The organism is Halococcus dombrowskii (assembly GCF_022870485.1).
GTDB lineage: Archaea > Halobacteriota > Halobacteria > Halobacteriales > Halococcaceae > Halococcus > Halococcus morrhuae.
Genome location: NZ_CP095007.1, coordinates 113,506 through 171,176, shown reverse-complemented (window position 1 = coordinate 171,176; position 57,671 = coordinate 113,506). Strand labels below are relative to the sequence as shown.

Annotated in this window: 48 protein-coding genes, 1 tRNA gene, 3 rRNA genes and 5 pseudogenes (2 of these 57 only partly in view); 24 read left to right on the top strand and 33 right to left on the bottom strand. The window is 54.7% G+C overall.

Annotation, left to right across the window (positions count from 1 at the left end; all coding sequences use genetic code 11):
* Together MUK72_RS17125 and MUK72_RS17120 are read left to right on the top strand one after the other, a co-directional pair.
* A protein-coding gene (locus MUK72_RS17125; protein WP_244706118.1) for a transposase crosses the window boundary here: on the top strand, positions 1-148 show its 3' end. The gene continues 1,343 nt to the left of window position 1, outside the view; the window shows 148 of its 1,491 coding nt (coding positions 1,344-1,491); its start codon lies off the left edge, out of view; it ends in the stop codon at positions 146-148.
* A 464-nt stretch (positions 149-612) separates the two neighbouring features.
* The gene (locus MUK72_RS17120; protein ID WP_244706117.1) at positions 613-1,749 is read left to right on the top strand and encodes a tyrosine-type recombinase/integrase; all 1,137 of its coding nucleotides are present in this window, start codon (positions 613-615) and stop codon (positions 1,747-1,749) included.
* 130 nt (positions 1,750-1,879) lie between these two features.
* On the opposite strand, the pseudogene MUK72_RS17115 reads toward MUK72_RS17120, so the two are convergent.
* The 6 genes and pseudogenes from MUK72_RS17115 to MUK72_RS17090 form a co-directional block, all read right to left on the bottom strand.
* Positions 1,880-2,217 (bottom strand): annotated as a pseudogene (locus MUK72_RS17115) (carboxymuconolactone decarboxylase family protein).
* On the bottom strand, positions 2,214-3,284 hold the full coding sequence (locus MUK72_RS17110; RefSeq protein ID WP_425311107.1) for an Mrp/NBP35 family ATP-binding protein: 1,071 nt from the start codon (positions 3,282-3,284) through the stop codon (positions 2,214-2,216). Before MUK72_RS17110 ends, MUK72_RS17115 begins: the two are co-directional and overlap by 4 nt.
* Positions 3,285-3,525: 241 nt before the next feature.
* Positions 3,526-4,494, bottom strand: a complete 969-nt coding sequence (locus MUK72_RS17105) for an IS1595 family transposase (RefSeq protein ID WP_244706112.1) — start codon at positions 4,492-4,494, stop codon at positions 3,526-3,528.
* Between the two features lie 48 nt (positions 4,495-4,542).
* Entirely contained in the window at positions 4,543-4,830 is a 288-nt protein-coding gene (locus tag MUK72_RS17100) for a pyridoxamine 5'-phosphate oxidase family protein (RefSeq protein WP_244706110.1), read from the bottom strand.
* Positions 4,827-5,720 carry a universal stress protein gene (locus MUK72_RS17095; RefSeq protein ID WP_244706108.1) on the bottom strand — a complete coding sequence of 298 codons (894 nt, stop codon included), beginning with the start codon at positions 5,718-5,720 and terminating at the stop codon, positions 4,827-4,829. The genes MUK72_RS17100 and MUK72_RS17095 overlap by 4 nt, the downstream gene beginning before the upstream one ends.
* 354 nt (positions 5,721-6,074) lie before the next feature.
* A complete protein-coding gene (locus tag MUK72_RS17090) occupies positions 6,075-7,010 on the bottom strand; it encodes a ZIP family metal transporter (RefSeq protein WP_244706106.1) in 936 nt (311 codons plus the stop codon).
* Positions 7,011-7,168: 158 nt separating this feature from the next.
* Here MUK72_RS17090 and MUK72_RS17085 point away from each other — a divergent pair.
* Positions 7,169-8,052, top strand: a protein-coding gene (locus MUK72_RS17085; RefSeq protein ID WP_244705840.1) for an IS1595 family transposase whose coding sequence is annotated in 2 segments (ribosomal slippage) — positions 7,169-7,631 and positions 7,631-8,052 — 885 coding nt in all. Because the reading frame shifts where the segments join, the coding sequence is not laid out codon by codon here.
* 12 nt (positions 8,053-8,064) lie between these two features.
* Positions 8,065-8,415, top strand: a complete 351-nt coding sequence (locus tag MUK72_RS17080; RefSeq protein WP_244706104.1) for a pyrimidine dimer DNA glycosylase/endonuclease V — start codon at positions 8,065-8,067, stop codon at positions 8,413-8,415.
* A 72-nt stretch (positions 8,416-8,487) separates the two neighbouring features.
* Here the strand turns inward: MUK72_RS17080 and MUK72_RS17075 are convergent, their stop codons facing one another.
* Positions 8,488-8,919: an adaptin protein gene (locus MUK72_RS17075; RefSeq protein WP_244706102.1), complete on the bottom strand. Its 432-nt coding sequence runs from the start codon at positions 8,917-8,919 to the stop codon at positions 8,488-8,490.
* 79 nt (positions 8,920-8,998) lie between these two features.
* Between MUK72_RS17075 and MUK72_RS17070 the strand changes: the two are divergent.
* The 6 genes and pseudogenes from MUK72_RS17070 (at position 8,999) to MUK72_RS17045 (ending at position 13,916) form a co-directional block, all read left to right on the top strand.
* Positions 8,999-9,890 (top strand): annotated as a pseudogene (locus MUK72_RS17070) (ADP-ribosylglycohydrolase family protein).
* Between the two features lie 140 nt (positions 9,891-10,030).
* A complete protein-coding gene (locus MUK72_RS17065) occupies positions 10,031-10,174 on the top strand; it encodes a hypothetical protein (protein WP_244706100.1) in 144 nt (47 codons plus the stop codon).
* 187 nt (positions 10,175-10,361) lie between these two features.
* Complete coding sequence (locus MUK72_RS17060) at positions 10,362-11,000, top strand: hypothetical protein (protein ID WP_244706098.1); 639 nt, start codon at positions 10,362-10,364, stop codon at positions 10,998-11,000.
* A gap of 93 nt (positions 11,001-11,093) precedes the next feature.
* Positions 11,094-11,924: an IS5 family transposase gene (locus MUK72_RS17055; RefSeq protein ID WP_244706097.1), complete on the top strand. Its 831-nt coding sequence runs from the start codon at positions 11,094-11,096 to the stop codon at positions 11,922-11,924.
* Positions 11,925-12,399: 475 nt separating this feature from the next.
* Positions 12,400-12,873, top strand: coding sequence for a hypothetical protein (locus MUK72_RS17050; protein ID WP_244706095.1), 474 nt, complete (start codon positions 12,400-12,402; stop codon positions 12,871-12,873).
* Positions 12,873-13,916 carry a hypothetical protein gene (locus MUK72_RS17045; protein ID WP_244706093.1) on the top strand — a complete coding sequence of 348 codons (1,044 nt, stop codon included), beginning with the start codon at positions 12,873-12,875 and terminating at the stop codon, positions 13,914-13,916. The genes MUK72_RS17050 and MUK72_RS17045 overlap by 1 nt, the downstream gene beginning before the upstream one ends.
* 8 nt (positions 13,917-13,924) lie before the next feature.
* Here MUK72_RS17045 and MUK72_RS17040 read toward each other — a convergent pair whose 3' ends face one another.
* Both MUK72_RS17040 and MUK72_RS17035 read right to left on the bottom strand, forming a co-directional pair.
* On the bottom strand, positions 13,925-17,758 hold the full coding sequence (locus tag MUK72_RS17040; RefSeq protein WP_244706091.1) for a UvrD-helicase domain-containing protein: 3,834 nt from the start codon (positions 17,756-17,758) through the stop codon (positions 13,925-13,927).
* 2 nt (positions 17,759-17,760) lie between these two features.
* Positions 17,761-21,111 (bottom strand): PD-(D/E)XK nuclease family protein, encoded by a 3,351-nt coding sequence (locus tag MUK72_RS17035; RefSeq protein WP_244706089.1) that lies wholly within the window; start codon positions 21,109-21,111, stop codon positions 17,761-17,763.
* Positions 21,112-21,421: 310 nt separating this feature from the next.
* Here MUK72_RS17035 and MUK72_RS17030 point away from each other — a divergent pair, with 310 nt between their 5' ends.
* Both MUK72_RS17030 and MUK72_RS17025 read left to right on the top strand, forming a co-directional pair.
* Positions 21,422-24,319, top strand: coding sequence for a DNA methyltransferase (locus MUK72_RS17030; RefSeq protein ID WP_244706087.1), 2,898 nt, complete (start codon positions 21,422-21,424; stop codon positions 24,317-24,319).
* Positions 24,320-24,425: 106 nt separating this feature from the next.
* Positions 24,426-25,970, top strand: a complete 1,545-nt coding sequence (locus MUK72_RS17025; protein ID WP_244706085.1) for a DNA-methyltransferase — start codon at positions 24,426-24,428, stop codon at positions 25,968-25,970.
* A 73-nt stretch (positions 25,971-26,043) separates the two neighbouring features.
* Here the strand turns inward: MUK72_RS17025 and MUK72_RS17020 are convergent, their stop codons facing one another.
* The 4 genes from MUK72_RS17020 to MUK72_RS17005 are packed head-to-tail and all read right to left on the bottom strand — an operon-like array spanning position 26,044 to position 30,618.
* Positions 26,044-27,036 (bottom strand): hypothetical protein, encoded by a 993-nt coding sequence (locus MUK72_RS17020; RefSeq protein ID WP_244706083.1) that lies wholly within the window; start codon positions 27,034-27,036, stop codon positions 26,044-26,046.
* Positions 27,029-28,210 carry a hypothetical protein gene (locus tag MUK72_RS17015; protein ID WP_244706081.1) on the bottom strand — a complete coding sequence of 394 codons (1,182 nt, stop codon included), beginning with the start codon at positions 28,208-28,210 and terminating at the stop codon, positions 27,029-27,031. The genes MUK72_RS17020 and MUK72_RS17015 overlap by 8 nt, the downstream gene beginning before the upstream one ends.
* Before the next feature lie 7 nt (positions 28,211-28,217).
* Entirely contained in the window at positions 28,218-28,655 is a 438-nt protein-coding gene (locus MUK72_RS17010; RefSeq protein ID WP_244706079.1) for a hypothetical protein, read from the bottom strand.
* On the bottom strand, positions 28,648-30,618 hold the full coding sequence (locus MUK72_RS17005; RefSeq protein WP_244706077.1) for an AAA family ATPase: 1,971 nt from the start codon (positions 30,616-30,618) through the stop codon (positions 28,648-28,650). The genes MUK72_RS17010 and MUK72_RS17005 overlap by 8 nt, the downstream gene beginning before the upstream one ends.
* A gap of 161 nt (positions 30,619-30,779) precedes the next feature.
* Here MUK72_RS17005 and MUK72_RS17000 point away from each other — a divergent pair, with 161 nt between their 5' ends.
* Complete coding sequence (locus tag MUK72_RS17000; protein WP_244700560.1) at positions 30,780-31,979, top strand: transposase; 1,200 nt, start codon at positions 30,780-30,782, stop codon at positions 31,977-31,979.
* Positions 31,980-32,134: 155 nt separating this feature from the next.
* Here MUK72_RS17000 and MUK72_RS16995 read toward each other — a convergent pair whose 3' ends face one another.
* Together MUK72_RS16995 and MUK72_RS16990 are read right to left on the bottom strand one after the other, a co-directional pair.
* Positions 32,135-32,380: a hypothetical protein gene (locus MUK72_RS16995; RefSeq protein WP_244706074.1), complete on the bottom strand. Its 246-nt coding sequence runs from the start codon at positions 32,378-32,380 to the stop codon at positions 32,135-32,137.
* A gap of 62 nt (positions 32,381-32,442) precedes the next feature.
* Positions 32,443-34,473 carry a DEAD/DEAH box helicase family protein gene (locus MUK72_RS16990; protein WP_244706072.1) on the bottom strand — a complete coding sequence of 677 codons (2,031 nt, stop codon included), beginning with the start codon at positions 34,471-34,473 and terminating at the stop codon, positions 32,443-32,445.
* A 116-nt stretch (positions 34,474-34,589) separates the two neighbouring features.
* On the opposite strand from MUK72_RS16990, the pseudogene MUK72_RS16985 reads away from it, so the two are divergent.
* From MUK72_RS16985 to nucS, 6 genes and pseudogenes are all read left to right on the top strand, one after another.
* Positions 34,590-35,174 (top strand): annotated as a pseudogene (locus MUK72_RS16985) (IS1595 family transposase); the annotation flags it as partial.
* Between the two features lie 622 nt (positions 35,175-35,796).
* Positions 35,797-36,540, top strand: a complete 744-nt coding sequence (locus MUK72_RS16980; protein WP_244706070.1) for a class I SAM-dependent methyltransferase — start codon at positions 35,797-35,799, stop codon at positions 36,538-36,540.
* A gap of 125 nt (positions 36,541-36,665) precedes the next feature.
* A complete protein-coding gene (locus tag MUK72_RS16975) occupies positions 36,666-37,040 on the top strand; it encodes a toxin-antitoxin system TumE family protein (RefSeq protein ID WP_244706067.1) in 375 nt (124 codons plus the stop codon).
* On the top strand, positions 37,037-37,489 hold the full coding sequence (locus MUK72_RS16970; protein WP_244706065.1) for an HVO_A0114 family putative DNA-binding protein: 453 nt from the start codon (positions 37,037-37,039) through the stop codon (positions 37,487-37,489). The genes MUK72_RS16975 and MUK72_RS16970 overlap by 4 nt, the downstream gene beginning before the upstream one ends.
* Before the next feature lie 211 nt (positions 37,490-37,700).
* On the top strand, positions 37,701-38,261 hold the full coding sequence (locus tag MUK72_RS16965; protein WP_244706464.1) for a TATA-box-binding protein: 561 nt from the start codon (positions 37,701-37,703) through the stop codon (positions 38,259-38,261).
* A gap of 382 nt (positions 38,262-38,643) precedes the next feature.
* Entirely contained in the window at positions 38,644-39,405 is a 762-nt protein-coding gene (gene nucS, locus MUK72_RS16960; protein ID WP_244706063.1) for an endonuclease NucS, read from the top strand.
* A gap of 416 nt (positions 39,406-39,821) precedes the next feature.
* Here the strand turns inward: nucS and rrf are convergent.
* The 9 genes from rrf to MUK72_RS16915 form a co-directional block, all read right to left on the bottom strand.
* Positions 39,822-39,940, bottom strand: a 5S ribosomal RNA gene (gene rrf, locus MUK72_RS16955).
* A gap of 132 nt (positions 39,941-40,072) precedes the next feature.
* A 23S ribosomal RNA gene (locus MUK72_RS16950) occupies positions 40,073-43,008 on the bottom strand.
* Positions 43,009-43,214: 206 nt separating this feature from the next.
* Positions 43,215-43,286, bottom strand: a tRNA-Ala gene (locus MUK72_RS16945).
* Between the two features lie 153 nt (positions 43,287-43,439).
* A 16S ribosomal RNA gene (locus MUK72_RS16940) occupies positions 43,440-44,913 on the bottom strand.
* Together the 16S, 23S and 5S rRNA genes with 1 tRNA gene alongside form the textbook arrangement of a ribosomal RNA operon.
* 666 nt (positions 44,914-45,579) lie before the next feature.
* Positions 45,580-45,828 carry a DUF7692 domain-containing protein gene (locus MUK72_RS16935; RefSeq protein ID WP_244706462.1) on the bottom strand — a complete coding sequence of 83 codons (249 nt, stop codon included), beginning with the start codon at positions 45,826-45,828 and terminating at the stop codon, positions 45,580-45,582.
* Between the two features lie 383 nt (positions 45,829-46,211).
* The gene (locus tag MUK72_RS16930; protein ID WP_244706460.1) at positions 46,212-46,613 is read right to left on the bottom strand and encodes a type II toxin-antitoxin system death-on-curing family toxin; all 402 of its coding nucleotides are present in this window, start codon (positions 46,611-46,613) and stop codon (positions 46,212-46,214) included.
* A 13-nt stretch (positions 46,614-46,626) separates the two neighbouring features.
* Positions 46,627-46,791 carry a hypothetical protein gene (locus MUK72_RS16925; protein ID WP_244706458.1) on the bottom strand — a complete coding sequence of 55 codons (165 nt, stop codon included), beginning with the start codon at positions 46,789-46,791 and terminating at the stop codon, positions 46,627-46,629.
* A gap of 154 nt (positions 46,792-46,945) precedes the next feature.
* Entirely contained in the window at positions 46,946-47,224 is a 279-nt protein-coding gene (locus MUK72_RS16920) for a hypothetical protein (RefSeq protein ID WP_244706456.1), read from the bottom strand.
* Positions 47,221-47,520, bottom strand: a complete 300-nt coding sequence (locus MUK72_RS16915; RefSeq protein WP_244706454.1) for a hypothetical protein — start codon at positions 47,518-47,520, stop codon at positions 47,221-47,223. Before MUK72_RS16915 ends, MUK72_RS16920 begins: the two co-directional genes overlap by 4 nt.
* Before the next feature lie 312 nt (positions 47,521-47,832).
* Here MUK72_RS16915 and MUK72_RS16910 point away from each other — a divergent pair, with 312 nt between their 5' ends.
* The 3 genes from MUK72_RS16910 to MUK72_RS16900 all read left to right on the top strand — a co-directional run bounded on the left by MUK72_RS16910 (position 47,833) and on the right by MUK72_RS16900 (position 50,065).
* On the top strand, positions 47,833-48,099 hold the full coding sequence (locus MUK72_RS16910) for a hypothetical protein (protein WP_244706452.1): 267 nt from the start codon (positions 47,833-47,835) through the stop codon (positions 48,097-48,099).
* Positions 48,100-48,785: 686 nt separating this feature from the next.
* The gene (locus tag MUK72_RS16905; protein ID WP_244706451.1) at positions 48,786-49,091 is read left to right on the top strand and encodes a hypothetical protein; all 306 of its coding nucleotides are present in this window, start codon (positions 48,786-48,788) and stop codon (positions 49,089-49,091) included.
* Between the two features lie 212 nt (positions 49,092-49,303).
* Positions 49,304-50,065, top strand: a complete 762-nt coding sequence (locus tag MUK72_RS16900) for a DUF7847 domain-containing protein (protein WP_244706449.1) — start codon at positions 49,304-49,306, stop codon at positions 50,063-50,065.
* A gap of 616 nt (positions 50,066-50,681) precedes the next feature.
* Here MUK72_RS16900 and tbsP read toward each other — a convergent pair.
* The 3 genes from tbsP to MUK72_RS16885 all read right to left on the bottom strand — a co-directional run bounded on the left by tbsP (position 50,682) and on the right by MUK72_RS16885 (position 53,413).
* Positions 50,682-51,515 carry a transcriptional regulator TbsP gene (gene tbsP, locus MUK72_RS16895; RefSeq protein WP_425311106.1) on the bottom strand — a complete coding sequence of 278 codons (834 nt, stop codon included), beginning with the start codon at positions 51,513-51,515 and terminating at the stop codon, positions 50,682-50,684.
* A 158-nt stretch (positions 51,516-51,673) separates the two neighbouring features.
* The gene (locus MUK72_RS16890; protein ID WP_244706445.1) at positions 51,674-52,486 is read right to left on the bottom strand and encodes an RPA family protein; all 813 of its coding nucleotides are present in this window, start codon (positions 52,484-52,486) and stop codon (positions 51,674-51,676) included.
* Positions 52,487-53,413, bottom strand: coding sequence for a replication factor A (locus tag MUK72_RS16885; RefSeq protein WP_244706443.1), 927 nt, complete (start codon positions 53,411-53,413; stop codon positions 52,487-52,489).
* A 245-nt stretch (positions 53,414-53,658) separates the two neighbouring features.
* Between MUK72_RS16885 and MUK72_RS16880 the strand changes: the two genes are divergently transcribed.
* Complete coding sequence (locus MUK72_RS16880; protein WP_244706441.1) at positions 53,659-53,811, top strand: hypothetical protein; 153 nt, start codon at positions 53,659-53,661, stop codon at positions 53,809-53,811.
* 77 nt (positions 53,812-53,888) lie between these two features.
* On the opposite strand, the gene MUK72_RS16875 is transcribed toward MUK72_RS16880, so the two are convergent.
* Complete coding sequence (locus tag MUK72_RS16875; RefSeq protein ID WP_244706439.1) at positions 53,889-54,170, bottom strand: PadR family transcriptional regulator; 282 nt, start codon at positions 54,168-54,170, stop codon at positions 53,889-53,891.
* 162 nt (positions 54,171-54,332) lie between these two features.
* Between MUK72_RS16875 and MUK72_RS16870 the strand changes: the two genes are divergently transcribed.
* A complete protein-coding gene (locus MUK72_RS16870; RefSeq protein ID WP_244706437.1) occupies positions 54,333-54,638 on the top strand; it encodes a hypothetical protein in 306 nt (101 codons plus the stop codon).
* Between the two features lie 114 nt (positions 54,639-54,752).
* On the opposite strand, the gene MUK72_RS16865 is transcribed toward MUK72_RS16870, so the two are convergent.
* The 5 genes and pseudogenes from MUK72_RS16865 to MUK72_RS16845 form a co-directional block, all read right to left on the bottom strand.
* The gene (locus MUK72_RS16865) at positions 54,753-55,061 is read right to left on the bottom strand and encodes a hypothetical protein (protein ID WP_244706435.1); all 309 of its coding nucleotides are present in this window, start codon (positions 55,059-55,061) and stop codon (positions 54,753-54,755) included.
* Between the two features lie 248 nt (positions 55,062-55,309).
* Complete coding sequence (locus MUK72_RS16860; RefSeq protein ID WP_244706433.1) at positions 55,310-55,477, bottom strand: DUF1931 domain-containing protein; 168 nt, start codon at positions 55,475-55,477, stop codon at positions 55,310-55,312.
* Between the two features lie 118 nt (positions 55,478-55,595).
* Positions 55,596-55,818, bottom strand: a pseudogene (locus MUK72_RS16855) (DUF7983 family protein); the annotation flags it as partial.
* A gap of 6 nt (positions 55,819-55,824) precedes the next feature.
* Positions 55,825-56,761, bottom strand: a pseudogene (locus MUK72_RS16850) (IS630 family transposase).
* 185 nt (positions 56,762-56,946) lie between these two features.
* Positions 56,947-57,671, bottom strand: the 3' portion of a protein-coding gene (locus MUK72_RS16845; protein ID WP_244706431.1) for a DUF4013 domain-containing protein. The gene runs 7 nt beyond the window's last position; only the last 725 of its 732 coding nucleotides appear in the window; its start codon lies beyond the right edge, outside the window — the gene reads right to left on this strand; its stop codon occupies positions 56,947-56,949.

Here is a 57,671-nt window from a genome sequence, read left to right as displayed (position 1 = left end):
GATCGGCGTCCTCCTGTACAACGTGTGGCGGCTGGCGAACTTCCTGTTGCGGGACGAGGTGGACGTGGAATTGGGTGAGGATCCGCCGATCTTGGCGGGGGAGATCGTGGAGTTGGTGGGGTTCTGCCTGTTCGACCCCGGCGGCTGAGGGGTCCACTGTTTCCGGGTTCGCGGTAAAGTGGTGAGCAGCAGCAGTCTCCTTGTCACCCTGTTTTCGCCATGATTTCGGAGTCGAGGGTGGGTTGGTCCGTAGTGGATCGGTGAGTCGCAGGGTTCGTCGACCGGATCGCGGCTGGTTCTCACCGCCCCCTTTATTTTACAAGAATTGAGTTGTATACCAAGTCAAACAGTTAGGCACTGGCAGCAGGGCTCGGATTTGATAAACCTCTATGTAGTGTATGATGGCAGATGTTGGTGTTAGGACGCTTGAAGTGCCTGAAATCGGTGTAATTAGCGGTTTTATTGTTTACCCGTGCTTAATCGAATAAGGACATGTAGATTTATCCACCTCCCCGCCCTCCCCCACAGCGAACACAATGCCACAGCCCAGAACCACGGTTACTCGCCCCGAGAACAGTGCTCGAGCCAGCCAACGCAGTGGAGGTGCGTAGCGTGGTACGGATCGATGCAGTCACCGAGGACTTCCTGACGGACAAGGGCAAAGGCCAGGGTGGCGAGAGCGGTAACTACCGCCAGGACGCGGGCCGAGAGCTCGATCGATTCGTCGGCTTCCTTTCCAGTCACGAGGAGAGTCCGACGACGTTCGACGAGTTGGAATCGGGTCATCTTCGCGAATACGCCCGTCATCTCACTCGTCAGGGCTGGACTGCGGGCACAGTGCGTACCTACTACGCGTATATCTCAGCGTTCTGCGGCTGGGCCGTTCGCGAAGGCCACCTCGCCGAGAACGTTGCTCAGCGCCGTAATGCGACCGAGCCCATCCCAGACGACGGCGGTCACAAGAGCGGCGACCAACAAGCCTGGTCCGCCGAGGATCGCCGGCAACTCACCACCTTCGTCGACGAACAGGCCAGCACTGCGATCGACAATGTTGGTGAGGACCGGGAAGCAGCGATCAAAACCTGTCGCGACCGCGCTCTGGTCTACCTGTTGTCGTACTCCGGCGTACGAGGTGCAGAGATCCTTCGAGACCGGAGCGACAAGCGACGCCAGGGACTTCGGTGGGACGACGTCCACCTCGAAGATCGCTATGCGACGGTCTTCGCGAAAAAGCAGCGCCTCGACGATCGAAGCCTTCCCAACCCAGTGATTCATCCCCTGCAGATGTATCAGAAGGTCCTCGACGCACCGAGCGAGAGCTGGCCGGTGTTTCCCTCGTTTCATCGCCCAACGCTCTCTCAGCAGGTGACAGATGCGCTGGACCATCGTGGATATACCAACACGGAGATCGAGGAGATGCGTACCAACCATTCGTTGATCGAACTCTGCGTCAAGTACGACATCGAACCACCGTCAATAACGACCGATGCCGGTAGGCACGTTCTCAAACGACTCTGCGAGGAGGCGGGTATTGAACTAGATGACGGCGAGGAATATCTAATGCCTCACGGTGCTCGGCGCGGTGCTGGTGAAGTTCTCGTCCGTACATCAGGGCATGCAGCCGCCGCCCGAGCTCTTGACAACTCCGAAGAAGTAGTCCGCGAGCATTACTCACATATCGAAGCTGGCGAACTTGCTGATCAGATGACCAGCGCCTTCGAAGAAGCCGATCAGCAGACAGATTCCTGAAGTAGGCGTTTTGCACATGGCCAATCCGGCGGAAAAGCGTAAATTCACGGTCTATCGAAGAGTATCTCGAATATTGGTGCCGGTCGAACCCGATTCCCAGAAACACCAATTCGAACACACGCTTGGGGGTCTACCGCTCCTCTTCAAGCAGGTCAGTGATCCATGTCATCGCCGCCATCGCTTGCGGATAGCCAAGGGTTGTAATGGCGAGTACGGCGGTGTGCTGTAATTTCTCGGACGAGATGTCCTCTTCACGCGCCCTTCGTATGTGCGAGTGGACAGCTCCTTCCGATTGCGCACCAACGGCAAGCGCGAGTTTCACGAGTCGCTTCGTCTCGTCGTCGATGGGACCGGCCGCCGAACAGGCTTTCCCGAGATCAGCATATGCTCCCCCACGTCGGGATGACGGTCGGCGAGATCCCCAGCCGTCGAGGGCAACTCCCCCGTACTGTCGATAGTATCGTTCATGCGCTTACCTCGTCGGGCTGCATCACGTTCTTCATCCGACGGTGTCGGCGGAGCAGTCCGACGTTGTCAGCAACCCGACCGACGAGGTCTCGAAACGTCGCAGCAGTCTCACCCTCGCCAAGCACAATGGGTTTACCGTCATCACCGTCAACGCGAACCTGCGGGTCGAGTGGGAGTGCACCGAGATACGGCAGTTCGGTCTCCTCAGCGAGTGCCTCACCGCCGCCGGCCCCGAAGACATCGTGAGCGCTCCCGCAGTCAGGACAGACGAACGTTCGCATGTTTTCGACGACTCCCAACACAGGGGTATCGAACTTCCCGAATGCACGCATGCTCCGGCCGGTATCGTCTGTCGCCACTGATTGGGGCGTGGTGACGACAAGTGCACCCGTCACGGGAAGATTCTGGAGGACAGTCATCTGGATATCACCGGTGCCCGGCGGTAGGTCCAGAATGAGGTAGTCGAGACCGTCCCACGCGACGTCGTCGAACAGATCGGTCAGCGTACCATGGGCCATCGCACCGCGCCAGATGACCGGTTCGTTCTCACCGACGAGTGAGCCTACACTAGTCAGTTTCACGCCGTGGTTTTCGGGCGGGATAATACGGTCCTCGCCGTCTCGCTGTTCCACTTCGGGAGTGCTGTCGATGCCGAGCATCCGTGGGGCGTTCGGCCCGTAAACGTCGGCGTCGAACAGCCCCACTTTGGCACCGCGATCGGAGAGACCTGCTGCGAGGTTTGCAGCGACCGTCGATTTGCCGACGCCACCCTTCCCAGAGGCGACGGCAATAACGACATCGACACCCGGAAGCACATCGGTAGCACCAGCCTTCCGCTCAGGCGTCGCCGTCAAGCTCGCATCAAGATTGGCCTCGCCAACAACGCGGCGGACCTCGTCGGCAATGCGCTGCTCGGTCGGCGAATGGACCGCACCGAGTGAGAGGTCGATATGGGCAGTGGTATCGACGATCGCTACCTCTCGGACGATACCGGTCGTCACGATATCGCCGTCGAGGTCCGGGTCGTCGATGCTACGGAGTCTGTCGCGCAGGTCGTTGGAATCGATGGTGTCTGTCATAGCGGATTTATGTGTGATCGGAGTCAGTGCGCGCCCGCCGCGGGCGGTCGTGATACGTCATTGAACGGTTCATTGGTCATCAGATGGGCCGCTCGTTTCGGTAGCGACATTCGCCCGTGCATCCCACGCGGCGAACGTTCGAGCAATGCCCGCGATCCGGGCGAACACGCTCTCGCCATCCACGCTCCGAAGACGATCGTGGAAGCTATCGAGCCCGCTCTTGTGTAGATTAGCGGAATACGTTGACGGCGACGCAATCGACAAGGCTGTGGATGGGTGCTTGAACAAGATTCAGGGAGCGAAGAAGCCCGAAGGTGCGAGCGGCCTGCTCCAAGCCCTGCTTGGACAGGCCGCGGAATTTCGCCAGCCACGGCTGCACTAACGACCAGAGGCACTCGACCTGATTCGTGTGGACACCGTCGTCCGAGACGTATTCATCGTCGTGGACAACGGTTCGATGCTCGTATTCCATTTGCTGATACGCGGGAAGCTCGTCGGTCCAGATCTCTCCCAGCGGCTGGGAGAGATCGCCTGCTTCCTCAATCACTGGCCCGAGGTTCTCGTCGTATTTCGACCCCTCTTCGGCTGAGATCACCTGGAGCACGTCGCGGCAGGCCGCGACGAGCGTCATCTCATCGCCCTGCTCTCCTGTCCATCGCGCCCGTCCGGGTCCGGGGGACCCGCCGCGGGACAGTCCGTCCCGCGGTGGGTTCTGGCCTTTGAACCCCGAGCACACCCGCTGCGTTTCGTCCACCTGTGTCGGCCCAGCAATCGTGTGCTCGATGCGTTCCCAAACAGTCGGGAAACCGCGAGCGAACGCGGTTTCCACGTCGCTAATTGCCTCGAAGACGGTTTTGTAGGCGCGGTCAAGCAGCGGTGCGATTTGGTTGATGCTGAGGAGGGAATCAGCGTAAAGGACGAAGGCGACGAGGAACTCGCCGGGGGCGAGTTCCGAGTCATAGAAGGGTGTGCCGCGGGTGTAGGTGGTTTTCCAGTCACAGCGGCCACACCAGATACGGGCCGAACTATCGAGAGCGTGGAGGGCGTCGGCGTCACAGTTCGGGCAGATACGGGTGGTCCAGATGGCTTTGAGTCGCCGCTCGACGATGGCGTCGAGCGGCTCCGACCGAAACTCTATTGCTCCGAGGTCAACGAGTTGCTCAAGCATTCCGCCGAGAGCAGCGCGTTCATTGGTCATGTACGACTGCTGTCGGCGGGATGCCGTAATCTCCGTGACTCGGTTCCGCTACGCTACACAAGAGCGACGCCAGTTGAACGTCGTCTCCGCGCGATAGACGAGAAATCGAGCGACTGTCGCTTGATCGGTCAACTCGACTTTCCGGCTACTGGAACCGGTGAGATAGAAAAAGTAGAGCCGCGAATTATCGTCGAACCAAAACGACATCGGACGCAGCGCGGGTGCACCGTCCGTCGGAAGTCCCAACACGCCCACACTCTGGCTCAACAGAAACCCGCGGATCGACTCTTCGTCCATCTGTACCATGCCGTGTTCACTCAGTTCATCGGTCGTCATTGGCGCACGTCCTTCCGCGCGTTGACCGCCAACACCGGCATGTCGGCGTGTCTGATGACTCGTTCGGCCGTGCTCCCGAGGAGGTAGCGGTTGAGACCGGTTCGGCCAGTCGTCCCCATCGTGATGAGATCGATCCCGTTCTCATCAGCGTAGTCAAGTAAATCGCGTGCCGGAAGCCCCTCGTAGACGCTTGTCGTTGCATCGAGATCGACATCCGCCGCGCGCGTAGCGATCTCCTCGGTCGCGCGCTCGCCTTCGGCTTCGAAACGCTCGGCCAACTCCGGTGGCGCGGAGTAGCCGGGTGTGAGTGTTACCGAGCCGGCATCGACGATGTTGACTGCATGAACGCGAGCGCCGGCCCGTCTTGCGATCTCGATGCCGTGATCGATGGCCATGCTTGCGGCCTCGCTGCCGTCGGTCGGAATCAGTACGTCTTCGTAGTCCCCGCTGAGTTCGCTCCGCTCGATTGCCTTGGCCGTCAGCACTGGACACGAAGCCTGACGAACGACGCGCTCGGTCACACTACCCGCCACGTATCGACTCACCCCGGTTCGACCGTGCGTCCCCATCGAGACGAGATCGATATCGTGTTCGGTAGCGTATTCGAGTATCGCATCAGCAGGTTTCCCTCTGAGTACTGACGTCTCTATCGCGTCGCCCTCGAAGGTCTCCTCGGTTGTCGCGATGGCGTCTTCGTATTCGGCTTCAATGCGTTCGACGAACTGTCGATCGACCCCGCCGGCGTTGAACATCCCACCCGCCGTCTGTATGTCGGCAGCACTGACGAGATGAACCGTTGCGTCGAACGCCTGCATGAGATAGTGGGCGTGTTCGGCGGCTCGAATCGCGTGCTTACTGCCGTCGGTCGGAACGAGGATCGTCTCGTACATCGTTCGTCGGAACAGTTCGGCAGTATATAAATCTATCTGACAGTTCTAAACCGTGGAGAATTGGCCTGTGTATTTACATTCGATACACTCGTAGTGTCTGAGTCACTTCGGCAGTATCTATTTGAGCTGGCTTGAGGAACGGGCAGGTCGTAGCGAGCACTATCTATGAAACTCACGGACCTACTCAGAGAGACGTTGAACGTGGGTTGTGTTGAGTCGGGATGGGCACACCCAATACCCGTCAGGGGTTGAGGGTGTGTCTCCATTCGATGAGGGCGTCGCTGCGGGAGATCGTCGAGGACGCAATAGAGTTCACAACGGACGCATACGAGCCGTGTACCGGCGGACAACGACTTAGATCGCCATCAACGGCAGCATCAACGTGATGCCACCAGCAACGCCAGCAACCAGTTCTCGATGGCCACCACCGTCCAGTCCGGTACCGATCTGTAGCGCCTCGGGGATAAACTCAGTAATGACGAGGTAGATCATCGCTCCAGCAGCGAACCCGAATCCGAACGGCAAGAATCCTCGTGCCCACGAAACAAATGCGAACGCGATCACCGCACCGATCGGCTGGGGCAACGACGAGAACACTGCTGCGCCAACCATACGCCACTCACTCACCTCCATCGATCGGAGCGGGATCGAGATAGCGATTCCCTCGGGAATGTTGTGGATCGAAATCGCGATCGTCATGAATACTGCCAGCACGGGCACGACGAGACCGAACATCGTGACACCGCCCTCCAGACCAACATCGGCAAACGAAACCCCGATAGCCACTCCCTCGGGAAACGAGTGCACTGTCAAAATACCGAGTATCAACACCAGTTTTCGCAGGTCGCCTTCAGCGACTACGTGAGTGGCCAATGGGGCATCTTCTACTGGCACAGTAGTGTCTGCTTGCCCGGTATCCGAGGGTCCGCCATCGGATCGAGGGGCGTTGGCGTCCTCGTCCGCGGTGGAGCCACCAATCTCCGAGGAAGTCGGTTGGTCGCTCAGATCGATCCTGTCGAGCACAGCGTCGGCGATTATCACGAGGATGACGCCAGCGATGCTCCCGAGTATGAGCAGTATTGGGATCCCCGTCGAAACTGCGAGCCCCTCGCCCAAGAGGCCGAATCCGGACGCTGCGAGCATGATGCCCGAGGCAAGACCCCACAACGCGACGTTCCATCGGTCGCTGATGTCGTCGAACAGAAAGAACGGTATCGCACCCAATCCCGTCGCAAGTGCCGTGACTAGTCCGGCAACAAACACGAACGCCACTGCTCCCGGCTCGGTCATGGATATCCACTTGGGCAATCCGCGATCCGCTCCAGTTTCGTGACCATCTCTCGTCGACTACGCACTATACCCGAATAACTCTTGGCAGCAAATAAACCATTCGCTCATCCCGGTAGACCGTAACATCAATTCTGCTGGCGATCACATGGCGGTCAACGATGGACGAGGAGTCAGCTCAGGTCTTCCTTCCACCGCGTGAGCGATGCTTCGAGCGTCTCCGTCTCGCCCGATTCGGCGAGACGGTGACGTGTGTCCACTGCGAGAAAGATGCTGTCGTCAAGCGGGGTACGACCGGCAAAGACGCCCAGCAATACTGGTGTAAGGCGTGCGAGACCTACTTCAACGACCTCACGAACACGATCTTCGGCCAGCATCGCTTCGGCCTCGAAGAGATGTTCTACACCGTCAAGGAGATGCGATCTGAGCCGACTGCTCAGATCGCTCGGGACCTCGATCGAGACTACGAAGCTGTCCTCAACTTCGTCCACAAAGTCCAGGACGTGAGCGGTGAGATCGACGAGTTCGACCTCTACGGCGTATGCGAAGCCGACGAGGTCTACGTCACAGCTGGTGAGAAAGGGCTCGAAGACGAGGACGGGAGTCCGCGCTCGCGCGGACTCTCAAAAAAGGACGCGGGACCTTCGCAGCAGACAAACCGCCAGTCTTGACACTCGTCCGTCGGAACGACGGACGAGTTCGGTTTCTCGTCTGTAAGGATCTGCAAAACGCCGATGAAGATATCGCCGAGTACGGCGACGGAAGCGTGATCCTTTGCACCGACGGCTACACGATCTACGACGACATCGAGGACAAGGAGGGAGTGGACGGCCATCTGGCCGTCACTCACTCCGACACCTACGTCATTGGTGATGCTCACACGAACACTTGCGAGAACCGCCATAGCTTCCTTCGCCAGTGGCTGGCGAAGTTTAGAGGGGTCTCGAAGCACCATCTCCAGAAATACCTCGGCTTCCTCGGACTGAAACTCAACTCACCGAACGACTGGTTCGAGAAACTGCTGTGTTACGATGTATCGGGATGAGCGTCGTTAGTAATGACACGGATGTGGTGCCTGCCGACGGAGATCCTCTGTGACGATCATCTCCGCGGGGAGCACGCAGAACACCACCAGCTTGTGGGGACTATCCGAAACCACCCGCATGGCGAGGCGATCGCCGAAGGCCACGCCGAGAAGGGCAACATCGACACGACGCGGCTAGAAGAACGTCACGCCCGGCTCGCCGCAGAGATGGAACGACGCGACATGAACCACGACTCGCCGCTCGCTTGCGACGGCCCCACCTACGGGGCTGGCGCGATCGATCTCGAAATGAACCGGACCGATCTGCTCGATCGATGCGAGGACTGTGCTGCCAGAGCGCGAAAGCATAGTCGATCGCAGTAACGCACTCATCCGATCGTCTAGAGTGAGCGGGAGACCTAACACAGACGCTCGAAGATCGGACTGCTCCGACGTTCATTCCTCCCGGGATGGTGGATCGATAGGGAGGTCACCACGTTCGACGGCGGGGACGAAGTCCCACGCGTAGTAGTGACTCCAGCCTTCGACATCACTCAGATCGATATCGTCGACGACGATGCATTCCGTTGCGTCAGGGAATTCCTCGGCGAGTATTCGAAGACGGTCAGGACGCTCAGGCCAGTATTCGTAGCGACCGAACTCGTTTTGCTCGCCGAGACGGCCGATACCTTCCTCGTAGTATCGCTCCGCGAGCGCTTCGATGCCGGGAATGTCGGCTTCCTCTTTCAGATCCTGGTTCCCGATCGCCCAGACTTCGTGGTCGGTGTCGTGAGCGAGGTGACGCACCCACGCAAGCGGGACCGCCTCATGCTGGGGATGGGGATTCACATCGACCGTCCAGTCGCGGTCGAACGCGAACACTATCATGGACTCTCCACCGCGTTCGGAGCCATTGTACAGGGCACAGTGGCCAGAGATATAATACTCCGCCAACGTTCAACTGATCATGGCCGGACATGATAGAGCTGAGGGCGTCCTGCTGGGATTGGCCTGCGGCGACGCGCTCGGTCGGCCCGTGGAGTTTCGCTCGCCGGCACAGATCGACGCTAAATACGGCGAGCTTTCAGAGATGATCGGCAACGGCACTCACAGCAAGCCCGCGGGGACCGTCACCGACGACACCGATCAGGCGCTGTGCATCGCGCAGAGTCTAGCCGAACGGGGGCAATTCGATCCGGAAGATATCGCCCAGCGATTCGTGGCGTGGTACAACAACGGTCCATTCGATGTCGGACTGATGACCGCCGACGCGCTCAGACGTATCGGTAAGGACATCTCGTGGAACGTTGCGGGACAGGAGGTCTGGGAAGAGCGCCCGGAGGGATCAAACGCGGGCAACGGCAGCGTGATGCGGTGTGCGCCGATCGCACTCGCGTTCGCCGGCGACTGGGATACTCTCCAACAGATGAGTCGAGACTCATCGCGGATAACACACGCCGATCCACGGTGTACGCACGGCTGTGCGGCGCTGAATCTCACCATCGCTGCACTGCTCGATGGCGACGAGCAACCTCTCGACAGTGCCCTCGAAGCATTGAGTGCGGATTGCACCGGAGAGTCTCCGAGATGTCCTCGAGCCGATTCCCGACGGGATCGAAGCGAGTGAGTTGTCGAACTCTGGTTTCGTGCTACATACCCTCCAAACCGGACTTTACCATGCACTGACTGCGGACGACGCCGAGACGGCTATCGTGAACGCGGTCAACGAGGGTGGTGACACGGATACGATCGGCACAGTCGCCGGGGCAGTTGCCGGTGCGCGCTTCGGTTCGACCTCGCTCCCTGATCAGTGGCTTGACAGGCTTTCGGTGGCCTCTGAACTCCAGAGCCTCGCTTAGAAACTCAACGAATTGGATCCCTCCAGCGCTCGCTAAGTGGTGAGGTCGCGCCACCTCCACCTCTGAACGCTCCATAATGGTCGACAGAATGCTTCGCTGGTGCCGGTCAGCTTTATGTGCACGCTCTCAGGTGAATGGGTATGCCGATTGAATTTGGACTCTGGCGAATCGATGAGGATTACCAGCGGCTTTCGTCAACGAAACTTGATAGAGAATCACAGCTGGAGGATCTCCTTGCGGAAGATCCGAATATGCTGGGCCGAGAAGTACTTATTGGTGATTAACATGCTTGATCGACGCGGATACACCGATACAGAGGTCAAGGAAATGCGCTCCGACTGTTCACTGATAGAGGTCTGGGTCGGGGTACGATATTGAGCTATGTCAATATAATTGACGCACGACACATGCTCAACCGTCTCTGCAAGGAATTGCACAAAGATTAAAGTCAGCTCTACTAATTTACTATTCATGGCCGACATGCCAGACGAAGACCAATACCAGTATGATGAAGAAATTCCAGAGCCTATCGGTGTAGAACTCAATACATCTGACGATGATCTTAGCGAAGAATTTGACAGTTCAAAAGATATCGAGATAGAGAATCTGACAGAGCTAAAGCGTCTCCTGAGTCATTTCGGAAATGATATTGATATTACCGAAAGAATCGGACTAGAGGAGGATGGAAAACTGATTATTAATTCTGATCGCGGAATTAGCTTGGAAGAACCAAGTGAAGCCAAGACTTTTCTGATGGGGGTCAACGAAATTCTCTTCGGAGCTGATCTGATACCAGAACGTTCGCATGAAGCAAATAATATTGCGTTAGATATTGCATTCACATCTATGCGAATTGAGGGATATGACGAACACAAGAAAGTCGAAAAATGGGAATCACATGAAGAAATAGATAATCCTGAAGAGTATGATGAATATTTGACTTCTATTGCGAGTCGGATGTTCGCAAACGTAGATTCATCAGTCCCCTATGGTCCTATAATGGACGTGAACGAGATTGCTATCGGAGTAAGAGAAGGGAAATACTCGCTTGAAGAAGCAAAAGAACGGATGAATCAGATAGGAGCTCCTGAAGAATTACAAGAACCGTAGCGGTACTTTTAGATAACTTCGGTTCTATTGAATCCACCGACTGCGGCGGGTTGAGTCGTTAGAACGACAGTGCTGAAGCGGAAGAAGCCAGTTGTGCAAAAGGTCCTCTTCCGCTTCGTCAAGCAAGCTGTCTCGATCGCACGAAAACTCACCGATGCGGCGCTGATGCAGATCAGCGATCCCGCCGGCAACGGAGTTGCCGGCTGGAAGCACGCCGTCCTGCACTTTCTCCGGAAACACATGGACGCGACGCTCACCGAAGTTCTCGACTGGGCCGAAGAGATGGAGCGAGTGCGAGCCGCGCTCGCACTCCGACGGAGCGAATTCATCGGCCCATCCGCGCTGTGCAAGTCCTTCGACCGCGCACCGATGGCTGTCTGGCGAGAGCTGCTCCGACTCTCGTCGGAGCTGCTCGACCAGTCGGGTCACGCCGCCATCGACGCCACTTACTTCGATCGTCGGGAGGCGTCGAGCCACTACCTCAAGCGGTGTGATCGAGACGTACGAACGGTCCAGGCAACGTTTCTCGTCGATACCGCGCAGGGCGCGGTGATCGACGTTCACTGTAGTGCGAAGTGGCCCAACGGAACGAACATCGGCCCGCAGGTCGCCCTGCGAAATGCAGGCGACCTGCTCAGTCTGGCTGCTGACAAGGGCTACGACGACATGAGTTTCCGCGACGCTCTCCGAGCCGAGGGCGTCCGTCCGCTCATCAAGCACCGTGTTTTCGCGCCCTACGATCACGCGCACAACGCGCGGATCGACGACGAACGCTACCACCAGCGCTCGATCTGTGAGAGCGTGAACTCAGTAATCAAGCGCTCGTACGGCTCCGCCGTCCGAGCGCGAGCGTGGTATCGCCAGTTCCGTGAAATCTCGCTCACCGCTGCCGTTTACAACGTCGAACAGGCCGTCAAACCGTGAATCCTCTCGCCCTCTGCGGATTCAATAGACCCGATAACTTCCAATGCCGGTGGTGCAGAATTGCTCTCAAGGCCTGAACCAGCCAATCTCAGTTTGCACGACCAGTATAAAGAGCGCAGATTTCGATATAATTGCTGCTTAACTAGAGGTGGAATTACATTACGTCGAAAAATCAAACCCGGCAGTTTAGGGTGTGTGATGACTTCTGCACCACCCCCAGTGGGGATGAAGCGGTAGCCTGCTGGATCTCGTTGTGTGTGATTTCTGCGGCAGTTGTCGCCTCGATGTCGTCCATCATTACTGATACCTACGTTGTGCTTGAGCGACTCGAATAGTCAGACGAGAGCTCATATGGCGCTGAGCTTTTATATTTCAGTCGTATATCCCCGAGCTTCGAAAGGAGCAGAAGTGGGCTTACCGCCACCAAGCGTACTTAGACACGAACTACTATATCGTGGAGAAAAGATAGCTATCCATGGTTGATGCGTGGCTCACGACTATGAGCACGAACCTCGAAGCAGTCATCAATCCGCTCGCAGCAGCCTGCGAAGACGGGTTCCTGCCGGACGAACTTCATGTTCTGGAAAATCCCGGTGTCAGTAACCAGTACGACGATATCACGTCAATGATGGAACGAGTCGTCATCGAGTACGGCGGCGACGCCCCAGACCTCTCGGCCACATACCTCGATGAGGAGACTGACTTCCAGCATATCGTCGAACACTTCCGTGACCCGATCTCCCGGCTCCACGATGATGGTGGAACGGCGGCCGTCGACGTGACGCCCGGTCGGAAGTTTATGTCTGCGATCGCGTTTCAAGCTGGCATACAGTTCGAGGCCGACCACGTCTACTACCTCTACATCTCCAACAACCAATTTTACGGCCGATTGTATCCAGATGTGCCTCAACCAGTGACCGAATTCATCGATTTCACGGAGGTGTTCTGATGCGGATCCCTCGCCGGCATGTAACGCATCTCCTCAACGCGCTGTATACCGAGGACGTAACGACAGTAACCGTTGCTCATCCTTGTGAGGACATCGGTGAACTTCTCCGAATCGATATCTCGGACCCGATGAATACGACAGTCCGGTTCTCTCAAGGCGCACTCACATATCAGGATGCTCGTGAGGAACTTCACGCGACGCATGGCAAGCGAGCCTACGAGGATCTTCCTGGCAAGGAGACGTACATTCGGGCATTAGTCGTGGGATCGCTCGTCGATATCGAAAACAGCGACGAGGTGGAGACGTTTTTCCGGCAGTACGGCTATCCCGACCTCGATGCTGGGCACGAACCCGTCACATTAGGGATCGATACGAATCTGTTCGCGTGGCGGATACTCGACGCTCTCGAACTCGACCCGGAGCAGTACAGCGATGAGAACGGACGCACCCCTGTCAATGGCTTCGCGCTCGCCACGGGCATTTACGACGAACTCAACTGGCACTACAACCACTACGAAACTCGCTCGCTCGAAGACGCATTCGGTGAGGAGTTCGGTCGTCTCGATGGCCAGCCAGCAGGTGGGAACCGTGAGGGGTTCCTCGGACTGTACGAGTATCGACGGCTCCGTGATCATCGGTACGCCGACACCATCGACAGCGGCACAGAGGATGAGCCGATCATCGACGCATACGCCGAATACGACGACACCAGTCGCAAACGGGTGATCCTCCTCAGCAATGACTACGGGTTCATCGAGTTGGCCCGCGACGAGGGACTCCTCGCCCAACATGTGAGTTTTCCCGTGGATCTCCCGCGAAAAGTGACCGTCTCGTGGGACGAGATCGGCGATGCACTCTACACGCTGTCGGTGTTGTTCGGGGTCCTCCGGTTGCCTAAGGTGACGCTGTACGGCGTCTGGAACGGGAAGTCCGGTGATGATTGGCAGCGTCGCCGGGTCGATGTGGACTGCCGAAGCGAGCGCGTTGAGCAGAAACTACAGCGCGACCGCGCTATCACGACCGAGTACGAAACGACGCAATAGTGTAGTCTTCAGAATTGTCCTGTGAGTTCCTCCTGAATATCTGCCTCGATCGACTCCACGTCTTCCGTTGACCACTCGACCTCCCAGGCTTCGTCGATATTGGTGAATATGAGCGAGATACGAATACTGCGTTCGGTTTGCTGCTGGTTCAACGCAATCGCGTAGGCCTTCATCTGATTCTGATAATACCGTGCATCACTCTCAAAGTCCTCAGGAGTGACGTCCCCCGTCTTGTAGTCGACTATGTGGTACGCATTCGGAGTGACGATCAGGTGATCGATATATCCCGAGACCTCACCTTGCTCGAATTCCGCCGTTACATACAGTTCGTCGTACTGATGCTCAACGTCGACCTCGGTCGACTTCGCGTTGACGTAGTCGATTCCACGCTGTGCATGCGCAGTGACCCGATTTTGTAGTTCAGCCGTGAGGGGGGCTGTCGCGTCCTCATCAACCAGCGTCTGCTCCATGAGATCCGCCCAGCGTGTCTCAGGTGGGCGAAGCTCACAGATGCGGTGAACCATTTCGCCGAATACGGTCGGTTCAACCGTTTCATCATCGTCTGCTGGTTCTGAAGCCTCCTCCGTCTCGGTTTCACCCTCTAAGACGACGACTGAATCCTCACCATGCCGTACATCTGGGTTCACGTCGTCGCCGACCTCTTCTGCCTCTTCGAGGTAGACCGTTCTGGTGTCTTCATCGAGTTGGAGTTCTCCATACCCACCCAGAAATGAGGCCAGATTGGTCGCGGAGAGCTGAAAACTGATCTCCGGCGGGGCTGGAGTGGGCGACAGTTCAACGGACGGGCTGAGATCCGGGTCGGTCTGCGTTTGCTTCGTCGGTGGTGTCGGTAGCGACACAGTATACGCACCTTCATCAGTACCGTAGGAGCGTTCTACATATTCACTGGTGTCGAGACCAGCGCAAACGTCTTCAGTGAGCAACTCCGGCTGGACCCAGTCGCGCCAGTTCGATGCCGATTCCGGATTCGGTTCGGTCAGGTCCGTGAACGTCAGTTCCTCAGTGTCGCCTTCCAAGCCGTGGAGACTGCTGAGAAGCAGATGGTCGCGTGCTCGGGTACAAGCGACATAGAGAACGCGCTTCTCCTCGGCCCGTTCTTCGGCTCGGCGGCGTTCACGAATGGTGTCACGCGCAATCGTATCCACCATTTCAAACGGATCGTCCGGGCTCGGCGCTTTCATTCCGACTGCGTGCTGACCGCCCACTTGCTCGAATTCGACTTTCCCATCTCCGAGTGAGCCTTGATCTTTGAAGTCACGATCAATACCAGGCACCACGACGAACGGAAACTCCATGCCTTTCGCATCATGGATCGTCAGAATCTGGACGCCCTCTCCCGTCGTATCAGCTTCACTCTCGCGTCCGCCCAGATCGATCCGCCGTTCGATGCGATTCACGAGCGTTGCGAGACTGCGAACCCCATCGTCGCTCCACCCTCGGAGTTGCTCGCGAAATTTCTCGATATTCGCCATTGCCTGCTGCAGACGTTCGTCGGAACTGACGCTTATCAGGTATCCAGTATCCTCGAGAATACGCGTCAGATACGCCGCCCACGAGCCATCGAATTCGCCCAGTTCAGTATCGACAAGTCCGGCGAGTCGTCGCCACTCGTGGAGATACTCGTAGGTCTCTTCGAGTGCCTCGTGCTCGCTTGCCGCGAGCGCGTCCCAGAGTGGTTCATCGTGCAACGTCAGTCGGGCGAGCGTGTCGTCCGTGAGACCGAACAATGGTGAACGGAGAGCAGCATAGAGAGCGCGCTCGTCGTTCGGGTCCGCGAGGGCGCGAAAGAGATTCAACAGCGCTGTGATTTCCGTTGTTTCGTAGAAGCCGATTCCCGACGCGACCGAGTAGGGAACGTCTGCTTCCTTTAATGCTCGTTCGTATTTCTTCAGATGGGTCCGACTGCGGATGAGGATGGCAATATCGTCCGGCTTGATATCCCGCGGTTCTGGTGGTTCGTCATCACTGTTCGAGTCGGCTTGGGGACTCGTTGCTTGTTCAGCTCCCGATTCGTCTAGCGTCTCAGCGTCGCTCTCTATTTCGTCCTCTTCCGGATACACTTGGTACGGTTCACCCAGTATCTGGGAAAGTCGAGCGGCGAGGGCCATCGCTTCCAACTCAGTATCGTGCTCCGGTTCAGCCTCGGCGAACTCGTCGTAGTGCTCGAATCTCTGTGCCCGGAGCTCTTCATCAGCCGGTACAGCAAGATATTCGACACTACCGAGGTCTTCTTGATCGTCGCGGTACGGGGTCAGCGACTGCGGGACAGCCTCGTACGGTTCCCCATCGTCGTCGAAAATGACCTCGAAGAGTTCGTTGATCGATTCGAGGACTGTTGGGAGCGTCCGGAAGTTCGTTGAAAGCTGATCGTCCTCGTTACCACCCTCGTGATCGGCGGTTTCAGCCTCGCTGGTTGCTTGTTCGAGTTTCTGCGCAGTTTCACGGAACTGTGTGACATCGGCATTCCGGAAGCGATAGATGCTCTGTTTGACATCGCCGACGACGAATACGTTCTCTGCGTCGAAAGTCCCACCATCTGTGGTTGTTAGAAGCTTGATCAAGTCCCACTGACGGGGATCGGTGTCCTGAAACTCGTCGACCATCACGTACTCGAACTGATCACGTAGCCGCTCGCGAACGTCCGTATTACCCTCTTTATCGAGAAATTCGACAGCATAGGAAATCTGGTCGGTGAAATCGACGGCATTCTGTCTCTCCTTTCGCTCCTCGTATTCCGTGGCCGCGATCACGGTCAGTTCCGCGAGTGCTCTAACGAGCGGGAAGCTATTCGCTTCGATTTCCAAGTCGACGTTGACGGCGTGCTCCTCTGGTTGGAGCGTTTCGACGAGGGACTCAAATGCGTCGTCGAACTCGGTTTTCTGTGAGTGCCCATTCCATCGCGATGCCGCCCCTCCGTATCCTACGTACCGCTCATTATTGCCTTTGGTGAGGTGCATACTGAGTTTCGAGATAGTGGTCTGCTTGGCGCGGGAGGGAACGCCATCATCGAACCCCCGTTCAAGAATGGAGACGACGCCTTCGGCACGCTCCCAGGCTTGTCCGCCTGTATCGATATCCGGAGAGTTTTCAACGATCTCTCTCAAGGTCGTTGCCCCCTCGACGAAATCTGGGTGTGCAAGTCGCTCAGCCGCCACTTCCGGATCAATCGGATGGAGTTCTGTCTCGACGAAGTCGATGTATTCCTCTTCTGTCGCATTCGCCCAGCAATCAGCCCATTCGAGACTTTCGGGGCGTTCACCAAGCAAATCAGCCAGGACATCGTGTAACTGGCTCCGCGAGAATCGACGTGCCAACGTCTGTGTTGCCTCGTGGTTCTCGTAGTCCTCGAGAACGGCATCAACCGTATCGTGAATGAGCGCAGTGGTCTCGTTTTCGTCGAGCGTCTCGAATCCTGGGTCCACGGCATCGATCGTCAACGCATGTTCTCGCAGGAGGCGAGCACAGAAACCATGAAGCGTGTGGATATACCCCTGCTCGAGCTCATCCGCTACTGTCCGCCAGGCCTCGAAGTCATCGATATCGAGCGTAGCAATCCGATCCGTGATCTCCATCCGGACGCTCTCTTCGAGATCGTTTGCACCTCGATCGGTGAACGTCGTCGTAAGGATGTTTTTCGGTAGGAGTGGGCCATCACTGCTGCGCTCGCTCTCCCCGTCGAGGGAATCCTCGATCATTCTCAGATAGCGAGCAGTCAGCGTCGTGGTTTTGCCCGTCCCTGCACCAGCCGTGAGCGTTACGTTCCGATCGAGTGCATCGACAGCGTATTGCTGCTCGTCAGTCAGGTCTTCGTACGAGACCATCGCTACTCCACCCCCACGACATCCTCAACATCTTGGTCCCTTGCTTTCGGCGGGATGTACGCTGGGATACCAGCTTCGTCGATCGCGTCGATAACGTCTCGGCGCTGGTGCGAGCGGACGTCACAGACGTGTGCATAGTCACAGTAGCGGCATCCGGCATCTGAGGGGTCAAGAACCGTTGGGTGGAATCGCCCCTCAGTGATGCCTGATGCAAGCTCGCCAAGGCGTCGAGGGGTCGTTTCCTCGACGAATCGGCGGAATGCATCGTGTGTCTCGAAGTGGGGATATGAGTGCCGCAATAGCGGTGTTTCCACCTCATCACTTCCATGATAGGTGGTTTGTTCCTGGGAAGCAAGGAGTCCGCTTCGGGAGTTCGTGGAACTTGGTGGAGAGACCTGATAGTACGCACCGCCAACCGTCTCTACGTCACCGAGTGCGTCTTCCACCATGAGCGCGTACATGGGGAGTTGGAACTTCAGACCGAGTAGTGCGTCATTCTCACTCGGGATATTGCTCCCGGTTTTGTAGTCACGCACAACGACCTGCGTAGGATCCGTCCCTGGTACAGTTCCGAGACGATCAATGAGACCATGAATCGGTACGGAACCCTGTGGCGTCTCGATGCGAGTCGGATTATCTTGCATCGGTGTGCCAGCGTCGTAGGGGTTGCCGATGCGAGCCTCGAACCACGTCGGTCGTACAGTCGTCTTTGCTGGTTCGTCGAACTCGTGTTCTAGGAAGCGATAGAACAGCCCTCGCGCAACTGGGCGGTCGTCCTGCATCTCCTCGTCGGGACCATAGTATCTGTTCGTCTCTGGTGTTCCTAATCCTGCGAGGACCTTCATGAGCCACTCCGCCTGAAATCCTGTAGTCGAATATTCATCGAAAGCTTGGTCCAGGCGCTTGAACGCAACCTCAAGCAAGCGTTCTTGCCGTGTCTGGAAGTCACCACTCGGGTCGACTGGCTCTCCATTAGTTGATTGTAGTGACAGATAGTAGCGTTCGAGGACGTCGTGAATATACGACCCGCGGGTGCCAGCATCGGGTTCGCGTGTCAGTGACTCCGGTGCCTCGATATCTAACACATGCTTCATATAGTATTTGAATCCACAGACGCCGTACCTCTCGAGACGACTCGCGCTGTATGGTTCGCGGGTATCAGAATGTACTTGTGAGACCGTTTCAGTAGTGAGCTGGCCATCGTACTCTGTGAGTTCGGGGCTTGCTCGTGCCGCCGCGCAACTGGTGCCAGCTTCAATCCGAGACTGTTGATCACCATCGAAGGTGTCTGCTTCGACAGCCTGCTCTACCAGATCACGCGCCTGATCGGTGGAAGTTTTTCCAAGCACCTCGCCGATAGACCACTGAACATCCTCCTGATAGCCCGGTTCGGTGGGAGACGATTCTGAGGTGATTTCCGAGAGGTCGACGACTCGCCGAAGCTCAGTCAGGACATCCGCCTCGACGTACGGCTCGCCGCTGACGCTCCGTTGCGGTGATGAGAGGTGAAGTGATGTCTCGGAGCTGAGGAGCGCTCCGAAGTAATACCGAGCTTCGGCTGAGGCGTCCGTTTGTTCGAAGTCGGGATGGGCATCGTAGACGGATCGAGTGAATGCCGTTCGGTTCGGATCCGATGGGAAATGGGTCGACGTCAGACCAAGGATATAGACGTGCTCGAAGTCTCTGGGAAGTGATTCAGCGAGAGTGCAGACAACGACGCTCTCGTCAGGTGGATGGCCGGTATGCCGAACCGAAATTCCAGAAAGGGCTCGTTCGAGGCGATCGACACTATTCCCAACGGTAGGATCAGCCATCGATTCCGTCAACGCGAGGGTTTCGAGGACATTATTGAGGCTGTCGCGAGCCCGTAGTTCCGTTGCACGGAACGTGGCTGAGAGATCACTGTCGTCGGCGAGTGCAGCGATCACCCCGAGGCGTTCTAAGAGTGCATATAGCTCGCCGGACAACGAGTCGAGCGATACTGTCGAGAGTGCGGATGCATCATGAAGCAGGGATTCGATCGTCGCCGCAACCTCATCGTCGATATGATCGAGCGTTGTATCGAGTCGATTCGTTTCGGCGCGAGCTGCAACACGGGTGAGGTTTCGATGGTCGAGTGGAGTCCCCTCATGAGTGGCTGCAACTAACGGGTTCGTCAGGAGATGGAGTAGTGAATCAAAGGACCGGGGTTCTCGAGCAAGCTGGCAGATCGTTCGGACGGCATCGCCGATGGCCGTCTCGGAAAGCGGTGTCTCGGTCTGAATGCTGAAGGGGATATTGTAGGTCTCGAACGTCTCCTGTACTTGCTCTGTATATTGATCAGGGTTCGTGAGGACGATGCCGATATCCTCGGGATCGGCGCTCCCTGCGAGTTGCGTTCGAATGTCCCGAGCGATATCACGGAGTTCGTCGGGAACGGTTTCGGGAGCGTGAAATGTGAGGTCTAAAGCCGGGACGTCAATATCGTCTGTAGTCGGTGACCTCTCAGGATGCCGATAGAGATTTCGCGTGATTCGCTGTCGAGGTCCAGTACTCGCGGCATCATTCCCATCGTGATATTCATACGAGAAGTCCAAATCAAGGTAGGTCTGCAATGCGTGTGTTAGTCCCGAGTCGACACCTACGGCAGAATCGCAATTGACCTGTAGCGGGAGGAGAGCGACCGTCGGCCAGGTTTCGACAATCCTCTCAAGTAGATCCATCTCCAGAACGTCGAACCGAGTGAAGCCACTGATGACGACGGCGTCAATAGAGGGAAACACATCTTCCAGTGACGAAGACATCGTTGTAACGTGGTGCATCTGCTCAGTACGGAACGTTTCAGATAATTCGTCGGCAAGAACCTCTGTACGCGCGGATTCTATTTGGGTAGCTAATTCTTCGATATAGGCTGCTCGGTCATCCATTCCCTCTTCTTCGAGCCGATGCTGCATTTCTTCCGGCGAGAGCTGTCCAGCGAACTCCATTTTGGTAAACAGCCCCTGAGCTTCCCGTATGAGACCCGATCTCGGGAATCGATCACCTGTGTTGAGTGGGTTGCCATTCGACGCAATGCTCTCAACACCAAGTTCGACGAGCCGGGAGAGGAGAGGCTGATCGATGTGAGTTACACGGCCCTTGTACTGGTCGCGTTCGTAACACTCGAAAACAAATTCGTCGAATGTATCGATGCGGAGTACAGCGGGAGAGCCAAATTCTCGCCATCGGTCTCTGGTTGCATCCCGAGGGTAATCTTGTGGAGTGATATACAGGATGCTTTCCGGCTGCGTTCCCACATCATCTACAAGAATGTCGAAAATGTGAGATTCGAGGGCTGGGAGATGAGGCCCAGTAAGCAGCAACTGTTGAGACATATCCTCCGTGTCGTTCGACCACGATATGAGTGTTTGGTCGCTGCTGCACTGTTAAAGAGCAATCTAAGCCAATTATTCGGCTCTGCACGTTCATAAACTCCCCTCTGAATGGGAAAAATGGTCGATTTCCTCCATCAGTCCGTCGAGATTGTGGTCTGGCTTTTCAGCCTACCCGAACATTTCGTTGAGAATCATTTCACTGGAACAACTATAATCTGGACGAGATCCATAGATTAATCCCCTATCAGTGGAAGGCCTATAGAAGGCGAATGATGTTTTCAGTTCATCTCAACAGGGGTTGTCTTTGTACATGACTGAGACGTGTGAGTCTACTGTAGAACTGGAGATGCTGGCCTCCGGGATGGCCAAGCAGCATGAGAATTACTTAGATGCACTTCAGGAACTTATAGATAATTCAGTTTCAGCGGTCGTCAAGAGTGAATCCTACTTCAAGGGACCTGATGAATCGATTAATCTCTCTTTGATGTTTGTCCGTGGTCAGAATACAATTACAACATACATCTCAGACAATGGTCCCGGAATCACGCGCAACGATCTACAAAATGAAGTTTTTCGAACCGGAAACAAGGAAATCTCAGAAGGTATTTTGAATAATGTTGGATGGGGACTCAAAGCAAGCCTTGCCTGGTTCGAAGAGTCGCTCAAACAACGAAATATTGGCAATCAGAGAGACTGGTTTACCCTAATTACACAGACAGAAACCAGCAATTGTGTCCGCGTTGATGGACCGATAACAGACGATCTGCCAATCGACGACGGTGCAGAGAGCGACTGGGATGTTGGTATCCCCGACCGGGATACGGAACTAATTGAAGCAAATCACGGAACACGAGTGCACGCCACGTGTGCTCGGGATCGATTTGACAACGACGTGTGGCCATCGGCAGACTCTCTCGGAACAAAGGTTCAGTATATCCGCGAGCGGCTTGGCGTGATATTCCGTCGACTCCTCTCGGCACATGATGATAACCAAATCGCCGTCAACTACCACGACCTCGAAACAAACCAAACTGGATATTTCGACGTCGCGCCAATTTGGCCAGAGTACGACGATGATGAGTCAAAGAAAAACCATGAATTCGAGATTACGACGCCGGATGATAAGAGATACGACATTAAGTATGAAGCCGGAACTTTAGATATCGATGCGATGACCGCCAAAGCGGAGGAACAATATCCGGAGCTCCTCACGCAGAGTGGGAAATTCAGGTATCGATATCGACCTAGCCAAAACCGACAGGGGATCGATATCTATGCGAACGGTCGGCTGCTGATGACGTCGGTGTTCAAAGATATATTCAAACTTACTAGAAATAACCAATATAATTACTTCGGCGGGGTTCTACAGATATTTCCAAAAGGAGAGACGGGTGAAGTTCCCACGGATAACAAAAAGACCCGGCTCGACACTAACAACGAACTGTGGCGTAAAATCCGTGACGAACTATCGAAGGATGAATTCTTACCGGATGGGCGAGATTATCGGCGAAATATCTCAAGTGGTGGGGCATCAAAAGCTGAAAATGCAGAATCAATTGACGAAATCACAGATACAGCTGTCCCCCCATCGACGTTTGACAACGATGAAGAGATCTTCACCATGCATAACGGCGACGCTCGAACAGCAGTCTCCGAACTTCGGACTCGCCTAGAAGAGGAGAAAGAACAAGAAGAATTTCTGGATGCGACTGTCACGTCCCCGCCGTACTACGATATCAAGGAATACGGCTCAGCTGATGATACTGAAATCGGTCAGCATGGGTCGTATGTCGAATACCTCAACGAGCTCAGAGAGATCTTCGAGGACGTTTATTCCATCACGAAGGAGGACGGCTCACTCTGGGTTGTCGTAAATACATTTAGACGGAATCACGAACTCGTCCAGCTTCCGTTCGACATTGCTCGTGTATGCCAGAACCTTGACCAAGGGATGGAGTGTTCGAACTGCGGCAACACTGTACTGAGAGGAATCGAAGTTCTCGATGAACAAGGGACGGCCTGTCCGCACTGTGGACACACGATATCGAGTGAGGACTCCTGGATATTCCAAGACATTATAATATGGAATAAGAATAAAGCACTACCATACACAAAAAAAGGGCGTCTACGAAACGTCTTCGAGTACGTATTGTGCTTTAGCAAGAGTTCGGATTTTGCCCTAGAAATGGATCGTATCCGCGAATCCCATCCAAGCAACTTCAAACAATGGTGGGCTGATTTCCCGGAACGATACCACCCACTCGGCAAATTGCCTGAGAACATTTGGGAGTTTGAGCCGCCCACTCGAGGGTCATTTAACGATAATAGTGACATTTTCAACCATCCTGCAGCATTCCCACCAGGGCTCATTGAACGGATTCTTACCCTCTCTACTGACCCAGAAGACGTTGTGATGGATCCTTTTTCAGGTTCAGGAGTGACAGTGGCACAGGCGGAACAGATGAACCGCAATGGCATCGGTATCGACCTCAATGAAAAGTACTGTAAAGCGTATCCAGATCTCAAGCAACATCTCCAGGAGCAGCAGACTCCGTCAGAGCAAAGCACTACACAAGAAAAGCTGAATCGACTCATCTGTGGGCTCCGCCAGACGAAGTATGCCCGTGAGCTGATTCGTACACTATGTGGTGAAATTGGCCTATCAAGTCCGTCTCAGTCAGATGTTCATACCGTATTTCTCGTGAGTCGGGAACTAGGATACCAGACAATTGGAGATGATATCCATGGTGAAGTGGATGTCCTACTCATTGTTGGCGAAGAAACGACAGCCCAAAACGCCCTTCAGTATCACAAAAGTGCAGAAGAAGCCACCACACTCCAACCGTGTTCCGGATTTGGGATGAAAGCACGACCGATCGTATTAACAACCCAAGAATTGCTAGCAGAGATGAACGACGGCACGTATACGCATCTTCCCGAAAATCTCTACGTCTACGAGAACGGACGTCACTACGTGTTCACTGAAGAGATCTCGTGGAGTGACTGGGCCGAAATGAACCAAAGCACTGAATGGGCACAGCGATACAGTAACGATGAATTCCCACCTATCCTATCTAATGTCGGAGTTGATGTCGATCATCCGATTCAATCGATGGAAACCTTATCGCGGCCGTCTTCAAAAGATCACGAATTCTACCTGAATATGCCTTCAAGCGAGCCAATCCATTCCGTCATCGAATCCCGTTAACCTGCGGGGCGCCCCACCGCCAGTCATTTCCCTATGCATTCGTCTGGAACCCACTCGACAGTACCAACTCCTTTATTTGTGATCCAGCCGTCGACAAGTATAGCAAATGAACGACAAGCAGGATTCTCGTTTCAAAATATACCAACATGATGCTCGAAATTTGAAGTCATACCTTGGAGATGAATTTGATGACACGAATGGCCTCGTCGACACGATCATTACGTCGCCACCGTACGCTGACTTAGTTGATTATGGAGATCATGAAGAGCAGATCGGCAAACAGAGTTATGAGGAATTCTTGGATGATCTCCGATCAATCTTCAAACAATGTTACGACATTGCGTCTGAAGACTGTACACTGTGGATAGTCACAGATACCTTCCGATCCAACGGTAGAGTTGTTCGACTTCCCTTTGATATTGCAGACGAGCTCGAAAATTTACAAAACCATGACATATGCTTGGAACAGGATTGCAGTGGATATCTCGAACAGGACCGAGAGAACGGTTCACTCGAGTGTTCAAAATGCGGAGCAGTGCACAATCCTCTACCTGAATCCTGGCGTATGGAGGACAATATCATATGGGATAAAACTAGAACACGGCCATGGACCAGAAAAGGACAGCTCAGGAACGTCCATGAGTACGTCACGGTGTTTTCTAAGTCAGATGGATTTACGTACAATAAGGACGCAATCCGGGTCACTGACCCTGATGAATTCCAGCGGTGGTGGGTGAACTATCCTGAACGATATAGCCCAAGAGGAATCGTCCCAAGTAACGTCTGGCGTTTCCCGATTCCCAAACAAGGTCAGTGGGGTCCAAAGGTGAGCTACCACCCGAGTCCATTTCCAGAAGAGCTTGTCGAGCGGATTGTTCGCCTCGCTTCCGATCCTGGTGATGTCGTCTTTGACCCATTTGCGGGAATCGGTACGACACTAGCGGTTGTCGAAGCACTAGACCGGAAGCCACTCGGATTTGAACTCAATCAGGAATATATCGAATACTACCAGAAACATGTTCGCCCGGCAGCCTTGAGAGAGGTCGGAAGCGTTCAATCAACACTACGGGATGAACAGTCGATCCTCCAAAAGAAAATCTACACGTTGCGAATCCACAAATATGCATATAAGCTGTATAAACAGCTAATTGAAGGAGAAAATAGTAGTATTCGACGAGGACAAATTAAATTCATTCAGGCAATTAGCGACCCAAACCATTTCGATGCTGAGAGCAAACCTGATGTACGACTCGAATTTGTCCATGAACCTTCTAACAATTTTGAGGAAATATCATTTGAGACTGTGATGGAAAGTATGCTCTCCGAAAAGAAGGGGTCGGGTGATTACTATGGTGTCGAGTTCCATCCAGAATTCATCACGCTTAGAGACTACCTCTCTAATCTAGAGTCTGGGTCGCCAGAGCTGATCGGCAACAAGGTCCATCTATACCAAGATGGAAACCACCACTGGGCAGAAGAAACCCTATCTCTTGACGAATGGATTAACCAAATCACCGACGAAGAATGGCTCCAGTACTGGTCGAAAAGTCATCCACCACTCGTCTCGAATCTAAAAATCCAGGTTGATAACCCATTAGAGGAGCGGAAAGAGAAACCCAGCAGTCAGCAATCAGAATTGGGATCATTTTAAAAACCGGAGTTCAGCATTCAGCTGATTAGATTCTCCACTTTCATGAGCTAGAGGGAATCACGCAGCAACTCGGTCATTCTTCAAGATCCCATTTCTCCTCGAAGAACTCTGTAGTGTATTTTGCCCGGGGTCTTTCTGGAGCTACTTCTTCGAATGCTCGGACGATATCAAAAAACCCCTCCTTAGTAGTGTGGTATTGGTCCTTATATGCAGGGATTAGTTGAGTGTAGAATAATTCACAAAGATTGTATAAATATGTTGTGCTTTCTCCAACTTCTTCAATGAATTTTTCGACACTATTGATGGCGTTGAATTGAATATTGAGACGATCTTCTCTCTTTGATATCGTAGGGGCGAGACCATGGTTCTCGAGATATCTAATGAAATTCGGTTTTATTCGTATATCCGGATGAGTGACTGTAATCCGTGCGTTGAAAGCCATCCCATAACCAGTGTTGTTGACCGGTTGTTCATTAATCAATAATGAGATCATACCGGCTCCATCAAAAGCTCCTGCAATATATTCTGTTGAGATAGATTCTGGATATTTTGGATTAGGAACGTCAAATATGTCGTCAATAGTTCCGATATTAAATTCATCCTCAAAAAAATCGAGCGTATATTTCTTACTGTTCCAGTATGGATGCATATCTGTCCAAGGTTTATACAATTGATAGAATAGTTCTTCATTTCCGGCAATCGTCTTACCACCATATTCACGGTCCACTGCAACAAGATACTCCAAGCGCTCAGCAATTTGGATGTATATCCCCTCTCCAAGGTCACGCAACGTCTCAATGTCTTCTGAATTATGTATCAACATTTTACGGGGACCATTTTCAGAATCCCCGTAATCATATCGATACTGAATGTCCTGTCTGTCAAGAAACTGTCCTATTACACCTGCTAAGAGCTCGGATTTACGCAGCGATATCTGTAGTTCCGTTGCAAGCCCATAACCACCCCCCATTGGATATGGCTCCAATATTGGGCGAGAAAGATGATCAATCAATCCCAAAATGTACTCTTTACCAAAATTTATATCCAATGAAGATTCGCTATTCATAAGATGGTAGTTGAGATAACTGGATCAATTTCCCGGTTTCATTCGGTTCCATGGCAGATACATTCTTCTGACGATATTCTTTGAGGGAGTTTGTATCTCCAGTGCTGAGCAGACTCACGTTGTATCGTGATTCTAATAACTCGATCTGTTCATAGCAGCTCAACGCTTCTCTCGTGCGGTTTTGCTTGGTGTACTGGTTGGCTTGCAGCCGTAATGCTTTGGATAGCCCTCGTTTGCCTTCATACCACGGAAGAACAGTACGGTATTCCGCAGCCGATTGTTCGATCAGCTCCCAAAACTGCTCATCAACGGGAAGACCGGAATAAAGATCCTTAGCTAGTCGGTAGTAGGCTTCCCCCAAGAGTTGAGAGACAAGTTTCTGATGGGCTTCGTTATCTACAAACGTACTCTGAACTCTCGTGAGCGCGCTAACGACCTCTTGTAATGTACTCCGATTAGCATCAACTAACCGTGCTTCACCGATTGTGTTCGCAATCGTATGCTTAACCTCGGCGTCATCACTGGCAGCGTAATCGCTCGCAAAATCCTCAATAGTGTCCGTCCATGGAACGGTTTCATCGAGCGTGACGACTTGGTAATACTGCCGTGATTCAAATGAATCGCTAGACCAGGTTATGTTTTCGTTGAAGTCAATGCGATAAAGTGGGTCATCATCCGTTTTTTGTCGGAACTCTACTTGGTGATCTCCATCGACAGTGATCCAACTAGGTATCAATCGGTCAGCGATATCGTACTCGTGACGAACGATTTCTGTATCGCTTCGAATATCGAGAATCCGGGCCAGTTCCCCGTAGGGGCAAAGAACGATGAAGTTACTATCCGGCGAAATATCGACGGTAGGTGCACTCACATCTAGATGTTTTTCATAAATAGTGGACTGCTCTCTATCAATGACGGAGATGGTAGCACCTGTCGATTCCCCATACTCAATCCAATCCGCCACAACAGCATCTCCGACGTCGGATACTCCAACAGACCGGGGTTCCGAAGGCCGCTGATACCAGCAGACAGCATGTTCCTTCAATAGAGCGAGATAACCCTCTTCATGATTGCTGCTATATCTCGAACCAACTTCAAATTCTCCAGTATTGGAGGAACGAATCATCAGTTGAATCTCTTTTCCACCCAGCTCAATCTGTTTCCAAGAAGACATGTTTCTCTTATTCTGGGTTGTGCTCTTGGGCGAGTTCTATAACATCGTCCGACAGTTCGATTAGCGGATCCCCAGGTCCGAACACCTTATTGTGGAGTTCAGTAATACCCCCATTCGCGTATTCCTCCGCGATTTCTTTGACTTTTTCCCCATCAATTAGAACATCCGTCGTTCGCTCTTCGGCAACGGCAACAGAACGAATGAACCATAGTGTCTGGTCATTGTGGGCGGGTCGGTTGAACAGGGCACGTCCAGCTCCGTCGATTGGTGTTCGGCCTGCCTTACGTGATCCGTACGCTACAGCGAAGACGAATATCTCATTCAGTTCAGATTCAGTAAATGGGGACTCTTCGCTTTCTTGGAGTTCTTTGTAGAGTTCATGCTTGTCCTCCTGAATGTAGTAGTCTCGCCCCGGACTCGTGTCTTCATAGATCTGATCACTCATATGGGACCACCTCCGTCACTTCGTCAACAAACTCAAGCTTGTATTCGTTTGAGACATGAGATTTCATCTTCATTCGGACCTCATCCGTGTATTCTTCGTCAGTCATCAGGAAGGTCATCTGGGTATCGTCGATGTACTCTGGCAGGTTCTGGGCGAGCCGGCGCTTCGGAGTACTTGAAATTCGACCTAGCGGTGTGTCGATGACCAATGGTGCATTGAATCCACTAACACTCGTTAGTGCGGCAAGGAATGAAAAAGCCAATACCTGTCGCTCTCCGGCGGAGAGAGATCCGATTTTGTTATCATTTCGTGGACCCTCAACACGTACTTGGTACTCGTCGGTCAGAGTAACGGTGTAATCCTCATTTTTCCAAATTATTTCGTTGAAATAATTATTCATTTTCGTCTCTATTTCCTCACGAACCGAAGAGATGATGTCTTCCTTCATCGACTCAAGCTCATCTCGCGACGACCCGATGAATTGCATCTTTTTTAGAATTTCAGCGTTCTTTTCTTCCTTAGACACTTCCTCGTTGAACGCTTTCTTTTTTTCGTCGCGATTTTCCTTCGCTTGATCGATACGGACCTCGAGCTTTCCTTTACCTTCTTGGAGTTCTTCTAGCTGGTCTTCGTACTCGGTTCGCTGTTTTTCGAGCTCTTGGACGTCCACATCCTCCGGGATATCATGCGCTTTGAGCTGCTCGGAGATCTCGTTAAGCTCTTTGTTCTTCCGCTGCTCTTTGTCTTCCAGCTCAGCCAACTTCCGACGCTTCTCCATCAGCGTCTCTGCGTCTTCATGTGCATCTTGTAGTAGCCCTGGGATCGCCATCTTCCCCTCGAGGTTATTCTCGACGACCGTCGACATCTCTTGCTGGAGGCTAATGAGGTGTTCTCGGTGTTCTTCAGTCAATTCTTCACCGCAGATACATTGGCCCTCCTCGAGTAGCTCCTCAATGAAGGTGTCCTGAATTTTGGGAGGGAGTTTCCCTTGTTCAGAAAGCTTCCGAACCTCAGATAGTGTAAAATCGAGTGACTCCACCGCATATAGTGGGGGCCCACTCTTCACAAGCTCACGACTAGCCTCTTTTCGAACCTCTTCAATGTCATCTCGTATATCCTCCAGCCTTTCAATAAGATATTCTCTTCGCTGTTGTTTTTTTCTCACTTCCGGATTAGCACTGTCTTGTAGCTTCTCGTCAATTTTCTGGATATGGTTCTTGGTTTCGGAAATATTTGTTTTCGTTTGCTCCAGATCTGATTCCAGATCATTGATCCTTTCCTTTGCCTTTTCGTATTCGTCCCGCTTTCTCTCAGCAGCATCGCCTACATCAGACAGTTCTTTCTCAGAATCGTCCTCAAAAGATCGGAGATGGCTAATACCTCTTTCAAGCAATTCAATATGGGAAACGTCGAGAAGTCCATTCTTCACCCGGTTCTTATATCCTTCACCGAAGAATTCGTCCAACCGTTCGCCGTCAAAGAGGAAATACTGATGAACGTGGACCGGGAGAATCTGGTTCAAGCGGGTGCTAACATGCTCAACCGATTTCCAGTCGCCACCACGCTTTTCCTTTAGCTGAAGTTCACCGTGCTGGCTACTGAAACTGCTACTGTTTAACTTGACAGTCCTGAAGCTGCGTGAAAAGATATACTCAGGTTCGTCTTCACCCAGGGTGATTTCGATCCGCCCTTCGGCGATCTCGTTATCCCCCACTTCGTCGAGTACCCCTCGATTTACGTATGGATAAGACTCGAGTTCGTTATCCTTGGTTTCGTCGTAATGACTCTCTTTCCCGTAGAGACAGAGCGTTATCGCGTTTAGGATATTTGACTTCCCTGCTCCATTTTCCCCTTGGATTACGTTGACGCTTTTATCGCTCTGTGTTTGTAATTGAATCTCGTTCTCGCCCGCATACTGTCGATAATTCTCTAGTGTGAGAGATCGGATTTCAAGTTGAGACATTAATTATTAGGGTCGTAGCGGTCCTACCAAGTAGAGTGTTGGTGAGGACGAGCGCAACTATGCTCGAATAGTGAGAGGTCGTCTCGGATTACCGTGGCGTCGCTGCGGCGCAGCGACGCAACACATCATGTTCTTAGAAGGTTGGTGCGGTAGTGACTGTAATGACACACAGACCCACCGCACCAATCGGATCATTCGAGACCACGCCTCATGAACCTTCACTCGTCGAGGACTCGACACTGGTCTGTGAGTGTGGGTCAGAGCGTGCGAACAAACACGGAACCTACGGCAGGCACCCGCGCGGGCACTCGCCCGTGCGGGTGCAGCGGTATCGGTGTCGTATCTGTGGAGGGACGTTCTCACCGAGTCTGTCCTACATCAAGGATGACTACCAGTACCCCGACGAGGTTAGACGGCTGGTACGCGTCGTGAACGCGTTCACCGACGCGTCCCTTGAACGGCTTCAGGATATCTGTACCGTTCATTTCGGCGTTCGACCATCCGACGAACAGATTCGCAACTGGATTACCGAAGACACCGGGGAGATCGTCGCAAACGATCTCCCCACGTATTCGGGCATCTACACCTATGACGAGCAGTATCTCCGCATCGATGGGAAGCGCGCATACCGGTTGTTGCTCTACGATGACCTCATGGGAGCACCCGTCGCCGAACAAGTCGTCGACGGGTGCGAGAAGGCCACCGTCCGTGAGTTTCTCACCACCGCTCTCGAAAACAAACCCGTCTTCGTCGTGACCACGGACGGACGCTCGGATTATGCCGAGATCGTGGAAGACGATCTCGGCGCGTTCCACCACCGGTGTCACTACCATTTCCTGAAGAACGGCGAGAAGAAGCTCCGGAACGAGGTGTTCCGGAGCGTTCGCTACTCGAACGCGGAGAAGCTTCACGCCACGATCGTCTGGAGTGAATTCAAGAGCGTGTTCGCGGCTCCGTCGTATCCAGCGGCTTTCCGGCGGTTTGAGGCGGTGCTCGATAAAATCGAGCACCTGCCGCCAGCGGTCCGGACTTATGTCGAGGAGGTAATGGAGAACTTCGACAAATTCGCCATCCATCTTCGGGATGAGTGGGTCCCGAGCACATCGAACAACGCCGAGCGCTACTTCAGCCACACGAAATCGACGCAGGTAAAGCGTCGATTTCGGACGCATGAGGGCGTCCAGTCGTTCCTCAAGACCCAAATGACCGTGCGGACTGTCAAACACGGCTACATCTCGCGGGAGGCATCGCTCGCGCGAATGCGCGAGCTCTTTCCAGACATCGAGATGGAGGCAGTGATCCCGCTCCTCACCGAGACAAAGAAGCGGTATCTGTGGAGCCGTGATCTTGAGGCAGGCTAATCGATAGGAAGAGGTACGCGAGCCGCTCCATACGGAGCGGCTGCGCTGTCGTGACGTAAATATACCTTCGCAGAAATAATAGAAATGAACACAAACCACTTTACTCATCTATTGGATCGGTCAATAGTATCGTTCCCGGCCGCAACACGTATCAGCTAACTAGCTGTAACGGCCTTGTCTTCCCTCTCAACAACACCAGACTTGGTAGGGTCGTCGTAGCTCTCCCAGTCATCAATATATTTCTGAAGATAATCGCCAAAGTCACTCTTATAGTGCGGCTGGCTTTTATCTAACTCAGCGCGCTCAAATCGCAGTACATCTTCGATAAAATTCCTGATTTGGTCGTCATCTATTCTGTTAACTTTCTGCAAGATAAGCTCATTGACGTCCTCCCGTTCCATAATTCTGTAATGCTCCTGTGTACTACTTATATCTTTAGAATGTAGATATCCCAACGACGGGACTATTCATCCTCGTCAACAGAAATTTGATATTGAATTCGGAGATGGCCTATCTTGTTTCGGGCTTCGACCTCATTCATTGCGTTCGCAGCAAACTCTTCAAATCTCCGGAGTTCTTTTTTAAGTATTCCTTTCTCACTTTCCACGAGTTCCGAATTCGGATTGGTCGTTGGGACAACAATAAAGTCAAAAATAGTCGATTTTTCCTTTCCAGGAAATTGCCGAAGAACACGACCACGGCGCTGAACGAACTGCATTGGATTCCCAGTATTAGACATCAAGATGGCTTGTTTAGTCGCTTGAACGTCGACACCTTCATCCAAGCATTTCATCGCGACAAGGGCGTCATATTCACCATCTTCAAACCCACTCAATATCCGTTCGCGCTCATCGCTGTCTTCGTGATAGGTGAATTTGTGTTGGATCAATCCCTCTGCATTGAGGATTTCCTGAACGTGTTCGAGCTGTTCTGAGTTCGTATAGACAAGGAGGTGGTCAACGGAGTCTAGCCTATTGAGAGCGGAACGAAGCTGACCATATTTATTCTCAGCTGATTTGATGATATTGGCCCGCTTCTGTGCTAATCGTTCCCTAATTTCATCATCGGCGTCCTCATTATGTGCGACTTTTGCGAGACGATGGGAAAGTAAGCGATATTCTTCAAGTTCATCTGCGGAGAGTTCCACAATAATCGGATGATACTCATATGGCGTAAGAAACTTCGGGATCGCTTCTCCGAGTGTATACTCGTACACCACTCCACCGAAGTAGTCAAGAAGATATTCAGTACCTTCCTCATCGAAATAGCGCTTTGGTGTGGCAGAAAGACCAATACGATAGTCATAGTCAACAAGAAGGCCACTTTGTTGGTGTTCCGATCCTAGGTGATGTGCTTCGTCGCCAATCAAGAGCGAAGTTCCGTGATGCTTCTGGATTTTCTCACGGAAATAACTGTTGGAGAGCGTCTTATGCGTCGTAAGAAGTGCCTCTCGATCAGTTACTCCAAGATTGAGATTCGAGATTGCCTTAGACAGATCGACCTTCCAATCGGGGTTATCAGTTCCGTAGGCGTACGTGGGAGTACCGATATCGAATAATTCCATTTCTTCCTTCCACTGAGGAGCAAGGTGAGTAAACGGGACCGCGATAACGACTAACTCTGGCGGATCCGGACGATCGAACGCGGCCTCAGTCGCAGCGAGTGCAGTAAACGTCTTTCCGGTTCCAGTTGCCATCTCAAATAACCCCCGTTGGCCGTTCTCTTGCCAGGATTCAATTGCTTCCTGTTGATACGGACGTAGTGTAATTCCGCTGTTTACCTCTTCAGGAGTTGTGTAGGGTCGATAGTCATCATCTCGGAGCCTCGCGATCTGTTCTTTAGCGGCCTCCGGTATAGAATATATATCAACATTATCGAACTTCCCATCCCAGAGCCTGTTAAACCGCTTCTTCTGATACTGCACCCCCTCCGCGTCTCGGTCACTGAGCCAATCGCAATCGATGGTGTACGCCTCGTAATTCGACAGCGCAGTCTTACTATCGTTCTGAGAACCATGGAATGCAACCGTATTGCCCTCCGAATCCTCCATGATACCGAATTTATCGTGGAAATCACCCGTCAGGTCGCCCTTCGGAACAGCAAATCGGATTTCTAGGAGTCCATCCGCAATCATCCAGGCGATGGTGTTTCGTGTGTGATATTCAAGGTCGTATCGAAGGTCTGTGATTTGATCTTCAAGATGTTCTTTTAATATTTCATCTGATTGGGCCTCCATACCTTCCTTAAACGCCTCCCAGTCTTCTTCACCCAGAATTGGACTCGTTATCCATCTTGCAACGCCACCGTTTTCTGCAAAATCTGCCATTCCGCGGGCAGCTGACTCGATCCAACTACTCGAAAAGAATCCAGCACCACGATCATATCTCACCGCCCGAGAGAGAAGTGGCGTATAGAACTCAGAAACAAATTCTGTATCCGCGGTATCAATTACACGCGGAAGATCGAGATGCCGGAACGTATCCGGGTTAGGCATGAGTGGGAATAGACTGGTATTGTACATATAGGCTTTGCCAGCACTGACTCCGCTCTTGTGTAGCGTAGCGGAACCAAGCCATCGAAGTTAGGGCATTCCGCCGACAGCAGTCGTTTATGACCAACAAACGCGCTGCTTTCGGCGGAATGCTTGAGCAACTCGTTGATCTCGGAGTAATAGAGTTTCGGCCAGAGCCGCTCGACACCATCGTCGAGCGGCGACTCAAAGCTATCTGGACCAGCCGTGCCTGCCCAAACTGTGACGCCGACGCTCTCCATGCTCTCGATGGCTCGGCCCGCATCTGGTGTAGCCGTTGTGACTGGAAAACGAGCTACACCCGCGGCACACCCTTCTACGACTCGGAACTCGCCCCCGGCGAGTTCCTCGTTGCCTTCATCCTCTACGCTGACACTCTCCTCAGCATCAACCAAATCGCACCGCTGCTCGACCGCGCCTACAAAACCGTCTTCGAGGCAATTAGCGACGTGAAAACCGCGTTCGCCCGCGGTTTCTCGACGGTGTGGGAACGCATCGGTCACACGATTGCTGGACCAACACAGGTGGACGAAACTCAGCGGGTGTGTTCGGGGTACAAAGGCCAGAACCCACCGCGGGACGGACTGTCCCGCGGCGGGTCTCCTGGACCCGGACGGGCGCGATGGACAGGAGAGCAGGGCGATGAGATGACGCTCGTCGCGGCCTAATGGGTGAGAGAAGCTTTGAAAGTAGATTCGGGGAAGAGAAATAGCGACCTAAGAGAGCCGTACACCGAGTGTACAGCGATCTAAGTGAGTTTGATGTTTACTGTAATGTTTACCGTAATCTCGTCCGGTCGAATCAGCAATAGCTGGATCCCCTAGTACACACCTGAATACGACTGTTTTGATCGTCATCATATAAACCCCTGTTCATCGATTTCGCGGTTCCTGTGAACCAGCAGCAACAATCTTCTAACCATCTATTTCTGAGCAAACTTTCAGAGCGTGCCTGAATCATTAGCGCGTCAGCCGGGCTGGTGTGCCCAGTACTCGTGTTCCTTCGCATTCGGACCAGTCACAAGCGCGCGTTTTGTAACGCGGTAGACTGCTCGGTCTCTTGCGCCCCATGCTTTTGCCTCACGCTCCGCAGGGATAGCAGGATTTCCACCGAGTCACAAGAGCGAAAAGCAATCAGCAGTGAACAGAACCGGGCGCGAACCTCTCTCGTATCTTCACCTTGTCGCCAGAATCACTTAAAGGATCAGCGATCAGATGACAGAACCGCCTCGGCGATGATCGGCGTGCTGAAGAGGTCTCCCGGCCAGTCACACGGCACGGAGAACCGATGTACAACTTCGGACTCTATCACTGGCGACGACGACTCCGGACCATCCTGAGAGCACTCGCTGTGATCTTCTCGGCCGAGATATGCCGGCGAACGAGTGAATCGAAATGGATCCGTCTGGTCACCACGGCGGCGATGATCGGTGGGGCGGTTCGTGGAGCGACAGCGGCGCGACGGCTGCTGTCCCCACCTCCGTGGACTCTCAACCGGGAGCCATACGCTGCGCTGGCGTCCGCGCTCCCGTTCGCACAGGCCGACCGCGCGCTCGACATTGGCTGCGGAACCGGGCGGTCGCTCGTCGGCCTCGCTCCCAGCGTTCCCGACTCATGTACGATGCTGAGGCTCGACGTGTTCGACAACCGCATCATCCTTGGAAACGGTCCAGCACTCGCGCGGCGCAACGGCCGTGCAGCCGATGTCGACATCGCGCCCATCGTCGGCGGCGCATCTCGGCTTCCCGTGGCGACCGACTCACAGGACGTAGTGACTGCGTGTCGGGTGCTCCACGACCTTCCTGCGGCGGAGGTCGATCCGGCACTCCGCGAGGCTCATCGCGTCTGTGCGCCTCAGGGAACGCTCGGCGTGCTCGAACTCCCGATCGTTCCCGAGGACACGACCGCAACTCCTGAAGAATACTGGCCCGAGCGCATCTCTCGGGCGGGATTCACCGTCTCAACGGTCGAACGAGTGGCTCGGAAGGGACGCGCCGAACCGTACGTCCTCGTCGTCGCTGCGCCCGAATGATGGCCTCTGGTATGACAGCGAGCTTGCCGATATCCAATTATACCATTCATTCCAGCCATTGATCGGGCCCGTTGGTGTCCGCACCCACGAATTTAAGGCGTTGGTGTTCGTACCGACGGTAGAGGATGGCCGATGATGAGAGCCCCGAGGTGGTCTATGAGAAGCGGAAGATGGTGCAAGCGGGCGTCCTCGTTCGCTACAAGTTCATCTACCCCGCCGCTATCGGACGATACCCGCCAGGCGCGTGTTACGCACTCCACTATGGGGTTGCCGATCCGGCCAATCCACCCGACGATGTTGAGTGGCCTATCGGCCCGAGACAGGGGACGATGCTACGCTACGACAACGACCACGGCGACGGAACTCATCATCGCCATGTCGGCGGAGATCTCGACGCCGAGTACGAGTTTTCAGGATCAGTGGCCGCGGTGTACGACCGCTTCTTTCGGGAAACAGGAATCGAACCGTTCGGACCATCACCGGAGGACTACGACATATGACTGAGAACGACACCGAGAACGGACGCGAACAGGAGAGCAAGGAGCACGCTGGGACGTATCCCGACTCCGTGCCCGACGAGTGGGCACGAACGCTGCGTGTCACCGTCGAGTCCGACGAGCAGAGCGATGAGGGCGGAACAGACCATCCGACGCTTTCGTTCCCGGACGTGGACACCGCGACAGCGGTGTTCACCGACTCGACGCTCGCGCTCTTGCGCGCGCTGAATGTCCACGAACCGGCGAGCATCCGCGAAGCAGCGCGGTTGGTCGACCGAGACAAGAAAAACGTCCACGACCAGCTCCGCAAGCTCGCTGCCCACGGTATCGTCGAGTTTGCCCAAGAGGGCAACGCAAAACGACCGATCGTCGCCTACGACGAGATCGTCTTCGACTTCTCCGTTTCACTTGAGTCTGAACGGGACCACACTGACGAACCTGCTGCCGCATAGTCCACGTCTGCTTTCTTCAATCAGTCGTCTTCGTGAGCACCTGATCAACGCGACCGTCGGAGGCCTCGGCATCGAGATATGGACATTTCCATCAAAATATTTTCATTCAATCCCGATTTTGCGGACTGGACACACTTCGCCGCCTGGAATCGCTTTTATGACCGCTCTCCATTGGACCGGGTGTGACCTATCTATGAGCGACCACGAGGAAATCACTGACCCGAAGGAGACGCTTGAAATCCAGAATGTGGTCGCTTCAACAGCTGTGGGCCAGGAACTCAATCTGGAATCGGTCGCAATGGATCTCGAAGGGGCAGATTTTGACCGCGACAAGTTTCCTGGCATAGTCTATCGGGTACAAGACCCAGATGCCGCAGCACTGATCTTCCGGTCGGGAAAGATCGTCTGTACGGGTGCGGAGTCTGTTCCAGCCGTTCACGAAGCTCTTGAGATCGTCTTTGGAACACTCTCCGACCTTGGAATCGACGTGAGTGACAATCCGGACATTGAGGTCCAGAACGTCGTGACGAGCGGTGATCTCGGTGAAAGTCTGAATCTGAATGCGATTGCGATCGGTCTCGGCCTCGAGGATGTCGAATACGAACCCGAGCAGTTCCCCGGACTCGTCTACCGACTTGACGAACCTGATGTCGTCATGTTACTCTTTGGATCGGGCAAGACAGTCATCACGGGCGGGAAAATACCTGCAGACGCGGAAGCGGCGACAGAGGTGATCATCTCCAAACTCACAGATCTCGGTCTTTTTGGCTAAACAATACATCTGTAACCCAACGTCCCGTCGTTTCTGACGTTGATCCTACTCGATTACAATCTCCGATTGTGAATGATAGAACATTTGCAGTATGTGAATGGGGGGTTTGTCTGTTTACGGGGATCCCTACCCAGTTCAAATCGCTGTCGTGAGCACTGGATTCATACTGTCGGACGGAAGTACGTGAAGTTCAGATTGCGAAAATCTACTGCAACGAGTGACATTTCACCTTACGATTTCCGATCAGTTCCGTCCGACAGTATCACTAACTCCCCATTGCAAGTACTGCGCCGAATAGGGTACAGCAGTATGATAGGCCATCCAACCGGTAAGGGTAAAGTCAAACGAGTCGCTATGGCTTGACCGAGGCCAAACAGCCAGTATGCCTGTCTCGACGCTCACCGATCCAACACTCAAAGACGCTCACAACCTCATCAACACGGGCTTCGAGCACGGCGAGATGATCACACTCGTTGGTAAGTGTGAGATCGACTACGACGGACGCGCATCGAGCCATCTTCCGCCAGGTGAACGATTGGTGATTCTCAAACCCGATGGCACATTATTAGTTCACGGCAACGAGCAGCGCAAGCCTGTCAACTGGCAACCGCCCGGTTCGACTCATAGCGCTCATCTTAGCGGCGACTGTCTCATCATCGAGAGCGTCCGTACCTCGCCCCACGAAGAACTCGATATCATGTTCCAAATGGTTGCACAGGCTTCACGTTTCGGATTAGATGGCGTATCAGAGTTCAATCTCGAAGGCAGCGAAGAAGATCTCCGCCAGCGTATTCTCGCCGATCCCGACATCCTCGAAACCGGCTTCAGTGCGATGGCAACCGAACGCGAGACATCTGCCGGACCGATCGACATCTATGGACAAGACGCTGATGGCACCGCCATCGCGGTCGAGCTCAAACGCCGCCGTGTCGGTCCCGATGCAGTCGGACAACTCAATCGCTACGTCGAAGCACTCGAACGCAACCGACCGGGCAAGTCTGTTCGAGGCATCTTGGTCGCCCCCTCAGTAACGGAACGCGCAAAGCAACTGCTTGCCAGCGAAAATTTGGAATTCGTCTCGCTTACTCCAGAACAGGGAGACACATCCCAGCCGACAGATTTCTCAAAGGACGCCGAAAAATAACAATAGTCCTTCTATACTCCTTCAACATGAGCCAGCCGAAACACAGTCGTGTGAACTGAATCAGACGTTCAATCCTCAATCGTTGACACTGTCTCTGACAGCTATTAGCCCGATCCAGCAGTAGTGGTTAATCTCACACTAAGACGCACCGATGAACGGATGATCTTATTATTGACGAAAATCAGACCAATTCAGTGGAAATTAGAGTATTCACTTCAAAAACGACTACATGACAGGGTGCAAGCGTTGCCACTCCGCGAGTGATGATGAGTGAGCTACCGAAAGGGGTAGCTCGAAGTATGAATGGGAGGCGGCGAACCACTAGTTATGAGCCGTTGTAACGGAGCGGTCTCGGGTTCCACCGGGACGGACCCTGCGTGTACTACCGATTGCGCTCCTGGGCTCACACTTGGCCCCTCTTGCGAGGCAGTTTTCCCAGAGGTTCGCACACTCCAGTACTCGCTGGAACGCTGGCGGGCTTATCTGCCGTGTTCGGGATGGGTACGGGAGTCGCCCCGCCGCTGTGGCCGCCTTAATGCCGATCCGCGGAATCGAACCGCGTAACGCCGACGATCGGTGGGCCGATGCGTTCGGGTATCTAATGTATGACGTGCGATCCAGTTAGCGCCTGGACCCGTCCAGCAGGACGGATTCCAATGCGATATGACTGATGTGGCTCGGTCTGTTAGTGCTCGCGGGCTGAACGCCTCGTTGCCTCGGCGCGTACACCCCGAGTCTATCGAACTCGTCTTCTACGAGTGACCTCGGCGGTACCTCTTTTCCGGGTGGGTTTCGAGCTTAGATGCGTTCAGCTCTTACCCCGTGTCGCGTGGCTGCCCGGCACGTGCCCTCTCGGACAACCGGTACACCAGTGGCGACCAATCGTAGTTCCTCTCGTACTATACGATCGTTCCCGTCAGGTACCATGACACCCCCAATAGATAGCAGCCGACCTGTCTCACGACGGTCTAAACCCAGCTCACGACCTCCTTTAATAGGCGAACAACCTCACCCTTGCCCGCTGCTGCACGGGCAGGATGGAGGGAACCGACATCGAGGTAGCAAGCCACCCGGTCGATATGTGCTCTTGCGGGTGACGACTCTGTTATCCCTAAGGTAGCTTTTCTGTCGTAAATGGCCCGCATCAAGCAGGCTCATCCGTTCGCTAGACCGCGCTTTCGCGTCAGCGTTCTCGTGTTGGAGAGAACACTGTCAGACCACCTTTTGCTCTTGCGCTCTATTCCGGGTCTCCGACCCGGATGAGGTGATCTTCGGGCGGGCTCGATATCTTTTCAAGCCCGTACCGCCCCAGTCAAACTGCCCAGCTACCGGTGTCCTCCTCCCGGAGTAAGGGTCACAGTCACTAGTGGGTAGTATTTCAGTGGTGTCTCGGCGGCCCGCTAGCGCGGGTGCCTGCGTAATGACTCCTACCTATCCTGCACACTAGCGACCGTGTCCCAGCGACAGCTTGCAGTAAAGCTCTATAGGGTCTTCGCTTCCCCTTGGGGGTCTCCAGACTCCGCACTGGAACGTACAGTTCACCGGGCCCAACGTTGGGACAGTGACGCTCTCATTCATCCATTCATGCGAGCCGCTACTGAAGCGGCAAGGTACTACGCTACCTTAAGAGGGTCATAGTTACCCCCGCCGTTGACGGGTCCTTCGTCCCGTTGTACCGGGTGTTCAGATACCCGCACTGGGCAGGATTCAGTGACCGTACGAGTCCTTGCGGATTTGCGGTCACCTGTGTTGTTATTAGACAGTTGGAGCGTCCGAGTCGCTGCGACCTGCCTCATTCCGAGGCAGGCATCCCTTATTGCGAACGTACGGGACTAACTTGCCGAATTCCCTAACGTCGGTTGTCCCCGACAGGCCTTGGCTTTCGCCGCCACGGACACCTGTGTCGGATCTGGGTACGGACCGCGTGCGCCTTTTCACGGGCCCCAGGTTGGACCGAATTTCTCTATCTCACCGTTCGCCCGCTTCGTGCCGTTACGGCTTCCACGAGTTTTGGTGATTCGACCGGGCGAGTGCCCGGCTCGGTCGACCCCGAGGCGTCGGCATGATTGCACGCGGGCACTGGAATATTAACCAGTTTCCCGATTCGTCCTACTCGAACTGCGGTAGGACTGAGGACCGGCTAACCCTCGGTTGACGAACATTGCCGAGGAACCCTTGTCCGTGAGGCCGTCGGGATTCTAACCCGACTACCGCTGCTACTGTGGCCAGGATTATCGTCACCGTTCGGTCCATACGAACTCTCGCCCGTACTTCCACCCAAACGGAGCGCCGACCTACTGGATCGCACTATACAGTGCGCCGCTAGGTCTCGGTGGTGGACTTGAGCCCCGATCATTTTCGGCGCTCCAAACCTCGGCCGGTAAGCTGTTACGCTTTTCTTAGCGGGTAGCTGCTTCTAAGCTCACCTCCCGGCTGTCTATGGCTCGGAACCACCTTCGATCGCACTTAGTCCACACTTGGGGACCTCAACCAAGCTCTGGGTTGTCTCCCTCATGGTGCACAGGCTTACCCCGCACACCGCTCTCCCCGCGTCGACGGCGTTCGTAGGTTCGGAGTTCGACAGGAGGGCCGACTCCTCTCGGAGTCGGTCCCTCCAATCGGTCGCTCTACCCCACGAACTACCTCGGCGGAGGTCATGCTTCGACATGTTTCGGTCGGAACCAGCTGTTGCCGGACTCGATGGGCCTTTCACCCCTACACACTGGTCACGGGAGGGTATTGTAGGACACCATCCCTAACAGGCCTCCACGCAGCTTTCGCCACGCTTCACCTTGCCATCGTGTAGATCGTCCGGATTCGGGTCGTGTCCGCTCGACTCCCCGCGCTTGAACACGGCGGCCCTCGTACGTAGAACGCACTGCGGCCATGTCGGTTTCCCTGTGCCTTCCCCGATGCTCGGGTTAGACTCGTCAAGCAGACACACTCCCTGGCTCGTTTTTCAAAACGCACGACGGAACATCGGCTCGTCTCGGTTGCTACTGCGGGGTCGCCCCCGGGTCGTTCACTAAGACGCCTTTTATGCCCCGTCGCTCGATCGCCAACTGAGTTCAAGCCCTATTGCACCTCCCTTTGTGGGGTGCTTTTCAGCGTTCGCTCACGCTACTTGTTCACTATCGGTCTCGAGATGTGTTTAGTCTTGGCCGTCGATGCCGGCCATATTCACGAGGGATATCCAACCCCCGATACTCTGGAGCTGACGCACACCGTACTGGTCTGTGTTACGGGGTTTTCACCCTGTCTCACGCTCCGTTCCAGGAGACTTCACACAGACGATCCGGTGCTGAGAGTCAGTCCGAACACCACATTGCTCGTGGGGCAAAGCCCCGTAAGCTTCGGTTTGGACTGTGTCGCGTTCACTCGCCGTTAGTAACGACATCCCATTCGGTTTCTCTTCCTGCCGGTACTGAGATGTTTCAGTTCCCGGCGTTCCCCATTGCGCGAAGCAATTGCGGTGGGGATTCCCATTCGGAAATCTCAGGTTCTTCGCCTCCGTGCGGCTCCCCTGAGCTTATCGCAGCTTGGCACGTCCTTCATCGGCACTCGAGCCGAGCTATTCACCAGTTGGCATAGTAGCCACGGTCTTCTAATCAGAATCCATGAACCCGCTGAACGGGTCCAGTGGACGCCTGGATCGCACGTACACACAGTCTCATGGACGCACCCGAGTGTCACGAGGTACGTCTCAACCCTTCCCACTCACGCTTACACGGAGTGGTGCATCGATTCGGTCAGACTCGAATATATCACCAATCCCTACTTAAGAGATTCGATTTATACGAGTCGACAGATAGACCCACTGGGATTCGAACCCAAGACATCCTCCATGCAAAAGAGGTACTCTCCCACTGAGCTATGGGCCTGTCTCCCTTGGAACACTCGCCTATACGAGACACCAAGCAAGGTTCGTGTTTGCTGTCAGCCCTGATAATTCGTAGGTGCCCGGTCGGTACCGCGAGTCACGAACGCGAACACAGTTACGAGTGGGTCGGGCCGTCGGCCCGATCCCGGTCTGTAGGAGGTGATCCAGCCGCAGATTCCCCTACGGCTACCTTGTTACGACTTAATCCCCCTTGCGAAGCCCAGATTCGACCGGCGTTGCGCCGGCCTCATCCGGACCTCACTCGGGTGATTTGACGGGCGGTGTGTGCAAGGAGCAGGGACGTATTCACCGCACTCTTCTGAAATGCGATTACTACCGAATCCAGCTTCATGCGGGTGGGTTTCAACCCGCAATCCGAACTACGACCGAGGTTAGGAGATTAGCGTCCCCTCTCGGGGTAGCGTCCCACTGTCTCGGCCATTGTAGCCCGCGTGTCGCCCGGCACATTCGGGGCATACTGACCTACCGTTGCCCGTTCCTTCCTCCGTCTTAGCGACGGCAGTCTCCCTAATGTACCCAGCCAGCACAAGGCTGCTGCTGGCAATTAGGGACGCGGGTCTCGCTCGTTGCCTGACTTAACAGGACGCCTCACGGTACGAGCTGACGGCGGCCATGCACCTCCTCTCAGTGGCTCAAGTAAGCTCATCAAACTGACTGTCACTGCACACTGTCGGTGCCGGTGAGATGTCCGGCGTTGAGTCCAATTAAACCGCAGGCTCCTCCGGTTGTAGTGCTCCCCCGCCAATTCCTTTAAGTTTCATCCTTGCGGACGTACTTCCCAGGCGGCTCGCTTCTCGGCTTCCCTACGGCACAGCGCTGGCTCGTAGCCAACGCCACACCTAGCGAGCATCGTTTACAGCTTGGACTACCCGGGTATCTAATCCGGTTCGAGACCCAAGCTTTCGTCCCTCACCGTCGGGTCCGTTCTCCAGAGACGCTTTCGCTACCGGCGGTCCGTCCAGGATTACAGGATTTCACTCCTACCCCGGACGTACCTCTCTGGTCTCCCGGCCCCAAGCCGACTGGTTTCCGCCGGACGTCCACCCGTTGAGCGGGTGGATTTCCCGACGGACCTGTTCGGCCGGCTACGGACGCTTTAGGCCCAATAATAGTGGCTATCACTCGAGCTGCCGGTATTACCGCGGCGGCTGGCACCGGTCTTGCCCAGCTCTTATTCTGAGACCTTCTTACGGTCACGAAAAGCGAGGACTGTATGCCCTCGCACTCGGGGTCCCCTTATCGCACTGGCGTGCAGTGTAAAGGTTTCGCGCCTGCTGCGCCCCGTAGGGCCCGGTATCTTGTCTCAGATACCGTCTCCGGGTTCTTGCTCTCACAACCCGTACCGATTATCGGCACGGTGGGCCGTTACCCCACCGTCTACCTAATCGGCCGCAGTCACGTCCTCCGGCGGCGGACCGTTTCCGACTTTCTGTATTCCAACATGAAAGCAGTATCCGGGATTGACCTCAGTTTCCCGAGGGTATCCCGGTCCAGAGGGTAGTTTGACCACGTGTTACGGAGCTATTTGCTACGGGTCTAAACCCGTACAACTAGCATGGCTGAATCGGACCCCGATAGCAATAGCCTCCGGCAGGATCAACCGGAATGTCCCGAGCACGATGGCTCGGGGGGTTAGGCGGGAACACAAGGTTGTGTTCACCTATCGGGTTCGCGTTCGTGACACCGCGGACCGAACCGGGTGTCACCGAACTATCAGGGCTAACGTCAGATTCCATCTTGACGGCGGACCGCAGGGGCGGAATCCTCACTTCTTTCGGACCTCATCGTACACCAGTGGAACGAATAAACTCTTCGAAGCAGCGTCGGTGAGCAAGTGGATAGCAAACCGGTCCAAGCTGACATTTTCAATGTTGCTACGCTCTAAATTCCCTATTGGCCACGTATACAATTGAAGGTAGATCAACTTAGGTGCGAAAGATCATTCAAACGATTGGTCGCACCGCTTCTACCAGCTATTCACCATTCTATCAGTTGCCAGTAGAAATTGTAGGAAACAGTACAGCAAACGAGATCAAGCAGTTTTGCGACGCCATCCGAAGATTGACGCCCACCGCCCATCAAGTGAAACGGGATCGTCCAATGACGAAGGTGAATGTGCCATTTGCGGCGGGTACGTCGAGCGAGACACTGACCACGTTCGGGTCGAGGCAGAGCATAGACGGACCAGCGACCGCGACAGCGTGGAAGAATACGCTTTCCACACCAGCTGCTGGAATCGACTCTCGGAGGGGTGGATGGAACCTGCTTGACGGCTACTTGCGAACGCTCACATCGGTCGAGATCTCGTACTCGACGTCGACGACGCGCGTGCTCAGTATCTCGGCGAGCTCTTCGGTCATATCCGGATGCTCGACGGCCTTCGCGAGCGCCGGGAGCATCTGCTGGGTGAACTCGCACGCACCGTCGACGGCTCCGCTTCGGGTGCTCTCGTCGAGCAGCTCGCCAACGTCGTCGTAGAGGTCGGTCCGCCAGGCGTACTTCCCGCTGGTCTCGATTCTCATGTGTCGGCTGATTTTGCACATCGCTCTCACAAAGCCGTTCTGCTCGGGTGAGAGAACCGGCTACCGTCTGCCGTCTGTTATGCGCTCGTCCGACTGATATCAAGTCATATACACGAAATCAGCGGGTGTGGTGCTATTTTTGCACATCGAAATCGGTGTGTTCGGCTATTTGATGTGCAAAATCAGGATCGGTATGATCTCGACGCGCAACCCTGTGTGGTCGCGTCGAAACAGGGCCGCGGCGAACAACGCCCTCGATCAGTTGGCGAGGCGGTCGAGAAGTTCTCGGTCTTCTTCGATCACTTCCGCAACGATCTCGTCCCACTCGGATTCGCGTTTCTGTTCTGGCTGGCTCATGGTAGTAGTGTTGTCCCTCGCCATCTTTAGTGCTCCGGCAGCTTCGACTCGTCGATCTCGCCTGTTTCGAGCCACTCGGCGAGCTCGTCAGTCTCGAACAAGCCTGCGCGGCGGACGATCCTCTCGATCGTCTCATCGTCTTGTGGCGGATCGAGGTCGATCCCCTCTCGCTTGAGATATGACCGCGTGACGGTCCATGCCGTCCGCTTGTTCCCGTCCTCGAAAACGTGAGCACTCTGAATCCCGAACAGCAAGGCAGCAGCACGACGGAATACGCCCTCGTGTTCTGCCGCCGGATCGACGACGTCCTCTCGTAGCGTGAGTTTTGGCGCGGCGATCCGCACGCCTTTGTATTTCAAGTCGTACGCCTCCTCGATCTGACTATGGGCGTCAACGATCTCCGCCGGCGTCGGCAGGCCCTCGCTCATTGGTGTATGCCAGTCAACGGTCAGGGGATTTTGACGCTTCGGGATAGTCGGTATGCGTGTCGCCACGGACGGCGGCCGTGTCGAGAGCAGCGAGACACGGCGAAGCAACGGCGAAGTGCGTCGATCTGGCGGCGAGCAAAGTACTCTCGGCACACCCGACAACGACTGAGCCGCCCATGGTAGGTGCTCTCGCTGAGCCTTATGTAACTCTTCGCCTTCCCCGCTAGTCGAATTGTTACACAAGGCAGCAGCGGCCGGACGAACCGCGGGAGGCTGGTCGCCGGCGTGGTCGACGTCGAGTATCAGATCGGGCATGGTGTGGCCGTCCGTGATTAATCGGAACCGTCGTAGAACGTTTCCGGGCGCTCGCCACTCTCGACCGCGTTAATGAACGTGGCACGACAGTCCGACGAACAGAACAAGTAGCGGACGAGACGTTCATCGTCGGCGTCAGCCGTCGGTCGATACACCCGAACCGTCTCACGCGCCTCGATGTCCTCATCGGTCAGATAGGTAACGACGTGCCCGCCGCACCCTGGCCCCTGACAGGGGAAATCGACCGGCCGTGCTGCCATGTGTGGCGTACCGTGGCTCTCGACGCGCTTGCTCACTGCTCTCTCCTCTCCTCGACGTCCGGCCCGCTCTCGGTGACGGTCTCCGGTGTGGTCGACGTATGGCCGGGAAGCCACCACACGCGACCGCGTGGGCCGACGTCCATACGATCGAGAGTTTCGCGATCCCATAGCGTATTGAGCCGATTGAGCAGCGCACGGTGGCCGATCGGAAGCTCGTCAGCGAGAGCGCTCGCCGTCAGTACGGGCGGGTCGGCGTCTTTGAACAGTTGAAGTATCTCATCGTCAGTCACACGGGGTTTACGGCCCGGCTTCTGTCCGATCTCGGGTGTCATATCGTACTATGCGAACCAACAGGCGATAAGAGTTCGCGTTATACGAATTGTAGTGTTCGTGCTATGCGAATGAACACACGAATAGCTGGCTTTCTAACAGTATCCGGCATTTTAAGATAGTTCGTACTATACAAACATATAGAGTCACCTGTCTCTAAGTATCATTTCCTATACCACGGCTTAGTGTACTAACCACGAGTTCATCGCTTATTCTGCCAGCCCTCGGCCCCCGTGGGCCGTGTGGCTCCCGCAGCCGATTGGTGGTTTGGAGTGCTGCCAAAGGATTTAATCGAAGGACGTATCGGTCCTAGCATGAACTACCAGCGCATCTATTACCTCTCGTTGTTAGGACTTGGACTCATTTTTGCGATTCCATCGATCCCAAAACTGCTAGGAAGCCCATCACTACCAGTAATTCTGCGCTCAATTGGTGGTGCCGGAATGGCTCTCAGTTCAGCATACATCTTGGTATTCTCAGATGAGCCTGCTGGTCCGACTAGTCCCAACTGGCGCTTTTTCGGTGTGGTCGGCGGATTCGCCCTCTGCCTTGCAGGTATCGTCATTTCGATACTACCGTAACTAGAGGGCAGCCCGATACTACCATCTACTCTGTCAGTAGGCATTCCTCTATTTACAGGCTGTAAGCAACGTCGGTTCTTTATATTGCCGAAGGGATGTAAGCGAGATTAATCTGTCGAGTATCACAGTTGAGGCAAGCGAAAGCAGTAACGGCTGGCTGAATCACCAACCACCGTCACGACTAACAGTACACGCAACTTAGCGGTACATTCCCACCCGATGACCGTCTATCAATCCTGCCCGTTCTGCAACCGAACATTCGAAATCGGTCAGAGAGGCTACAATCCCCTCAAAAGACACATCCGACGCGAACATACCGACCAACAACAGAACACTCCCCTCGTAGTATGACGATTCCTTCACCAGAACCCACATCAAACACGCCTCAATGACGTGGTACAGTTGCACAGAGTGCGCATGGACTTCCGGTGCGGCACTCACCGACGAGCAAGCTCTGTATTCCGCTGTTGAACACGAAGGCGAAACGAGCCACAAAATCGAAGAGCGACAGGAACCCCACCCTGTGGAATGAAGAATTGTCTGTCAGGATAAGCAATGAACTCGTACTTAGTGGAGTAAGCGTGTATACCCCGCAAATCGTTCCATCCTTTTAGCCAGTCACCCGATTCTCGTCGAAGATTCCTCATGGCAAGATTTACTTTGCACATGACAGGACAACAGACATCATGGTAGATCGATTAGAGAAAGAAGTCGACATGCTGAGTCGCCATCTGCAGGTGCTGCGGCTGGTGATCGAGAACGAACCGATCGGCATCGTGAGGATGTCCGACGAAACCGGCTACGCTCATCACAAGATCCGCTACTCATTGCGTGTACTCGAAGAAGAGAGCCTAATCGATCCATCTAGCCAAGGCGCGATTACGACCGACCAGACAGATACGTTCGTTGACGAGCTTGACGGACGGATCGACGCGGTAAGCACCAAACTCGATGAGATGAAACTCGACACCGCTGACGAAATGAGTCAGTAATCCGATTCAGCAGGGCGTACAAACATCTGATGCTCATCTCGATATGCTGTATCAATCCTCTTGGCAATCAGCTCAGGTTGTCCTCCCCCCCCCCCCCCCCGCGGAATCCCATCGACCAATAGCGATTCAATCGAGCTTTCCACGCCCAACCACACTTCAGCATGACTGTATATGCTTGGGTATTTTATGCTATGGTGAATGGAAATAAGCACATGGTGTTGCACATCAGACGCGCACTCAGTAACGGTGTCTCGAAGACACTCTCAACAGCCGGACTCGTATTCGTCGTTCTGATCGGTATCGCTCAGATCGCCTTCTTGGCATTGTCAAACACTCTTGCCGAAGCGTTTGTGGCAAGTCTCGATCTTCCAGCAGGGACTACGGAAACTACATCATCAGTCCCGCTATCGCTGCCGATATCGGCGACCATGGCGGGAGTGCTCTCGGTCGTTGTGTTCCTTGTCCTGCAAGTGATTACGATCGTTCTGATTCGCGTGATGACCGCGGATAGTCCGACCATCACCAGTGAAACGTACACGCGACGGATGGGCTGGGTTGTGCTCAATTCCATCGTTGGCGGAATCGTTCTCGGGATTCTGTCGATGGTAGGATTCATCCTCCTGATAATCCCAGGACTGTTCTTGACGGTGAGCTTGTTGTTCACCGTGATCTACATCGCTGATGAAGACGAGAATTTCTTCAGCGCGATGAAAAACAGCTGGAGCCTCGCGTCGGGCAATCGATGGCGATTGCTCGGACTGTACGTCGCTGTCTTCATCGCGTACATGATTCTCTCAATAGTCCTCGGACTCGTCATGCCACCTGCGTCGATCGTCTCACAGGTCGTGACGGGTATTCTCTCAACTATTTTGGTTGTCTATCTGATGGCTGTACTCACTGATGCGTACCGCCAACTCCGTCGCGAAGGCCAACCCGAACAGGAGACGGACCCAGACCCAAACACTGCTGTCTGAAATCCTTCATAGTTCTCTTGGCCTAGACGTGACCTCACGAACAGCGATAATCGATGTCTGCTCATCGTGATATCAGCCATTATCGAAGCACTCCATCTCCTCCCCCCTGCAACGAGAGGAGTGACTGTTTTCAGTTGGTGGGTGGGACGAAGATGCTTACCCGCCCACAGGCCGGGTTACAGCCGAAACAAGGGAGGTTCACCCACATGCCCCCGCAGTACCGGACACATACCACCGACGTTCAGGCACAAAATGTTCCCGCAGAAGTCATAGTCGACTGGAAATCTCAAGCCCACAGGGGTGCGTTGAGTGCCACGCGCGGAAATGATGCCAGAACGCACCCCTATGCGCGCTTGATTTCTTGACGAGTTTGGAATAAGCTTTGTGTGTTTGCGGTCTGCATCACGTATCACTCCGTGACACGCCCCCTGCACTATACCGATTCTCGTCAAAGATTCTATTAACTCAGCCAGTGCTTCCGGCGAAGGTTGCCGACGGCAGCTCAATGCCATCACTCACTCGTCGTCAGGTGTCCCCAGCAGCCACCACTTTGCCCGACGCCACGCTGGCACACTTCGTCGCTGCTGGCGACTATCAGCTGGCTACTCAACGGTGATTAGGCTGGAGCCGCCGAGAGCATCTCGTGTGCGACACTCGCCAGCTCTTCCGTGTCTGCTTCTCGGAGACGCTCGTCACCCAGCAGCAGACGCAACCGCGGCCGTCCCACGTCGATCGGCACTTTCTCCGTCTCCAGGAGTCCCTGTTCTTCGAGCTGGGTCTTCTTGCGCGAGAACGTCGCCTTGCTCGCGACACCCGCATCCTCACCCCAGCGCGAAATATCGTAGAGCAACTGCCCGTGTTTGGCCGCGACGAGTAGGGCCACTGCCACCTCATCCAGCCAGCCATCTGCATCCATATCCGCAGCCGATTCCAGCACTGTCCCAAAGTCCGACTCTACCGCCGAGCCGAACTCATCGGCGAATGTGTCGAGCACGCGTGAGTATGCCGGCGTCCGGAGATCGAACTGCTCGCCCTCTTCCCAGTGGCCATTCCAGCGCTCGCGCACGGCCGCGACAAATTCCTCGTCGTCGGTCGCCAGCGCAGCGCTCTCCTCTTCAGTCGGCGTAAGCAGCGAGACGACCATCTCCTCAGTCACCAACAGTGTATCATCCAGCCGCCCAGCAGCGGCTCGCCATTCCAGAACATCCGCTTCGAGCAGCTCCGCTGCCGTACTCGCCAGCATGAAATCGTCTCTTAGCCATTTTAACACGTCATCGTCAACGAGTAAGCGCACTTGCGACGGTTCCTCGCTCTCGGCGAGCATCTCGACGAGATCCCGCGTCGCGTCCTCGTCGAATCCCATTGCATTCACCACTCCACTCGCCTCAGTAAATATCACCCGAAGGTTTTCAGTGACCGATTGTCCTCCTTGTTCCGAAGTGCTTGTCATAGAATAGTAGTAGTTATTGAAACCTTATCCATCTTCTGCATCATATTATCAATGTACAATGCGAATAAATGCGTCAGGAACACACAAACGACTATTTTCTGCACAGCTCTCTTGAAACACCCACTCAGCAATTCCGAACCACCGATGAGACCTATCCTTCAGTCGTATTCGCCAAGTCCAGTACCCTCTGACGGCTCCTCACCGTCTGTAACGTCGCCAGAGCTGCTCTGCTCGTTCTCGGCGCGTTCGTCAGTTCCAATGCTCCCGTCACTCTCAGTTGGAGAGTCGTCAGTTTCAGTCGGGGCGGGATCGCTGTCGAGTGGGTCGTTACCTGCAGCCTCCGACTCTGGCTCAGTCGTGGACGCACTCACAGAGTCGTCGGCATCGGTAGCATCGAGACTTTCCAGCGCTTCGATGGCCGCCTCCCGATACGGAGCAAGCCGCTCACCGTACTCGTCGCGTGCCATCTGCGCGTAGTCGTTGATCTCCTCATCGAACGCTTGGAGACGGTCGATCGTCTGATCGGCCGTTTCGACTACCCACCGGTTGCGGGTCGATTCCTCGACTTGGCTGATCGATTCCGGCCGCACGGCGACGTTCGTGTCGCCCTCATCGGTTTCGTAGCTCCGGGGTTTCCCGACCACCGTCACATACGTCGGCGTCTCGATCTGTCGGAGCGTGCTCGCGGCCTCGGGCTGGTACTGCCCCGCGTAGACGTAGAACGTTCCCGTGGGATCGACCACTCGTCCCTGCCAGTATTCGCTGTCGGAGCCGACGTCCTCGGTCTCGGTCAACGTCCCCGCGAAAAACAGTCGGTTAACCCGATCACCCGTCGGCAACAGCGTATAATTCGGTGCGAGTTCATCCTCCGATTCTTTGAACGTATATGTCGCGTCGTTGAACTCCCGGGCGAACAATCGCTTGGCGACCTCCCGTCCCGTCGACTCACTCATGTCTGGACTGGTGCTCATCTATAGCGACCTCGCTGTGATCAGCACTTCTTCAGAATCCATCCGCGCACCGAGCTTCTCGTACTCATTGACCAGCACGTATCGGCCGAGCTCTGGCCCACTAACTCGATAGTACTGCCCGAGTACGTCCTCACTAATATCGTCGGCCACAACTGTCGTATCCAGCGCGTCCATCGCACGCTCTTTGGCCTCCGCAAGCGTAATATCGGCGAACTCCTCGGTCATCTCCCGGTTGAAGATCACTTCGTGAACCTCGGTCCCGCTATCGAGAACGCCCTTGATCCGGAGATCGAACTCCCCGTCGACCTCGCCGTGCTCGGAACACCGCCCGTTCTGGAGCACGCGCGTACAATCCTCTTCCGGACAGCGCTTGATCAGCCCACTCCCACTCTGGATATCCACCAGCGCACCCTCGACCTCAGTCGAGTTGTCGCCGACTTCGATCTCCTCGTCTACCTCCTCGATGGTCGTCGTCCGATTGAGTTTTACCGAATACTGGCCCTGATACTCGTCGGTGACGACATTCCCGAGTTGGTACACCGAACCCTCTTCGATGCTGGGAAGATCGGATTTCGCCCACGCAGTGAACTTGATGCGCCCAGTTTCGTCGCCTATCAGACCAACCTGTGCGATCGAATCACTCCGTGGCTCCCACAGTTCAACCACTTTCGCGGTGATGTCGATCCATTCTTCCGCTGTGTTGATACTGCCGATCTCGCGCTGTTCGTTCGCATCACCCATCGATTCCGGATCGGCATCGGCTTCATCGTAGTAACTGCTGGTGACGCTGCGGCGCGCTTCGTCGATCGGCACTTGATACTCGTTGACGAGCGTGTCGAGGCGCTCTTCGACCTCCTCGACAGTGATGTCCATCTGGTCGGCGAACTGCTCGTGGATCTCTTCGGCATGTGAATGTACATCGGGCATGGTTTGGTCTCTGCCTCCGCGTGTGTTCGATGGGAGACACTGGCTGTTCGCCACTCTCAAGCAAAAAAGCCCGGAAAGGGATCTGAAAGTGAACATGAATCCCTGGTTGAGGTGGCGAAGTGGGACTTACGCCGTGACTCTGAACAGAGGTGTCGCCGGATCACGCCGGGGCGTTTCAGCGCTGGCAATCCAGAAACCACCGAAAGCGACTCCACTGAGAATGACGATACGCTCAAATACCGACCATGACCAATACGGACGACATCCTCGCCCTCAGTAGTGGCTGGGGCGCATGCGAGGAATGCGGTGAGGACAAACCCGATGTACTGCGCGTCGGAACCCTCACTGACAGGCGGATTCTCTGCAAAGAGTGTCGGCAAGAAGATCGCCGACAGTAACCACCCGACTGACGCAACCAAACCACCGGCCGACAGCAGGCGTTAACTCGTTTCTGTAGCTGTGTCAGACAGCCGGCCTAAGCCTTGACAGCCACGTACTGGTCTTCCCACTCGCGGCGAGCGTCGATCTCGCGGCGGCCACGCTGAGTAATCCTGTAGTAGTTGGTCCGCTTGTCGCGTTCGCCCTTCTCAACCAGCCCTTTCTCGACCAGTTCGTCGAGGTTCGGGTAGAGTCGGCCGTGGTTGATTTCACTTTCGTAGTAGTTGTCAAGTTCGTCCTTGATCGCGAGCCCTTTCGGCTCGTCCTGTCCTGCAATCGCGTACAGCACGTCGCGCTGGAACCCAGTCAGGTCGTACATATCCTACTATTGGTCATTCTCACGGGAAAATATATCGGTTCTCGAAACGTCGATTCAGCAGAGGAATAGCCCTCATATCCATCGATACCACTGGCGACGCGCTTCCTCGGTTCGTTCTTCGATAACAAGATTTACTTTATACGAAATGAGATAACAGACGCCATGATAGATCGATTGGAGAAAGAGGCCGATATGCTGGAACGGCATCTACAGGTGCTGCGGATGGTCATCGACAACGAACCGATCGGCATCGTGAAGATGTCGAATGAAACCGGCTACGCCCATCACAAAATCCGCTACTCATTGCGTGTGCTCGAAGAAGAAAGCCTGATCGAGCCGACCAGCCAAGGCGCGACCACGACCGACCAGACGAGTGCATTCGTTGACGAACTCGACGGACGGATCGACGCGGTGAGCACCAAACTCGCCGAGATGAAACTCGACACGACAGGCGAGATGAGCCAGTAGTCCGGGTCAGCAAGGCGAGCAGATATCCGATGTCGCCACCGAAAACACCGTCTCACACAGTATCCAGCGGGGTCCCGAAGCTATCGCCTGCTCGGGATGGCCGACGCGAGCGTCCTACTCGGTGTTATACCGATAATACTCGACACCGCTACTGTCGGCGCGGCGTTCGACGTTAGCATCTTCGACTAACGGCTCAGCCAACAGTTCGAGGTAGACTCGCCCGATTGCCTGCGCGAGACCTCGCTCAGTACTGCTCATGGAGATCTGTCCCCCGCTGCTTGAGGCCATGACGACTTCGGTCTCGTCGGCGATTTCTTCCAACGTGTACGCCTTCGGTGCGTTGTCTTCGAGGAAATCGCGCATGATCGCTATCTGTGACTTGCTTGGCCCCAACTGCTCCCAGTCCGACTCATCAAGCGGCATGAGTCACTGGTCACAAGAGAGACATATAATACTCCCGCTCTCACCTCGGGGACGGGTGTCACGCCGGACGACATCGCGCTCGGCACCGGCCAGCGGGGGGTCGACTGCTCTCAGACGGAGTGGTCAGACCCCAAAGAACCCTCACGCGGCGAGAATCTCACTCTGGTGGGGTGATGCGATCAGACGGTTGATCTCACTCTGGAACCGACTAGCGGAGTTGAGAGAAGTGCCGTCTCGACAGTTCCTGCTCAGAGATCGCGCGACTGGACCGTTTTGCGGTCGTTGTCCGCCGCACGCTGTGCAGCATCCGCAAGCAGGTCCGCGACTTCGCCATCGAGGGCGTCGTAGAAGTCCGACGAGACATTCTGGTCTGCGAGCTGGTCTTTGACTGCCGCTTTGACGATGAGATTCGTCATGCAGGCTCTACTCGCACTCATGCGCACTTATATCCTATCGAAGCGTGGTGAATGTGAATTCATCACGCTATGCCTGGTGGCAGATGGAACGAACGGTAGTCGTCATCCGATGAACCGTCTACCCGCTTTCCGCTTGCTCGTTGAACACGCTTTCCCGGTGAAAACTCCGTCAAGTTCGCGATCTCCTGCTCTCACTGTTCGGCCTCTTGACACAGGACTTCGGCCTCTGGATCGTCGCTGATCGCCAGTCGGACTTTGAGTCTCTGAAGCCGCGTCTCATTGAGTTCCTCGTCCACCTCGGCCTTCCTCACATACTCGCTTTCGTCGGGTTCGTATACTGCATATACTCAAAGACATAGATATTGATAGACACCTGGTGGACTAATCGATTTGAGTGCTGTCCAGACTGCTGATCGGATTTCGGCACAACTGCCGAAGTAGCGGTTTGCTAAGGCGAGTTTGAGTCGTCGCCAGTATTCTTCAGTTGGGTTCAAATCCGGCGAGCCGGTCGGGAAATACACCAGTTCGATCGATTCATCGGCGGCGAAGTCCTTCACCGCCGCAGCGGTGAAGTACGTCGCCTGATCCAACAGTACAACCAACTTCTCGCCGAACTCCGTTTGGAGATGCTCCAAAAAGCGGATCGTCACCTTCCCGGTGAACGATCCGCTGCACTCCAGCACTGTCGTCTCACCATATTCAGTGACTGCTCCCAGCAGATTCACACCCTCGCGAGAGGCCGACACGCCCACGGTCGGCCTCTCGCCTACGGGATACCATGCTGCATAGAGGTCCGCTCCAACCGCCTTCCGCGTCTGGTCGATCGTGACAACCGTGGCGTCCTCGTCACGGTGGCCTACTTTTTTCGACTGTCTCTTCGAACTTCTCGCGCTCGTCTTCGTTGGCAGAGGCCGGCTCCGGCCGGGGTCTCTTCGGTGAGACCCCGGCCTTGTGCATGAGTCGGCGAGTGTGACGGCGGGAGAAAGCGATATCGAACGCCTCAATGAGGTAGTGTTGGGCGAGAGCTGTACCCCACGCTGGGTCGTCGTATCCAGCTTCTTCAGGAGGTTCATGGAGTACAGCGGTGAACCGTTCGAACTGGTCGTCGCTAAGTTCGGACGGTCGCCCGGGACGAGATTTATCGTAGAGCGCGGCGTCGAAGCCGCGCTCTTCGAAGCGATTCAACCAGTTGTAGACGGTCTGATGGTGCCAGCCGTACTTCTCTTCGATTGCTTCTGGAGAAAGTCCTTCTAAGTACTCGCGTGCAGCGGTAAGACGCTTGATTGCCTTCGGATCAGCCTCGTCCGCGAGTTGCTCGCGGACTCGTTCTTTCGTCAAACCGGAAATCTTGTTTCCGGATTTCGTCATGCTCTGGCTTGTTGCTGAAGGTTATCGAAACTTTCGGCCGAGGGTATACTCACCGTACTCATCTCAGATATCCTCATGACGATGAGTGCTCCTCCATCCGACTACGACTCAAACTGACCGAAGCCGGCAGAGGGGTCCTCGGGCGGGGAACCCTCGCGCACACGCCGCCCATCGGCTGCCGCCGCGAATCCGTCTCCCCACAGCCACGCGGCAATGATGAGCGCGTAAAACCCGACGAACACTCCCACGATGCCCCCAAGGATGGGGACGATGTTGAGGACGGTCACGACGATTCCCACCACGAGATTCAGACCGATGACGTAGGCCCATGCGATCAAATACTCACGCGAAGTGACGACATCGGAGATAACGCCGAAATCGAACCCCGCACCGAACGTGCCTTCCCTCACATAGTTGGCAACCCCTGCGAAGCCGACATACCCAAACACGAGGGCAAGAATCCACCAGATAAACAACCCTCCGAAGAATCCGAGGAATCCGAGACCGGCCCCTGCATCCGACCCCGTGAGCAGAGCCAGAAACGATCCACCAACGAACACGCCGAACACGACCAGCGGGATGAGCTGATAGATGAACCCGATGATACCCGCCACAACTCCCTCTCTCAGCAAGTCACCCCACTCGTCGAACACGGGCGGCTGCTCGGCCCGCTCCATCCCCGCGCGGATCGCCCGGACCAAGTATCCCGACACGATGAACCACGGAATGATGAGAAACGAGAACAACAACGCGATTCCCCCGATCAGTACCGTCACTATCCAGTCGTCCGATTCCATCGGATGCCGCGCCAGCGTCTCGATGTCTG

What these genes read in the sequence shown, in the direction of transcription:
- MUK72_RS17105 (WP_244706112.1), bottom strand. Translation starts at nt 4,494, where the DNA reads ATGACCAATGAACGCGCTGCTCTCGGCGGAATGCTTGAGCAACTCGTT.
- MUK72_RS17100 (WP_244706110.1), bottom strand. Translation starts at nt 4,830, where the DNA reads ATGACGACCGATGAACTGAGTGAACACGGCATGGTACAGATGGACGAA.
- MUK72_RS17095 (WP_244706108.1), bottom strand. Translation starts at nt 5,720, where the DNA reads ATGTACGAGACGATCCTCGTTCCGACCGACGGCAGTAAGCACGCGATT.
- MUK72_RS17090 (WP_244706106.1), bottom strand. Translation starts at nt 7,010, where the DNA reads ATGACCGAGCCGGGAGCAGTGGCGTTCGTGTTTGTTGCCGGACTAGTC.
- MUK72_RS17080 (WP_244706104.1), top strand. Translation starts at nt 8,065, where the DNA reads ATGACACGGATGTGGTGCCTGCCGACGGAGATCCTCTGTGACGATCAT.
- MUK72_RS17075 (WP_244706102.1), bottom strand. Translation starts at nt 8,919, where the DNA reads ATGATAGTGTTCGCGTTCGACCGCGACTGGACGGTCGATGTGAATCCC.
- MUK72_RS17065 (WP_244706100.1), top strand. Translation starts at nt 10,031, where the DNA reads ATGCCGATTGAATTTGGACTCTGGCGAATCGATGAGGATTACCAGCGG.
- MUK72_RS17060 (WP_244706098.1), top strand. Translation starts at nt 10,362, where the DNA reads ATGGCCGACATGCCAGACGAAGACCAATACCAGTATGATGAAGAAATT.
- MUK72_RS17050 (WP_244706095.1), top strand. Translation starts at nt 12,400, where the DNA reads ATGGTTGATGCGTGGCTCACGACTATGAGCACGAACCTCGAAGCAGTC.
- MUK72_RS17045 (WP_244706093.1), top strand. Translation starts at nt 12,873, where the DNA reads ATGCGGATCCCTCGCCGGCATGTAACGCATCTCCTCAACGCGCTGTAT.
- MUK72_RS17040 (WP_244706091.1), bottom strand. Translation starts at nt 17,758, where the DNA reads ATGGTCTCGTACGAAGACCTGACTGACGAGCAGCAATACGCTGTCGAT.
- MUK72_RS17035 (WP_244706089.1), bottom strand. Translation starts at nt 21,111, where the DNA reads ATGTCTCAACAGTTGCTGCTTACTGGGCCTCATCTCCCAGCCCTCGAA.
- MUK72_RS17030 (WP_244706087.1), top strand. Translation starts at nt 21,422, where the DNA reads ATGACTGAGACGTGTGAGTCTACTGTAGAACTGGAGATGCTGGCCTCC.
- MUK72_RS17025 (WP_244706085.1), top strand. Translation starts at nt 24,426, where the DNA reads ATGAACGACAAGCAGGATTCTCGTTTCAAAATATACCAACATGATGCT.
- MUK72_RS17020 (WP_244706083.1), bottom strand. Translation starts at nt 27,036, where the DNA reads ATGAATAGCGAATCTTCATTGGATATAAATTTTGGTAAAGAGTACATT.
- MUK72_RS17015 (WP_244706081.1), bottom strand. Translation starts at nt 28,210, where the DNA reads ATGTCTTCTTGGAAACAGATTGAGCTGGGTGGAAAAGAGATTCAACTG.
- MUK72_RS17010 (WP_244706079.1), bottom strand. Translation starts at nt 28,655, where the DNA reads ATGAGTGATCAGATCTATGAAGACACGAGTCCGGGGCGAGACTACTAC.
- MUK72_RS17005 (WP_244706077.1), bottom strand. Translation starts at nt 30,618, where the DNA reads ATGTCTCAACTTGAAATCCGATCTCTCACACTAGAGAATTATCGACAG.
- MUK72_RS17000 (WP_244700560.1), top strand. Translation starts at nt 30,780, where the DNA reads ATGACACACAGACCCACCGCACCAATCGGATCATTCGAGACCACGCCT.
- MUK72_RS16995 (WP_244706074.1), bottom strand. Translation starts at nt 32,380, where the DNA reads ATGGAACGGGAGGACGTCAATGAGCTTATCTTGCAGAAAGTTAACAGA.
- MUK72_RS16990 (WP_244706072.1), bottom strand. Translation starts at nt 34,473, where the DNA reads ATGCCTAACCCGGATACGTTCCGGCATCTCGATCTTCCGCGTGTAATT.
- MUK72_RS16980 (WP_244706070.1), top strand. Translation starts at nt 35,797, where the DNA reads ATGTACAACTTCGGACTCTATCACTGGCGACGACGACTCCGGACCATC.
- MUK72_RS16975 (WP_244706067.1), top strand. Translation starts at nt 36,666, where the DNA reads ATGGCCGATGATGAGAGCCCCGAGGTGGTCTATGAGAAGCGGAAGATG.
- MUK72_RS16970 (WP_244706065.1), top strand. Translation starts at nt 37,037, where the DNA reads ATGACTGAGAACGACACCGAGAACGGACGCGAACAGGAGAGCAAGGAG.
- nucS (WP_244706063.1), top strand. Translation starts at nt 38,644, where the DNA reads ATGCCTGTCTCGACGCTCACCGATCCAACACTCAAAGACGCTCACAAC.
- MUK72_RS16935 (WP_244706462.1), bottom strand. Translation starts at nt 45,828, where the DNA reads ATGAGAATCGAGACCAGCGGGAAGTACGCCTGGCGGACCGACCTCTAC.
- MUK72_RS16930 (WP_244706460.1), bottom strand. Translation starts at nt 46,613, where the DNA reads ATGAGCGAGGGCCTGCCGACGCCGGCGGAGATCGTTGACGCCCATAGT.
- MUK72_RS16925 (WP_244706458.1), bottom strand. Translation starts at nt 46,791, where the DNA reads ATGGGCGGCTCAGTCGTTGTCGGGTGTGCCGAGAGTACTTTGCTCGCC.
- MUK72_RS16915 (WP_244706454.1), bottom strand. Translation starts at nt 47,520, where the DNA reads ATGACACCCGAGATCGGACAGAAGCCGGGCCGTAAACCCCGTGTGACT.
- MUK72_RS16910 (WP_244706452.1), top strand. Translation starts at nt 47,833, where the DNA reads ATGAACTACCAGCGCATCTATTACCTCTCGTTGTTAGGACTTGGACTC.
- MUK72_RS16905 (WP_244706451.1), top strand. Translation starts at nt 48,786, where the DNA reads ATGGTAGATCGATTAGAGAAAGAAGTCGACATGCTGAGTCGCCATCTG.
- MUK72_RS16900 (WP_244706449.1), top strand. Translation starts at nt 49,304, where the DNA reads ATGGTGTTGCACATCAGACGCGCACTCAGTAACGGTGTCTCGAAGACA.
- tbsP (WP_425311106.1), bottom strand. Translation starts at nt 51,515, where the DNA reads ATGACAAGCACTTCGGAACAAGGAGGACAATCGGTCACTGAAAACCTT.
- MUK72_RS16890 (WP_244706445.1), bottom strand. Translation starts at nt 52,486, where the DNA reads ATGAGCACCAGTCCAGACATGAGTGAGTCGACGGGACGGGAGGTCGCC.
- MUK72_RS16885 (WP_244706443.1), bottom strand. Translation starts at nt 53,413, where the DNA reads ATGCCCGATGTACATTCACATGCCGAAGAGATCCACGAGCAGTTCGCC.
- MUK72_RS16880 (WP_244706441.1), top strand. Translation starts at nt 53,659, where the DNA reads ATGACCAATACGGACGACATCCTCGCCCTCAGTAGTGGCTGGGGCGCA.
- MUK72_RS16875 (WP_244706439.1), bottom strand. Translation starts at nt 54,170, where the DNA reads ATGTACGACCTGACTGGGTTCCAGCGCGACGTGCTGTACGCGATTGCA.
- MUK72_RS16870 (WP_244706437.1), top strand. Translation starts at nt 54,333, where the DNA reads ATGATAGATCGATTGGAGAAAGAGGCCGATATGCTGGAACGGCATCTA.
- MUK72_RS16865 (WP_244706435.1), bottom strand. Translation starts at nt 55,061, where the DNA reads ATGCCGCTTGATGAGTCGGACTGGGAGCAGTTGGGGCCAAGCAAGTCA.
- MUK72_RS16860 (WP_244706433.1), bottom strand. Translation starts at nt 55,477, where the DNA reads ATGACGAATCTCATCGTCAAAGCGGCAGTCAAAGACCAGCTCGCAGAC.